Source organism: Roseibium sp. RP-7, assembly GCF_053005225.1.
Window position 1 is genome coordinate 3,034,662 of record NZ_JBRKQA010000001.1, and the last position, 57,013, is coordinate 3,091,674.

At 57.4% G+C, this 57,013-nt stretch carries 53 protein-coding genes (2 of these 53 only partly in view); 22 read left to right on the top strand and 31 right to left on the bottom strand.

The window, feature by feature from the left end; genetic code table 11:
* Positions 1-288, top strand: partial view of a hypothetical protein gene (locus ACVDG9_RS13620; RefSeq protein ID WP_139314078.1) — the 3' portion only. 198 nt of this gene lie to the left of the window's left edge; only the last 288 of its 486 coding nucleotides appear in the window; the start codon falls outside the window, past its left edge; the stop codon is at positions 286-288.
* Here ACVDG9_RS13620 and ACVDG9_RS13625 read toward each other — a convergent pair whose 3' ends face one another.
* The 3 genes from ACVDG9_RS13625 to ACVDG9_RS13635 are packed head-to-tail and all read right to left on the bottom strand — an operon-like array spanning position 289 to position 4,108.
* The gene (locus ACVDG9_RS13625; RefSeq protein ID WP_447238202.1) at positions 289-1,815 is read right to left on the bottom strand and encodes a gluzincin family metallopeptidase; all 1,527 of its coding nucleotides are present in this window, start codon (positions 1,813-1,815) and stop codon (positions 289-291) included.
* An 18-nt stretch (positions 1,816-1,833) separates the two neighbouring features.
* Positions 1,834-2,658, bottom strand: coding sequence for a DUF2182 domain-containing protein (locus ACVDG9_RS13630; RefSeq protein WP_447238203.1), 825 nt, complete (start codon positions 2,656-2,658; stop codon positions 1,834-1,836).
* A gap of 1 nt (position 2,659) precedes the next feature.
* Entirely contained in the window at positions 2,660-4,108 is a 1,449-nt protein-coding gene (locus ACVDG9_RS13635) for a tyrosinase family protein (RefSeq protein WP_447238204.1), read from the bottom strand.
* 774 nt (positions 4,109-4,882) lie between these two features.
* Here ACVDG9_RS13635 and ACVDG9_RS13640 point away from each other — a divergent pair.
* Genes ACVDG9_RS13640 through ACVDG9_RS13650 form a run of 3 tightly spaced genes read left to right on the top strand, consistent with a single transcriptional unit; the run spans position 4,883 to position 10,104 of the window.
* Positions 4,883-6,682: an adenylate/guanylate cyclase domain-containing protein gene (locus ACVDG9_RS13640; protein WP_447238205.1), complete on the top strand. Its 1,800-nt coding sequence runs from the start codon at positions 4,883-4,885 to the stop codon at positions 6,680-6,682.
* A 45-nt stretch (positions 6,683-6,727) separates the two neighbouring features.
* Complete coding sequence (locus tag ACVDG9_RS13645; RefSeq protein WP_447238206.1) at positions 6,728-8,017, top strand: phosphatase PAP2 family protein; 1,290 nt, start codon at positions 6,728-6,730, stop codon at positions 8,015-8,017.
* A 32-nt stretch (positions 8,018-8,049) separates the two neighbouring features.
* On the top strand, positions 8,050-10,104 hold the full coding sequence (locus ACVDG9_RS13650) for a S8/S53 family peptidase (RefSeq protein ID WP_447238207.1): 2,055 nt from the start codon (positions 8,050-8,052) through the stop codon (positions 10,102-10,104).
* Positions 10,105-10,146: 42 nt separating this feature from the next.
* On the opposite strand, the gene ACVDG9_RS13655 is transcribed toward ACVDG9_RS13650, so the two are convergent.
* Together ACVDG9_RS13655 and ACVDG9_RS13660 are read right to left on the bottom strand one after the other, a co-directional pair.
* Entirely contained in the window at positions 10,147-11,703 is a 1,557-nt protein-coding gene (locus ACVDG9_RS13655; protein WP_022998347.1) for a DHA2 family efflux MFS transporter permease subunit, read from the bottom strand.
* A 216-nt stretch (positions 11,704-11,919) separates the two neighbouring features.
* Complete coding sequence (locus tag ACVDG9_RS13660; protein WP_447238208.1) at positions 11,920-13,215, bottom strand: HlyD family secretion protein; 1,296 nt, start codon at positions 13,213-13,215, stop codon at positions 11,920-11,922.
* 441 nt (positions 13,216-13,656) lie between these two features.
* Between ACVDG9_RS13660 and ACVDG9_RS13665 the strand changes: the two genes are divergently transcribed.
* From ACVDG9_RS13665 to ACVDG9_RS13675, 3 genes are all read left to right on the top strand, one after another.
* Positions 13,657-14,304 carry a TetR/AcrR family transcriptional regulator gene (locus tag ACVDG9_RS13665; protein WP_055654581.1) on the top strand — a complete coding sequence of 216 codons (648 nt, stop codon included), beginning with the start codon at positions 13,657-13,659 and terminating at the stop codon, positions 14,302-14,304.
* A 125-nt stretch (positions 14,305-14,429) separates the two neighbouring features.
* The gene (locus ACVDG9_RS13670; protein ID WP_447238209.1) at positions 14,430-15,911 is read left to right on the top strand and encodes a protein adenylyltransferase SelO; all 1,482 of its coding nucleotides are present in this window, start codon (positions 14,430-14,432) and stop codon (positions 15,909-15,911) included.
* Between the two features lie 155 nt (positions 15,912-16,066).
* Positions 16,067-18,130: a M13 family metallopeptidase gene (locus ACVDG9_RS13675; RefSeq protein WP_447238210.1), complete on the top strand. Its 2,064-nt coding sequence runs from the start codon at positions 16,067-16,069 to the stop codon at positions 18,128-18,130.
* Positions 18,131-18,172: 42 nt separating this feature from the next.
* On the opposite strand, the gene ACVDG9_RS13680 is transcribed toward ACVDG9_RS13675, so the two are convergent.
* On the bottom strand, positions 18,173-18,760 hold the full coding sequence (locus ACVDG9_RS13680) for a TetR/AcrR family transcriptional regulator (RefSeq protein ID WP_022998342.1): 588 nt from the start codon (positions 18,758-18,760) through the stop codon (positions 18,173-18,175).
* A gap of 126 nt (positions 18,761-18,886) precedes the next feature.
* On the opposite strand from ACVDG9_RS13680, the gene ACVDG9_RS13685 reads away from it, so the two are divergent.
* From ACVDG9_RS13685 to ACVDG9_RS13705, 5 genes are all read left to right on the top strand, one after another.
* Positions 18,887-19,570, top strand: coding sequence for a PspA/IM30 family protein (locus ACVDG9_RS13685; RefSeq protein WP_447238211.1), 684 nt, complete (start codon positions 18,887-18,889; stop codon positions 19,568-19,570).
* 15 nt (positions 19,571-19,585) lie between these two features.
* Positions 19,586-19,867: a YiaA/YiaB family inner membrane protein gene (locus ACVDG9_RS13690; RefSeq protein WP_022998340.1), complete on the top strand. Its 282-nt coding sequence runs from the start codon at positions 19,586-19,588 to the stop codon at positions 19,865-19,867.
* Positions 19,868-19,969: 102 nt separating this feature from the next.
* On the top strand, positions 19,970-23,389 hold the full coding sequence (locus ACVDG9_RS13695; RefSeq protein WP_447238212.1) for an acyl-[ACP]--phospholipid O-acyltransferase: 3,420 nt from the start codon (positions 19,970-19,972) through the stop codon (positions 23,387-23,389).
* A 229-nt stretch (positions 23,390-23,618) separates the two neighbouring features.
* On the top strand, positions 23,619-24,680 hold the full coding sequence (locus tag ACVDG9_RS13700) for a hypothetical protein (RefSeq protein ID WP_447238213.1): 1,062 nt from the start codon (positions 23,619-23,621) through the stop codon (positions 24,678-24,680).
* A gap of 19 nt (positions 24,681-24,699) precedes the next feature.
* A complete protein-coding gene (locus ACVDG9_RS13705) occupies positions 24,700-25,455 on the top strand; it encodes a hypothetical protein (protein ID WP_022998337.1) in 756 nt (251 codons plus the stop codon).
* Between the two features lie 32 nt (positions 25,456-25,487).
* On the opposite strand, the gene ACVDG9_RS13710 is transcribed toward ACVDG9_RS13705, so the two are convergent.
* Positions 25,488-26,855 (bottom strand): pyridoxal phosphate-dependent decarboxylase family protein, encoded by a 1,368-nt coding sequence (locus ACVDG9_RS13710; protein ID WP_447238214.1) that lies wholly within the window; start codon positions 26,853-26,855, stop codon positions 25,488-25,490.
* 78 nt (positions 26,856-26,933) lie between these two features.
* On the opposite strand from ACVDG9_RS13710, the gene ACVDG9_RS13715 reads away from it, so the two are divergent.
* Positions 26,934-27,272, top strand: coding sequence for an ArsR/SmtB family transcription factor (locus ACVDG9_RS13715; RefSeq protein ID WP_022998335.1), 339 nt, complete (start codon positions 26,934-26,936; stop codon positions 27,270-27,272).
* Positions 27,273-27,474: 202 nt separating this feature from the next.
* Entirely contained in the window at positions 27,475-27,903 is a 429-nt protein-coding gene (locus ACVDG9_RS13720; RefSeq protein WP_022998334.1) for an HIT family protein, read from the top strand.
* Between the two features lie 87 nt (positions 27,904-27,990).
* Here the strand turns inward: ACVDG9_RS13720 and ACVDG9_RS13725 are convergent, their stop codons facing one another.
* The 8 genes from ACVDG9_RS13725 to ACVDG9_RS13760 form a co-directional block, all read right to left on the bottom strand.
* A complete protein-coding gene (locus ACVDG9_RS13725) occupies positions 27,991-29,604 on the bottom strand; it encodes an ABC transporter substrate-binding protein (protein WP_022998333.1) in 1,614 nt (537 codons plus the stop codon).
* A 237-nt stretch (positions 29,605-29,841) separates the two neighbouring features.
* Positions 29,842-30,492, bottom strand: coding sequence for a glutathione S-transferase family protein (locus tag ACVDG9_RS13730; RefSeq protein WP_062488615.1), 651 nt, complete (start codon positions 30,490-30,492; stop codon positions 29,842-29,844).
* Between the two features lie 85 nt (positions 30,493-30,577).
* Positions 30,578-30,952, bottom strand: a complete 375-nt coding sequence (locus ACVDG9_RS13735) for a branched-chain amino acid transport AzlD family protein (protein ID WP_447238215.1) — start codon at positions 30,950-30,952, stop codon at positions 30,578-30,580.
* Positions 30,952-31,713 (bottom strand): AzlC family ABC transporter permease, encoded by a 762-nt coding sequence (locus ACVDG9_RS13740; RefSeq protein WP_075282957.1) that lies wholly within the window; start codon positions 31,711-31,713, stop codon positions 30,952-30,954. Before ACVDG9_RS13740 ends, ACVDG9_RS13735 begins: the two co-directional genes overlap by 1 nt.
* Positions 31,714-31,843: 130 nt before the next feature.
* Complete coding sequence (locus tag ACVDG9_RS13745) at positions 31,844-32,548, bottom strand: SDR family oxidoreductase (RefSeq protein ID WP_075282995.1); 705 nt, start codon at positions 32,546-32,548, stop codon at positions 31,844-31,846.
* 244 nt (positions 32,549-32,792) lie between these two features.
* Positions 32,793-35,240, bottom strand: a complete 2,448-nt coding sequence (gene clpA, locus ACVDG9_RS13750) for an ATP-dependent Clp protease ATP-binding subunit ClpA (RefSeq protein ID WP_055654606.1) — start codon at positions 35,238-35,240, stop codon at positions 32,793-32,795.
* A 12-nt stretch (positions 35,241-35,252) separates the two neighbouring features.
* Entirely contained in the window at positions 35,253-35,585 is a 333-nt protein-coding gene (gene clpS / locus ACVDG9_RS13755; RefSeq protein ID WP_031268357.1) for an ATP-dependent Clp protease adapter ClpS, read from the bottom strand.
* Between the two features lie 398 nt (positions 35,586-35,983).
* The gene (locus tag ACVDG9_RS13760; protein ID WP_031268356.1) at positions 35,984-36,316 is read right to left on the bottom strand and encodes a phasin family protein; all 333 of its coding nucleotides are present in this window, start codon (positions 36,314-36,316) and stop codon (positions 35,984-35,986) included.
* A 607-nt stretch (positions 36,317-36,923) separates the two neighbouring features.
* On the opposite strand from ACVDG9_RS13760, the gene ACVDG9_RS13765 reads away from it, so the two are divergent.
* Positions 36,924-38,609: a serine hydrolase gene (locus ACVDG9_RS13765; protein WP_055654609.1), complete on the top strand. Its 1,686-nt coding sequence runs from the start codon at positions 36,924-36,926 to the stop codon at positions 38,607-38,609.
* A gap of 17 nt (positions 38,610-38,626) precedes the next feature.
* On the opposite strand, the gene ACVDG9_RS13770 is transcribed toward ACVDG9_RS13765, so the two are convergent.
* The 3 genes from ACVDG9_RS13770 to ACVDG9_RS13780 all read right to left on the bottom strand — a co-directional run bounded on the left by ACVDG9_RS13770 (position 38,627) and on the right by ACVDG9_RS13780 (position 40,916).
* Positions 38,627-39,334 (bottom strand): DnaJ domain-containing protein, encoded by a 708-nt coding sequence (locus ACVDG9_RS13770; protein ID WP_228867936.1) that lies wholly within the window; start codon positions 39,332-39,334, stop codon positions 38,627-38,629.
* Between the two features lie 147 nt (positions 39,335-39,481).
* Positions 39,482-40,186, bottom strand: a complete 705-nt coding sequence (locus ACVDG9_RS13775; protein ID WP_035909389.1) for a vWA domain-containing protein — start codon at positions 40,184-40,186, stop codon at positions 39,482-39,484.
* Positions 40,187-40,325: 139 nt separating this feature from the next.
* Complete coding sequence (locus ACVDG9_RS13780) at positions 40,326-40,916, bottom strand: DUF2306 domain-containing protein (RefSeq protein ID WP_447238216.1); 591 nt, start codon at positions 40,914-40,916, stop codon at positions 40,326-40,328.
* A 131-nt stretch (positions 40,917-41,047) separates the two neighbouring features.
* On the opposite strand from ACVDG9_RS13780, the gene ACVDG9_RS13785 reads away from it, so the two are divergent.
* Positions 41,048-41,650, top strand: coding sequence for a TetR/AcrR family transcriptional regulator (locus ACVDG9_RS13785; RefSeq protein WP_168692934.1), 603 nt, complete (start codon positions 41,048-41,050; stop codon positions 41,648-41,650).
* 10 nt (positions 41,651-41,660) lie between these two features.
* On the opposite strand, the gene ACVDG9_RS13790 is transcribed toward ACVDG9_RS13785, so the two are convergent.
* Complete coding sequence (locus ACVDG9_RS13790) at positions 41,661-42,095, bottom strand: DUF1489 family protein (protein WP_022998320.1); 435 nt, start codon at positions 42,093-42,095, stop codon at positions 41,661-41,663.
* A gap of 121 nt (positions 42,096-42,216) precedes the next feature.
* Here ACVDG9_RS13790 and ACVDG9_RS13795 point away from each other — a divergent pair, with 121 nt between their 5' ends.
* From ACVDG9_RS13795 to ACVDG9_RS13805, 3 genes are all read left to right on the top strand, one after another.
* Positions 42,217-43,101, top strand: a complete 885-nt coding sequence (locus ACVDG9_RS13795) for an SDR family oxidoreductase (protein ID WP_447238217.1) — start codon at positions 42,217-42,219, stop codon at positions 43,099-43,101.
* A 113-nt stretch (positions 43,102-43,214) separates the two neighbouring features.
* Positions 43,215-43,757, top strand: a complete 543-nt coding sequence (locus tag ACVDG9_RS13800) for a hypothetical protein (RefSeq protein WP_139314160.1) — start codon at positions 43,215-43,217, stop codon at positions 43,755-43,757.
* A gap of 519 nt (positions 43,758-44,276) precedes the next feature.
* Positions 44,277-45,032, top strand: a complete 756-nt coding sequence (locus ACVDG9_RS13805; RefSeq protein ID WP_075282964.1) for a DUF599 domain-containing protein — start codon at positions 44,277-44,279, stop codon at positions 45,030-45,032.
* On the opposite strand, the gene ACVDG9_RS13810 is transcribed toward ACVDG9_RS13805, so the two are convergent.
* Together ACVDG9_RS13810 and ACVDG9_RS13815 are read right to left on the bottom strand one after the other, a co-directional pair.
* A complete protein-coding gene (locus tag ACVDG9_RS13810; protein WP_062488605.1) occupies positions 44,918-46,165 on the bottom strand; it encodes an adenylate/guanylate cyclase domain-containing protein in 1,248 nt (415 codons plus the stop codon). The genes ACVDG9_RS13805 and ACVDG9_RS13810 overlap by 115 nt on opposite strands.
* Before the next feature lie 112 nt (positions 46,166-46,277).
* Entirely contained in the window at positions 46,278-47,075 is a 798-nt protein-coding gene (locus ACVDG9_RS13815; protein WP_022998314.1) for a YdcF family protein, read from the bottom strand.
* A 310-nt stretch (positions 47,076-47,385) separates the two neighbouring features.
* Between ACVDG9_RS13815 and ACVDG9_RS13820 the strand changes: the two genes are divergently transcribed.
* The 3 genes from ACVDG9_RS13820 to ACVDG9_RS13830 all read left to right on the top strand — a co-directional run bounded on the left by ACVDG9_RS13820 (position 47,386) and on the right by ACVDG9_RS13830 (position 49,699).
* On the top strand, positions 47,386-47,931 hold the full coding sequence (locus ACVDG9_RS13820; protein WP_447238218.1) for a methanogen output domain 1-containing protein: 546 nt from the start codon (positions 47,386-47,388) through the stop codon (positions 47,929-47,931).
* Between the two features lie 35 nt (positions 47,932-47,966).
* Positions 47,967-48,929, top strand: coding sequence for a GGDEF domain-containing protein (locus ACVDG9_RS13825; protein WP_447238313.1), 963 nt, complete (start codon positions 47,967-47,969; stop codon positions 48,927-48,929).
* Positions 48,930-49,294: 365 nt separating this feature from the next.
* Complete coding sequence (locus ACVDG9_RS13830; RefSeq protein ID WP_062491596.1) at positions 49,295-49,699, top strand: globin family protein; 405 nt, start codon at positions 49,295-49,297, stop codon at positions 49,697-49,699.
* A gap of 67 nt (positions 49,700-49,766) precedes the next feature.
* On the opposite strand, the gene ACVDG9_RS13835 is transcribed toward ACVDG9_RS13830, so the two are convergent.
* From ACVDG9_RS13835 to ACVDG9_RS13880, 10 genes are all read right to left on the bottom strand, one after another.
* Complete coding sequence (locus ACVDG9_RS13835) at positions 49,767-50,381, bottom strand: ATP-dependent Clp protease proteolytic subunit (RefSeq protein ID WP_022998310.1); 615 nt, start codon at positions 50,379-50,381, stop codon at positions 49,767-49,769.
* Between the two features lie 183 nt (positions 50,382-50,564).
* Positions 50,565-51,422 carry an adenylate/guanylate cyclase domain-containing protein gene (locus tag ACVDG9_RS13840; protein WP_447238219.1) on the bottom strand — a complete coding sequence of 286 codons (858 nt, stop codon included), beginning with the start codon at positions 51,420-51,422 and terminating at the stop codon, positions 50,565-50,567.
* A gap of 114 nt (positions 51,423-51,536) precedes the next feature.
* On the bottom strand, positions 51,537-51,941 hold the full coding sequence (locus ACVDG9_RS13845; protein ID WP_022998308.1) for an ACT domain-containing protein: 405 nt from the start codon (positions 51,939-51,941) through the stop codon (positions 51,537-51,539).
* 13 nt (positions 51,942-51,954) lie between these two features.
* Positions 51,955-52,545 carry a GNAT family N-acetyltransferase gene (locus ACVDG9_RS13850; protein ID WP_447238220.1) on the bottom strand — a complete coding sequence of 197 codons (591 nt, stop codon included), beginning with the start codon at positions 52,543-52,545 and terminating at the stop codon, positions 51,955-51,957.
* 172 nt (positions 52,546-52,717) lie between these two features.
* Positions 52,718-53,680: a VOC family protein gene (locus ACVDG9_RS13855; protein WP_447238221.1), complete on the bottom strand. Its 963-nt coding sequence runs from the start codon at positions 53,678-53,680 to the stop codon at positions 52,718-52,720.
* On the bottom strand, positions 53,677-54,312 hold the full coding sequence (locus ACVDG9_RS13860; RefSeq protein WP_447238222.1) for a TetR/AcrR family transcriptional regulator: 636 nt from the start codon (positions 54,310-54,312) through the stop codon (positions 53,677-53,679). The genes ACVDG9_RS13855 and ACVDG9_RS13860 overlap by 4 nt, the downstream gene beginning before the upstream one ends.
* A gap of 230 nt (positions 54,313-54,542) precedes the next feature.
* The gene (locus ACVDG9_RS13865; protein WP_447238223.1) at positions 54,543-55,232 is read right to left on the bottom strand and encodes an SDR family NAD(P)-dependent oxidoreductase; all 690 of its coding nucleotides are present in this window, start codon (positions 55,230-55,232) and stop codon (positions 54,543-54,545) included.
* Between the two features lie 70 nt (positions 55,233-55,302).
* Entirely contained in the window at positions 55,303-55,695 is a 393-nt protein-coding gene (locus ACVDG9_RS13870) for a cupin domain-containing protein (RefSeq protein ID WP_447238224.1), read from the bottom strand.
* Positions 55,696-55,716: 21 nt separating this feature from the next.
* The gene (locus ACVDG9_RS13875; protein WP_447238225.1) at positions 55,717-56,889 is read right to left on the bottom strand and encodes an isovaleryl-CoA dehydrogenase; all 1,173 of its coding nucleotides are present in this window, start codon (positions 56,887-56,889) and stop codon (positions 55,717-55,719) included.
* Between the two features lie 21 nt (positions 56,890-56,910).
* Positions 56,911-57,013, bottom strand: the end of a protein-coding gene (locus ACVDG9_RS13880) for a GNAT family N-acetyltransferase (RefSeq protein ID WP_075282972.1). 344 nt of this gene lie beyond the right edge of the window; 103 of the gene's 447 nt are visible here — the last part of the coding sequence; its start codon lies beyond the right edge, outside the window; its stop codon occupies positions 56,911-56,913.

Sequence of the window (57,013 nt, forward strand, 5' to 3'; positions counted from 1 at the left end):
CTCTCCGGCCTCTTCCTGAACCTTCCCACGTCATTTGTCATTGAACAGCCGGACAGCCCTCACCCTGTCGCATTCAAAGAGGTTGCTGAAGACACGATCCAGGAGGCAAAGGCCTACATTCAAAGTCTGCGGGCCAATGGCCAGCTTGAGATGGCACCAGGTGAGACAGGCCAAGCTGAAGCAGGAGAGCTTGAAGGCATGGCGTCGCCACTGCTCGGTCAACCGACGCACTATGTCGAAACTGATGAGACCGGCAGACGCATACTTCGGCGAAGGGGCTTCAACTGATCAAGTGCACAGGAAGGCTCTTGCCGTACCTGGAAGAGCGTGACACCGGCAATTGAAACGCTTTCGAAGCAATCGACGCTCCTCCCCCACGTTACTGACCACATGGCTCACCGCACCGATCGTATCGTCGCCCGCCTGGCTGTGGGCCTCTTCGGAAATCTGACCGGCGGCATGCAGGCTGAAGACAAAGCTTTGCGCCTCGACAGCGGATTGCCGAACTGTCTCCACCTCGCCCAGCAGGGCGGCATTCCCGTTTTGCTCACCGATGAGGACGTCTTCCTCAACGTAGCAATAGACGCCTTCCAGATCGCTGGCGACATCTGCGAGCGAGACTTTCTGGCGCCGCCGAACGGCTGCTACCGACTGGTCGCCAAGCTGAACCCGGCTGCCGTAGAACCGCTGATCCGTATCATCTCCGGTGACTTCCAGCAGGCTGCGGCGGGAGGCCTGTGTCAGCACATCACGAACGGAATGAACGGTTTCCGAAGGCGGCCGGCCAGCCAGAACCACGGTGGGGGATGTCAGTTGTTCGGCATTCAACAGCACATTATGGCTCTCGAACCCGTCCCGGATCGCCTGGGCATTGACCCCGGCATTGCGCATTCCGTCCGCAATCAGCATGGCGTTGCCGACAGCCTGGAAAAATCGAGGTTTAAGTGGCGCCGTACGCGCAGCAGCAACCAGCAACTCTCCCGCCGTCCTAGCCGCCGCCAGCAATCCTTTTTCGCTCTCCACACCGCGCGACTGATAGATGTTCGTCAGCGTGTCGTAAAAACAACCGCTGAAGATCATGCCCAGCGAATGTACTTCGTTGATCAGAACGCCCGGGCCACCTGACACCGGCAAGGAGGCCGGCATCACCCATTGATGTGTGTTGAGAGCGCGCCGAGGGACCGCCGCATTGTGATTTGCGTCGACCAGGACAGCAATACCGTGGGACAGATCCTCTGCAGTGGACTCTACAAAGTTCTTCTGTCTCAACAGACCTTGATCCACAAGCACCTTGCGGGTCGCCTCGTCCTGAAGCGCGACGAGAATTGCGATGCAGTCTCCGAAGGCTTCGTGAAAAGCACCCGGCTCCGCCTGAAAAGCACCCCAAAGATCCGGGCGAATTGCATCCAGAAAGGCATGACCCGCCTCGTGTGCGACAACATCCGTACTTGCCCCTGAGCGGTAACTGTCTCCCCCGGCAGCATCCACCTGAAAAAAGGAGAGCGAAAGCCTGTCGTAAAAAGCATTGAGCTGGGGCTGCCCCGGTGTCTTGTGTTTCAACCGCAAGGTTTTCCCGTTTTGCCACGTGGTCAGCGTGCTCCCGTCGATCAACTCCCAAAGGTCGATGACTCTGAGAGCGGCCTCGCGGCATTGCCAGAACAGAAAGCCGTCGCTGTCAGTTGGATATGTGTCTTCCGGGACGGAGCCCAGATAGACATACCGGGCCAGTTCATCTGGCCGCTCAGCATGCGCCTCGATGACGGCTGCAGGCGGGTGTCCGGCTCTCGGGTCGTTCGGAATGAAATTGATCGGCATGATTTCCTCCTCTGACCGTCAATGGCGTGTCCGGACAGGTTGGCTTGTTGCAGCAAGCGGCTTGGTGTGGCGCAGACTGTGCCCGTTTGGTCCGCGTCCTCCTGGCAGGAGCGAAACCCCCAGGACAGTTTCCAGTGCCGGAGGCAGGCGCCAGACTGGTGCGGCAGGCGGTGCAATCCGGTCGGCGAAAAGATAGAGACCTGTCAGCACCATCACGGCAATATGGCCGGTCTCCACCTGCAAAGGCACAAGCATCCAGGGCCAGCAAGCAAACACACAGGCCGCCCCGGTTCGAAGACCGAACCAGCAACCATCAGCCTGTGCCTCTTGTCCGAAAGCTGCAATCCGGCTGGTGCCGTGGCACCTGTTTCTGGCCCATTGGGCGAGCGGGGACATGCTCCAAACGACAGCGACACCGAACGCCAACGACAGGTCGATCCAGGCGCCGGCAAGCGCCAGGACAAACGCCAGTGGCACAAGCAACAGGCCCGACAAGATCCAGACGCAAAGATAACCGAGCAGAAATGAAATACTTGCAGCCACCTTTTGGGACGCATGCACCACTCGGCCGACATAAGACAGATTGGCAGCAACCAGCGGCGCCATCATGGCGACGACCATCAGGACCCAGTCCGCGGCTACCGCTTGCAAGATCTGCGAGAATTGAAGGTTCGGTGCGGGCAGGAAAACGGATTGCGCAACATTCAGGCGCCCGCAAAGAGCCGCGACGTTCGAAGCAGGTTGCGCGAAACCGAGCAGGAGGTAGCTGCCCGCGCTCAAGGCAATCAGCCAGGGCATTGCGCCCCGACTGGTCTGCACGGCAAAGGCTGCCAGCCGGGACATGTCATCTAACCCTGAGACGGTAGATGCTGATCCGGTCGACGGTAATTTCCGACGAGGCTCCCTCTGGCTGAACGAGGCTAATTTCAAGCTCCTGGATTGCAGCACCAGCACGCGCCTGCATGGCCGCAACCTTGTCGGTGATTTCCACGGTTGATGACAGGCCGTTGCCTGCGTGCGAACCGTCGGTTGAACTGGCCTTTCCAAGGCCGAAGAACACCAGAGTTTCGTTAATTTCCGCATCCGGTATGCCTGGCGCAACAACACGAACGGACAGAACACCGCTCGGAGAATTTCCCCGGACACCTTCAACGTTGAGATAAAGTCGCTCCGCTGCGGCCGGGGCTGCAGCAGCAAGGGCCGCAGTTGGCGCTGCTGACAGTTTCACGCGTGCCGTTACCGGACTTGCGGTAACCTGCAGCACCTCGTCGTTTGCCCCGACGAGTGTCGAAGTGCCCCGACCTGTCGGTGTGGTGGCCATTGCAATCCCCACGGTGGGCGTAATGCCCGTTCCATCGATCAGATTATCATAGACCGGCGCAAGAGCCGCGCCCGGAAGCGTGTCTTCCGGCGTGAAAATGGAAATATTTTGCTGTGCGTCCGGCATCGCAAACTGGCGCGGGAAGGGCCCGTTGAGCCAGGGCCGGCTGGTTTCCTGGGAGTTGCCTCCCCCGGTCATCCAGGCGGCCCACAAGCGGTCGATGTTGCAATGGTGAACCCAGAAGATCGGATCGAGACCGGCAAAATCCGGATCGTACATCCAACCGGTCGGACTGGGCGGTACGTTGCCGCCCACCATGACATGCACGAAATTGTGCGGGTCACTTTCGACCGCACCATAGGCATTGCCCTGCTGGTCGAAGCCGCTGATAGGACCGCCATATCCAAGCGTGCCGGGGATTGATGTATAAACGGTCTGCGTGGTTTGCGCGTTGAGCGAAATGTCGACATTGATCCAGGCCTGCGGACCAAGTTTCACAGCAGGGCCACGAAACGCGTTGGCCAACGGGTTCGGCGTGTTGTCACCCGGAATGGTGCTGTCCAGAAACTCCTGCGGATAGTCTCGAGACGCAGGATCAGACCCGTTGAGATAATTCCAGTAGGGCAATGCCCATGTAGTCGGACCGCCCTGGCTGACAATCCAGTCTGCCAGGATTGCCTCGAACGCATGCAGATAGCCCCTGTGCCAGGGCAGGAAAAACCAACCCGCATGCTGACACTGGTTGAACATCAATCGTTGCTCGTCGGCGTTTGGTGCCGGCGTGGTCGGTGAAATGATGTTCTGGTCAATCCAGCCCTGCGGATTGATGCCGTGGATCGCTGCCAGGTAGAGCCAGCTTGTCCGATCACGCAACTGGCGCGACCGCAGTTCACCAACGGCTCGCGCATACCAAAGCATCGTGTCGGACCATGGCCCGCCGAGCTTGGCAATGTCTTTTCTTATGCCTGCCATTATTTCCTCCCATTGAAAACTCGAGAGAACAGTCATCTGAATTTTGAAAAGCGAAAATTTACTTGTGGCGCTTGCAAATCAAAAGCGCATCAATCTGTTTTTCAAACAGGCAGCTACGTTAGCATGAAATAACGAAGATGTAACACCCCAGGTTGACGGAATGCGGTAGCAATACCATTACGTGCATTGAAAGTTGCAATATTCCAAGATCCCCTCTTCCCGGCGTTCGAAGACGAAATCACTTCGACTGGCAAGATAGCCTGCCCACGCGGATCAATGACCTCCGCCAGTACCGGCAGGTGCCGGTTTCGGCCACCCCACGAAAGAGAGCGCAGCGACAAAGGCAAGAACCAAGCCTGTCAGGATCAGGAAAACAGCCGAAAAGGACAGCCGGAAGGCTTCACGAGTGACTATTGCACCGAGAGCACATCGCCTCCCTATTTTCCGACGATCGCGTGCAAGTGAGCACCCAAAACAATCTAATTCAAATATTTAAGAAAAACTTCCCTAGCGTAATAAATGTATTGCTTTACAGACGACTAGATTGGAGGCAAGCTAGAAGCGACAAAAGGAAATATATTATCGAGCACGCAAGTGGACACAGAGCGCTTTCGCCTGTCCATGGCGCAGCTCGCGTTGAAAATGCGTGTGAAAATCTGTCTACGTGAAACAATCATTGTTAATTACCTCATTATTTCTACGAAAAAATTGGTGCCTAATATTTGATTTTAGACTGTTTTCAGGTGGAGCGATTTTGTCGCTACGAGGGAATTCATGCAGGCAGCCGCTGAATACCGAAAGCCCGTACGGCTATTCGAAAAATGGGAGAATCGGCAGAAAGTAATACTTTTTGCCGACGTAGTTGGATCTGCGCGGCTATTTACGACCGCCGACAATGCATCCATAGGAGCTTGGCTTTCCTTTGTCGCCTACCTGAAAGATGACCTTCTGCCGGAACACGATGGCAGGCTCGTGAAGTCATTGGGTGACGGCATTCTGGCTGAAATCGAGCACGCAACGAGTGCAGTCCGATTTGCAATGCGTCTCACCACGGAACTGGCAAAGATCAACGAGCAACTCCCTACCGTGAACCGGTTGCAGGTTCGCATCGGTATCGACACCGGTGACGTGCTCACCACCGGCGATGACGACATTTATGGCAGTCACGTCAACATTGCCGCCCGTCTCATGTCACTTGCCCGGCCCGGAGAGATTGTTGCCTCCGCCGAGGTCAGGGATGCCTTGGCAAGCGAACTCGACGCGGAATTCGAGGATCTTGGTGATTGCCACCTCAAGAATGTCGCGGAGACGGTGCGGGCCTTCAGGGTCCATCCCGTGGGAACCCACCCGAGCGTTTTTCCGTTACAGCAATTCGAAGACCTGTTCCCCACCGTCGCGGTTATTCCCTTCACGCCACGCAGCAGATCAAGAGACAATTACGTGCTCGGTGAAGTGCTCGCAGAGGAATTGATTGTCGCATTGTCCCGTTCCTCGGAACTCAATGTCATTTCCCGCCTGTCGACGACAGGTTTTCGCATGCGGAACATCTCCCTTGCCAAGATCTCGGAGACGCTTCAGGCGGATTTTGTCCTGTCGGGGACCTATAGCGGTGATGCGAACCACGTAATTCTGGACGCGGAACTCGCCGACGCAAAAACCGGTCGCGTGATCTGGTCGGATCGCCTGAGCGAGGAGGTTCCTACCCTCCTTAGCGATTCATCCGTCATGTATCAGTTCGCCAAGGACTGCCACGCGGCAATCTTCCGGAGCGAGGTGCAACAGGCACTGTCCTGCCCGATGCAGACACTCGATGCCTATTCGCTTCTCATGAGTGCTATCGGACTGATCTACAGGCTCTCGCGCCACCATTTCGAATACGCCGCCGAACTTCTTGACGAACTGATTCACCGTTCGTCGCGCCAACCCGCAATGGCCCTGGCATGGAAGGCAAAATGGCACGTTCTGGCGGTTCAACAGGGGTGGACGGATTCGCCCGAGCGCGAAAAATCCCGTGCCTTGAGCTGCACGCAAACCGCGCTCGACCACGACCCGACAAATGTCACGGCCCTTGTGTCCGAAGGATTTGCCCTCACCAATCTCGCGCACAAGCTCGAAGAAGCTGAACAGCGTTACAACATGGCCCTTGAGTACAATCCGAATTACGCCATGGGCCGCCTGCTGCGCGGCACTCTCTTCGCGTTCAAGGGAGCTGGCGAGGAGGCTGTCAAGGACACGGAACTGGCCCTCCGCCTGTCTCCCATCGATCCCTACAGGTACTTTTTCCTGTCGCTTGCGGCATCCGCCTGCGTTACGGCCGAAAAATATGACCGCGCTCTCGAGTTCGCCAACCAGTCGCTCCGCTCCAACCGCGCGCACACCTCGACGCTGCGTGCCAAGGCTGTCGCGGAAATGCGTCTTGGACACACCGAACTGGCAGCTCAGACCATCAGCGAATTGCGCGAGCGTCAGCCGGATCTGACCGTAAGCCGCTGGCTGAAGAATTCGCCAAGTGCGCAGTTTCAGGTTGGGAAGGACTTCGCCGAAACCCTAAGGCAAGCCGGACTGCCGCCCTGAGAATGGAGCGGAACCGGCCAATCAAAAAGGTAGGGAGAGTTAGTCATGACACCTAGGGAAACAGCATATCCGGCAGGCGGCTTCGGGGGCTTTGGAGGATTTGGGGGCTTCGGCGGCTTCGGGGGATTTGGCGGGTTCGGAGGGTTTGGGGGCTTCGGGGGATTTGGCGGTTTTGGCGGGTTCGGCGGCGCCCCTTCCTTCGATTCACCGCTGATCGTGAACGCGCTGATCACCAATCACGATGGCATTGCCGGAACCTGGCAGACTGTTACGGCGGCCATCCAGGAGAACTGCCCGGAATACGATGCTTTTCTAGGCCGCCTCTCTCCGGAAGTCCGGCAAAGCATTTACGCACTTGAACTGGCATCGAGGCTCGGCTTCACCTTCAAGTTTGAGGGAACGTGCTCCGGAACGGCTCAGGTATGGCACCTGAACGTGACCAGCAACCCTGACGGGACCGATACGCCACTCGCGGCTTATGCCATGCTCGCCAGGATGTCTCGCCCAACCATGGCGATCTTCAAGAAGCAGCTCGATCTTGTGGCAAATTATGCAGACCTGCGGCAGGATCGTGCGGCTGAAATTATCGCCCAACTCAGCACACCTGTTGAATTTCTGCGGTCAATCGCATTTATCGCGCCAGCTCGGACACCATATACGATCGAGCTTTTGGCAACCGCGCAGGGTCTCGCCAACCTGGTGGAGATGCGGATCAAGTATGCCCTGGCCTGCAAGCGTCCGATAGAATTCTCCCCGCAGATCCAGCCGATGATCCTGACGCCCACGCATGGCACCCTGCCGAGCGGTCATTCAACGGAAGCCTTCACGCTGGCCCGGGTTCTTTGGCTCCTCCTGAGGGATGCCGGTGTCGTGCCTTATGACGACACGATCTGGGGCAAGATGTTCATGCGTCAGGCCTCGCGCATTGCAGTAAACCGCACCGTCGCGGGTGTACATTTTCCGGTAGACAGCGAGGCCGGCGCAATTCTCGGACTTACGCTCGGCGCCTATTTCGCGGGTCGGTGCCAGGGTTCCAATGAAATCAAGGGATGGGCTTTCCACGGCGACCAGTATCCTGACAGCCGGGATTTCGACTGGACACAGCTCTATGATCCGGCAACCCACACGCAGAAGGATCCGGGAGCCTGGGCCGACGAAACCACAACGTCCCTCACCGGCACGACCATTCAATCCAGGCCGCTGGCCTGGCTGTGGAACCGCGCAAAGCAGGAATGGCTGGACCTGAGGGAACCCTGTGCCGGTGGCAGCAGCGGTGGCGGAACACTCGAGGATGGTGGTGATGGTGCCTCGCCTTTGGAAGACGACGGCTCGTGATCGCATAGCAAAGTCGAACCGGAGGTCAAGTCATGTCGGATACCAACGGAACCCTTGATGAATTTTCAATCGATCCGGTCACGAATTGGCGGCTGGCTGTTGCAGCAAAGTTCGGATCCGGAGAAGAAGACACTTGGTGGGACATCCTCGTCGAGCTCGATGACATCTCACTCGATGATCTGATCGCCAGGGCCAAGGATATCGGCGGTGGCAACGGGCTTGAGGACGCAGTCCTCATCCCGAATTTCTATACCGCGCAACAGCGCGCGGCCAAAGAAGCGATCCTGTATCCCTCACTCTACGCAAAAGACCTCTTCTTGCAGGAAGCGACGAGGAACGCGGGACAACTCGGCATAAAGCGCATCATCCTTGGGACTGTCGTTCCGGTTGGACAGCTCGACACGAGCGCGCAGATCATGCCCGGCAATCTGCCGGAAATATTTGTCGAGGATGGTTCCGTTGTTACCGCTGTCATCGACAACGGCATCGCGTTCGGCCATGAACTTTTCCGGAAAACCGACCCAAATGCGTCACGCGTTTCCTTTGCCTGGATCATGGACGCCAAACCGCGGACCGGCACCCTCGTCGTCCCGCAGGGGCACGCCCTTGCCAGGAGCGAAATCGACGGGTTGCTTGCCGCGAACACGGCCAGCGGGCTCCTCGATGAGAACCGCTTCTACAGTCAGTGCGGATTGATCGACTACAGTTGGCCCGGGCTCAAGCCGGCCGCCATGCGAGTGTCCCACGGCACCCATGTGATGGGACTTGCCGCCGGTTACCAACCCGGCACGAAGGACAACACGCGCCCCATCATCTGCGTGCAGCTGCCAACCGATCTCACCATGGATGTCAGCGGAGCGCAGATCCTGCCAGCTCTGGGACGCGCGATCGACTTCATCAAGATACACGCGGAACGCTACCGGCTCGAGACCGATCACGGCAAGCGGATCCCGCTGGTGGTCAATTTCAGTTTCGGGAATTTTGCAGGACCGCACGATGGTACCGGTCTGATCGAAGCGAAGATCGATCACGAGCTTCACTCGACCACCCAGCGTGAAATCCAGGTGGCTCTTCCTGCCGGGAACGGCAATCTGGCGCGCACCCACGCGGAGATTACCTTTACGGATGAGGATACGGGTAACGTCAGGCCCGCAAGCCTAGACTGGCGCATTCAACCTGACGACCGCAGCGCGAGCTACGTCGAAATCTGGATGCCGCCAAAGGAGAACCCCGACAACCTTGTGAGAGTACGCGTTACGCCTCCCGTGGGACCGAGGAGTACGCCGGTTTCAACAGTGCCTGGAGAGACTGCGATCCTCCATTCCGGAGACAATGTGGAATTCGGCCGGATCCTCTACACACCTCCCCACGCGCCAACCTGGCGCGGTTGCATTGTCGTCGGCGTTCATCCGACCTTTCATCACGACGTCACGGATGACTTGGCACCTTCCGGTGTCTGGAAAATCGAAATCGAGAATGTTGCCTTGACCGAAACCGACCGGGTACAGGTCTGGATCCGGCGCGACGAAACCTTGCCCGGGTTCCCGGCATTGGGACGTCAATCCTATTTCGACAATGACGACTATCAGCGTTTCGACAGCTTTGGGGCCCCCTTGCCGATCGATCCGCCCGGATCCGATTGCCTGGTCAAGCGCAGCGGCACCATAAGCGGCTTTGCCTGCGGCGAGTTTCCCGCCGTTCTTGCTGGATATGTCGAAACCCGCAACGATCTGGCCGGCTATTCTGCCGCCGGCCCGGTAACAACGGCATTCAATGCAACCGGTCCGACGAGAAACGGTCCGGATGCAGCCGCGGTCAGCGACGACACACCGGTCCTGCTAGGCATATTGAGCGCCGGATCACGCTGCGGATCGCTGGTGTCTCTCAATGGAACCAGTGTCGCGACACCTCAGGTTGCCCGATGGATGGCCGACAGGCTTGCACAAGGCCAAACCGCAACGAAGGGTGACGTGAGTGCACAGGCCGCATTTGACGATCATCCGCCACCGTCAAGACCGGCCAATACGCGAATTGGCGGCGGCCGAATGCAACGAAGAATTCGTTTCGGACCGGACAGAAAGGCCTGATCGACACGGCAGTGCTCGTCCGGATGATCCACTGACTTGAAATCAATGACCGCCACCACCGGCAGGTGCCGGTTTCGGTCGCTCCACGAAATAGAGCGCGGCGACAAGAGCGAGGAACAAGCCTGTCAGGATCAGGAAAATATCCGAGAAGGAAAGCAGGAACGCTTCGCGGGTGACGATGCCGGACAACGTCTTCAAAGCCGCTGTTTCCGCATTCTGACCCAGTTCCGAAAACGCATGTGTCATGTTGGTCAATGTCTCATTGACGACGGGACGCGACCAGTTGACCGTTTCGGAAATACGTTCGTAGTGGAAATCCTGACGATTGGTCAGCAGCGTGTTGATCACCGCAAGTCCGACAGCACCTCCCAGGTTCCGGGTCAGGTTGAACAGGCCAGATGCGTTCTTGATCATCTGCGGCGGCAACATACCAAGGGCGATATTGTTGATCGGTACCATGCACAGCATCAGCGAGCAGCCACGCAGGATCTGCGGCACCAGCAGCTCCCAGAAATCCCAGTCGTGCGTAATACCGGTCACCATGTAGGTGCCGATCGCAAAGCCGGAGAAACCGATTGCCATCATCACACGCGGATCGAGTACGGACATCAACCGCCCCGCAATCGGGGCTGTAAGGAACATGGCAAGACCGCTCACGAACATTGTCTCGCCAATCTGCAGCGAGGTGTAGTCGCGAACGCCGCTCAAATAGACCGGATAAAGATATGTCAGGCCGTAGAGCCCCACCCCCATGATGAAGCTGAAAAGACTGCCCATGGCGAAGTTCTTGTCGGCAAAGGCTCTCAGATCGACAATGGGTTCTCGCGCCGTGAACGCCCGCCAGAAGAAGATCGCAGCTCCCAGCACAGTGATTGCGGAAAAGAAAACGATCTCGCCGCTCTGGAACCAGTCTTCGCCCGAGCCTTCTTCAAGAACGAATTCCAGAGAACCGAGGAAGATGGCCATGGCCGCGAAGCCATACCAGTCAAAATGATCGAGCAGAGACAGATCCGGCTCGTCGAAATCGATCAGGGTAACAGCTGCAAGCGTAACGAAGATGCCCGGCACCACGTTGATCAGGAACAGCCAGTGCCAGGAGCCGAATTCGGTGAGATAACCGCCGAGCGTCGGACCGATGGTCGGTGCCAGCGTTGCGACAAGACCGATCACCGGTGAAATGACGTTGAATTTCTCACGCGGGAAAATCAGATAAGCCGTCGCGAAAACCGTCGGGATCATGCCGCCACCGAGAAACCCCTGCAAGGCACGGTAGACGATCATTTCCTCGATCGTGGAGGCAGTGGCGCACATCAGGCTCATCACCGTGAAACCGGCCGCTGACAGCGCGAACATCCAGCGCGTCGACAGCATGCGCGAGAGATATCCGGACAACGGGATCATGATGACTTCCGCTATCAGGTAACTTGTCTGCACCCAGGGTATGTCGTCTTGGGAGGCCCCAAGCCCGGCCTGGATTTCCGACAGGGACGCGGACACGATCTGGATATCCAGAATCGCCATGAACATGCCGAACACCATGCAGAGGAAGGTGAACAGCTTGCGTCCGTCGATGGATGCGCTTTGTGCCGTCTCGCTCATGTTACGTAGCCTTGAACCGGCGGTCATTCAGCCGAAAGGGACGGAATGGCCTGTTGCCGATCATTCGATACTGTTGGAACATCCGCGCAGGTCTTGCTGTCGGCGGTTTGCTCTTCAAAGAGGCGGCATCCGCAAGATGCGGATACCGGGCTTGTGCGGTTGGAGGCCGCGGGGAGGACTTGATTTGATACGGACCCTTTACCCGCACCTGAAGATCTAGTGGAGCGCCGACAGGGCGACGTTGTCTTTCTGACCACCTGTCCTGGTGTCGACTTCGACAACCACCGACATGCCAGCTCGCAGATGTCCGCTTGTTATTTCTTCTTCCGGAACCTTGATCTTCACCGGCACGCGCTGAACCACCTTGGTGAAGTTGCCTGTCGCATTTTCGGCCGGCAGAAGGCTGAAGACGGAACCGGTCGCAGGAGCAATGCTTTCCACGGTTCCCTTGATCGGCTGGTCCGGATAAGCGTCGACGGAAATTTCAACCTCTGCCCCGGGCTGAATTCCCTCGAGCTGAGTTTCCTTGAAATTCGCATCGATGTGAGTGTCGGCCAGCGGCACGATCGCGGCAATCCGGCTTCCCGGCTGCAGCAGGGAGCCGACCTGGGCTGCCCTGTTGCCGACGATGCCATCGACCGGTGCCCGAATGACGGTAAAGGCGAGGTCGCGCTCGGCTTTCTCGAGAGCTGTCTTGGCAGCAACCACTGCCTGTTCGGCTTCTTTCTTCTGGCCGTTGAGCACATCGATATTGGCTTTGGCCAGCGTCACCGCCGCCTGCGCATTCTCCAGATCCGCCTGCGCGCCTTTCAGTGAGGCATCGGCGGTATCAAGCGTTGCCTGGCTGGCAAACTTGTTGTCCGCCAGTCTTTTCTGACGATCGTAGTTCGCGGAAGCTTCGTCCTTCTGCGCCTTGGCGGAAGCAACAGACGCTTCAGCCTGCAGCACGGATGCCTTGGCCGCCGTAATCTGGGTCGCGATACGATCGACCGTTGCACGGGCACTGTCGATGGAATCCTTTGCGGACTGGACGGCAAGCTTGTAGTCGCCATCGTCGATCTTCAGCAGCACGTCACCGGCTTTCACGCGTTGATTGTCGCCGACAGCGACAGACGCAACATAACCGGACACCTTGGAAAGGATGACGGTGATATCCGCGGTCACATAGGCGTCGTCCGTGCTGGCAATGAATCTGCCCTCGGTCCACCAATGGTACGCCTCATATCCGCCAAAGCCGAGACCGGCGAGCAAAACCAGCGTGAAGACCCGCTTGGCCTTGCCTTTCTTTTTCGGAGGAGGCGCTTCTGCGGTGGTCGTTGCGGTTGTTACCTGTGCCTGAGACGAAACTGCCACCTGCCCGCCTTTGTCATCGCTTGTGTCTTTCGCGGAAGTTGGTGTTGCCTGTACGCTTTTCGAGGCTACTGAAGTCTCGTTGTCTTGATCCTGGCGGCTCGCAGCCTGCGGCCCACCACCGATCGCGCCGCTTTCGTTGCGGCCTTCTCTGAGTGCCACGATGGTATCCTTTGCCCAAAATTCTAGACCGCCCAGGCATTGACTGAACGGTTCGGTCAATGGCATTTATATGTTCATCTCCTTGGCGAACGCAAGGGTTTCGGAGAATTTTTTGCAACGCACAAGAGCCCCCTGTTCAACAACCTGGTTGGTCAAGACGGCAACAAGACACTTTGGGAGGGGGACGCGAGACGCATCACCTGTCCGGAAGTCGGATCCTGTCGAAGATATTTTTTAGGGGGCGTTTTGACTTGCAGACACAGCTGGTCTGACCAGGAAAGATTGAATGGTTCGTCCTGTTGGCCGATAGTGTTGAGATTGACCAACAACCTGCCGAACAGTTGACCTTTGCATTTATGGGAATGCTTTTTGAGAAAAACCGTGTGTTTGACAGAATACTAGCGGTAAACTACTGAAAGACGGCAGAAATTCGAGATTGCGATGACAACCGAAACACAGGAACTACCGGCGACAGCCGAAGATCCGGCTCAGAAGACCGACAACGCCAAGTGCAGGCAGATTCTTGCCGGAGCACGAAAAGTCTTCCGTGCTAAGGGATTCGATGGCGCCAGTATGGAGGTTATCGCCAAGGAAGCCGGCGTTTCCAAAGGCACGCTTTACGTCTACTTCAGCAGCAAGGAAGCGCTGTTCGAGGCGCTGATTCTGCAAGAACGTTTCAGCCAGGCGGAAATCCTGCGGGAAGCCCTCGTCAGCAGGGCTGACGTGAAAAGCGATCTGCACCGTATCGGCCGCAGTTATCTGCAGAAAATGGCGAACCCGGAAAAATTGTCGACCCTCCGCATGGTAGTCGGCGCTGCGGAAAAATTCCCTCAGTTCGGCGTTCTGCTCTACGAAGCCGGTCCATGCCAGGGCCGACGCGACCTTGGTGCCTTCATCCAGGAGCGGATCGACCGCGGCGAGTTGAAGGACTGCGATGTCGAACTGGCGGCAGGCCAGTTTTTCGACTTGTGTGTGGCGGGCGTTCTAAGGCGCATGCTGCTCAATGCCGGCCCAAAGCCGAGCGAAGAAGAAATCGAAACCAATGTTGCAGCAGCGGTGAAGGTGTTTCTGGCGGCCTACGCAGCGTGACAGGCCGCACTGCCTCCCCCTCAAAGTTCACATGAATTCGATTTCCGACCTGACCGGGGCGGACAGACGACCGTAACTTCCTATATTAAGCGGTAAAGCAATTGCCACCGTACACTGTAGGTTCCATGACCGCCCGACCGCCCATTTTCCAGTTCGACAATTCCTACGCACGGGACCTGCCCGGCTTTTATGTGGCCTGGGAAGGCGCGAAGGTGCCAACGCCGCAGCTTGTAGTGTTCAATCGTGAACTTGCAAAAGAACTCGGCCTTGATTCCAACCTTCTGGAAACATCCGAAGGCGCAGAGATCTTTGCCGGGGTCCGTCAGCCGGACGGCGCGTCCCCCCTTGCCCAGGTGTATGCCGGCCACCAGTTTGGCGGCTTCTCGCCACAGCTGGGAGATGGCCGCGCACTTCTTCTCGGAGAGATCATCGACAGCACCGGCAATCGGAAGGACATTCAGCTGAAAGGGTCGGGACCGACCCCCTTCTCCCGTGGTGGAGACGGCAAGGCTGTCGTGGGGCCGGTCTTGCGCGAATATATCCTCGGCGAAGCCATGCATGCACTCGGCATCCCGACGACAAGAGCACTGGCAGCCGTAACCACCGGAGAAACCATCTACCGGGATGGTCCGAAACCGGGCGCTGTGTTGACCCGTGTCGCCGCAAGCCATTTGCGGGTCGGTACCTTCCAGTATTTTGCGGCACGCGGTGAAACGGACAAAGTCCGCCAGCTCGCCGATTACGCCATTGACCGCCACGATCCGGATCTTGCCGGACAGCCGGACCGCTATATCCGGCTGTTCCGGGGGGTAGTCGAGCGCCAGGCAGCGCTGGTCGCCAATTGGGTGCTTGTCGGGTTCGTTCACGGTGTCATGAACACCGACAACACGACGATTTCCGGCGAAACAATCGACTATGGCCCCTGTGCCTTCATTGACGCCTATGATCCGGCAGCCGTGTTCAGCTCCATTGACCACGGTGGACGATACGCGTTTGGCCGCCAACCCGTCATCATGCAATGGAACCTTGCCCGGCTTGCCGAAACCCTTTTGCCCCTGATCCAGCCCGATGATCTGGACAAGGCAGTCGAACTGGCCAGCGCCGAACTCGGCCGCTTTCCTGATATCTACCGCGCAGCCTGGCTGAACGGGATGCGCGCAAAGCTGGGTCTAGTGGAAGAAACCGCGGAAGATCAGGACCTGTTCGAAACGATGCTTTCGGTCCTGCAGGAACAATCGGTCGACTACGCGCTCTTCTTCCGGCACCTGAGCGAGGCTGCTGTCGGCGAGCCGCAAAAGCTGCGCGAGCTTTTTGTCGATCCGACACAGATAGACGGCTGGCTGGAGCGCTGGCTGCAACGTCTCGAAAGTGAAGGCAGAGCGCCTGCAGATACCAGAACGGCGATGAACCTTGTCAATCCGCTCTACATTCCACGGAACCACAAGGTGGAAGAGGCACTCCAGAGCGCGGAAACTGGAGAGTATTTTTTGCTCAATGAGTTATTGGTTGTTCTAAAAGCTCCGTATGAAGAACGAACCAGCTTTGAGAGCTATGCCCTTCCTGCCCCGGAGGCGTTTGGTCCCTATCAAACCTTCTGCGGAACGTAAGACCAAACCGTGCGCCCGACACAGTCGGCCCGATTGCGCCAGGTGCCACTTCGCTCTCGAACGCCGTTGCCACAACCCTTGCATTAGTCGGATTGCCATCTGCAGCCAGAACTCTATTCTTACGCTGGGTAAAAAGCACTCCCGGGGGCACTGAAATGAAAATTATCCCACTTCTTCTGACGAGCACCTTGCTGCTTTCCGGATCTGCCTTCGCTGAGGAAAACAGCCTCCCCCCGCTGACCCCGGACGACCTTCAGTTCTCGCCCGAGAATATGGATACCTCTGTGGATCCGGCCGACGATTTTTATCGCTATGCCTCAGGCAAGTGGCTCGACCGGGTGAACCGGCCAGCGGACAAGGCGAGTTGGGATGTTTTTTCGATCATCGGCGAAAGACTGATCAAGCAGCTTGCGGCTGTTTCCGAAAAGGCAAGCGAGAACTCCGCGGAAGCGCCCAAGGGCAGCCCGACGCAGCTCGTTGGCGATTTCTACAAAGCCTATATGAATGTCGAGGCGATGGATGCTGCAGGCATCGAACCGATCCAAAGTGACCTGGACGCCATCGAAGCCCTGGAAACCCTGGATGACCTCACCCGGTTTGCGGCTGACCAGGCCGCAATGTCCGGACCGGCCCTGTTCGCGATTTTCGCTCCCAGTGCAGATCCAGCGGACAGCAAGCGCTATGCAATTTTTTCAGTAGGTCCCAGTTTCGGCGTTGAGGACCACCATCTCGAACTCTTGCGCAATAAGGAAGGCGATCCGCGCATTCCTGCCTACCGTGCCTATGTGGCGGAAATCATGAAGGTCGCCGGTTATCCGGAGGACGATGCTGCTCGCATCGCCGACATCACACTTCGAATAGAAACAGCGCTTTATGCCGGGATACTGACGCCCGAGGAAGGCAACGATCCACGCAACCGCTACAGCAAACTTGGTTATGAAGAGGTCCAGGCACAGGTGCCGGAATTCGACCTCGATCTCTATCTTGAAACAGTCGGCTTTGAGAAACCCGATGCAGTCTTCATGTTTGAACCAAGGGCTCTGCCAGAACTCTCAAAAGTGCTGAAGGAAACACCGCTTGAAGATTTGAAAGCCTATGCGGCTTATCGGGTTATTGAAAACTACAAGGAATTCCTGACATCAGCCTTCGAAGAACCCGCCAAGGAGTTCAACCTTGTCCTGACCGGTGCCCGAACGGACCGCCCTCGCCAGGAGCACATGTACGACCTGCTGAAAGAGAACCTCGGCCATCCTGCCAGCCAGCTCTTCGTGGAAACCTACTATTCCGACGAGACCAAGGCCGAAGTCATCAAGATGGTCGAGCGCATTCACGGGAAGTTTCGCGAGCGCGTCGAAACGCGGGATTGGTTGTCGGAAGATACTCGTGCCGAAGCCCTGAAGAAGGTCGACACCTTCTACTACAAAGTCGGCTATCCCGATGAATGGGTCGATTATTCCAAACTCGAGATCGGGGACGATCCCGTAGAAAACATGCGCAATCTTGGAGCCTTTTCCATGAACCGCATGCTGGAGAAAATCAAAAAACCCGTCGTGCACGAGGAATTCAACACGCAGACGACGCTGCCGATCGTCATCAATGCCGGCTACACGCCTTCCATCAACGGCTTCGAGGTCAATGCGGCCATCACCCAGCCGCCAGCCTATAGCCACGACATGGACGCTCCCTTGCGCTTCTGCCGGATCGGCGCGGTCATCGGCCACGAAATGACCCACGGTTTCGATAGTGGTGGCCGCCGATACGACGCGGAAGGCAACTTTCGTGACTGGTGGACGGAAGCAGATGCAAAGGCCTTCGACAGCGAGGCCCAGAAACTGATCGACCAGGCCAACGCGTTCGAAGTGCTGCCTGGCCTTAACGCCAACGGCCCGCTGAATGTCCGAGAGAACATGGCCGATGTCGGCGGCATCACGCTCGCCTATGAAAGCCTGATGGATCATCTGGCCGAGCACCCTGAGGAAAATGTAGAGATAGATGGCCTGTCACCGGCCAAGCGCTGTTTCATCGGCTGGGCACAGTTCTGGACGGCCAAGTCTTCCGACCCGTTCCTGCGCATGCTTGTCGCCGGTGACGGGCATCCTCCGAGCCCTTATCGAGCTTTTGCCGCCCTGCAGCATGTCGATGCGTTCTACGAGACTTTCGGCATCGAGGAGGGCGATCCGATGTGGCTGTCACCGGAGAAACGGGTGAGAGCCTGGTAAGCCTGATCAGGGTAATCTACGGCCCGGCAGCCAGGGACCTCCCTACCCGGCCAGGCGCTCGACCAGAAAGTTCATTTCCTGCTCCAGCTTTTCTCCGGACAGGCCGACGAACCGTGCCTCCAGGCTGATCGTGACGAGACCGTGTACTGCCGCAAAAGCGGTGCGGGTCCGGGCTGCGAGATCTTCTTCCATCATGCTTGGATCGAGTTCGCGCAACGGTGCTGCGATGAAACCGAGAAGCGCGATATTTTCCTGAATATGCCACTCAGGCACCGCCTTGCCTTCAGGCAAGTGATGGCTGAACAATGTCATCCAGAGGTTTCGATTGTCGCGCGCAAACGCCAGATAGGCGAGCGCCAGCACCTTGAGCCTTACCAAAGGCTCATCCACGGTTTCGACTTTCGATGCCATCAGATCCTTGATGCGGCCGAGCGTCACCGAGTTGACCGCAAGCAACAACGCATCCTGGTCCGCGAAATGCTTGTAGACCGACCCCACCGAGTAACCGGCATCAGCCGCGATCTTTCTGATGTTGACCGCTTCCATGCCCCCTGCTTCCACAGCGGCAATCGCCGCTTCCAGAACGCGACGATGGGTTTCTTCGCTTTTTGCTTTTTGAACTCCGGCCATTAACCGTATCGCACCTCAAAAGTGAACTTTGTTCATTTTTCTGCTTGACCTAATCAAAATCATGTGGCTTTGTCAAATAGTGAACAACGTTCACCTTTTGAGAGAGGCACGATGTTTGAGCCATTCATGAACCAACTGAAGGCGTTGTTTCTAACCAGCGCCGAGGAAAGCCGGGACAATCAGTCTCTTGCTCTCCTCTCCATCAACACGCGTACAGCCGCCGCTTCCGTCCGGGCTGCCCAGGTTGCCCTGGCCCGCGCCAAGGCAGAACAGCAGCAGGACCGCAAGCGGCTGTGGCAAATCAATGCATCCCTCGAAGATCTGGAGAACAGGGCTCGCAACGCCCTCCTCAAAGGTCTTGAACCCCTCGCGAGAGAGGCTGCGGAAGCTATCGCACTTCTGGAAGACGAAAAGTCGGCGCTCGAAGAGGCGATCCGATCGTTCGACGGCGATCTTTCAAGCCTCACGGAAACCTTGCACAGCGCCCAGAGCCGTCTGCGCGCCCTCAAGCGCGGTGAACGCACCGTTGAAGTTCGCGACCAGATCCAGAAAGCACAGTCCTTTGGCTCCAGTACCGGCCAGTCGGCACTCGCCCTTGCAGAAGGACAGCTGGAGGACATCCGCCGACGCCAGGAACGCGACCAATTGGCCGAACAGGAATTCAAGACGTTGTCGGCAGCGGATAGCCCAAGTGCGGTTATCGAGAAACTGGGCGATGCCGGCTGCGGCGCACCTGTAAAAACCCGAGCGGACGATGTGCTCGCCCGCTTGAAATCCGACATTCCCCTTCTTCTGGAAAAAAGCAGCTAACACGAGGACAAGACCATGCAGGAACCCACAGTCAAACATTCCAACAACTGGACCATTTTTACCGCCGGCAGTTTCGCAGTTGCCGCTATCATGATGGCCCTGGGCATCTGGAACCTTGAAGCAAGCTTCTCCGCGAAAGGCTTCTACGCAATGGCCGCAATCATGCTGGTCCATACAGCGGTCACCCTGACCAAGACCATGCGTGATCGCGAAGAAGCCAACAAGTTCCATAACCGCCTGGAAGACGCAAAGACGGAAAAACTGCTGATGGACATCAGCAAGCCGGAACAAGTCTGATCCAGAAATAAAACCGGGCGGAGTTTCTAACTCTCCGTCCGGGTTTCAAAGATTGAAGGTTATGAAGCAGATTGACAGACAGCTGCTTCGAAGGAGGACCTCATGAGCGCGTCACTGATGACATCCAGACGTTTCGCACCGCTCTTCTGGACGCAGTTTTTCTCTGCATTCAACGACAATTTCCTGAAAAACGCCCTGGTATTCCTGGTGTTGTTCCAGGTTGGTGGACACGGCGCAGACGGTGGCAACACCGGTGTTCTGATAACGTTGGCCGGGGCTGTCTTCATCGCGCCCTTCCTGTTTCTGTCCGCACTCGGGGGCGAACTCGCAGACAAATTCGACAAGGCACGGATTGCCCGGGCAACCAAGCTCGCAGAAATTGCAGGCGCAGGCCTGGCCGTGACAGGCATGGCCTTGTCCTCCCTCCCCATCCTCTTTGCCGCGCTATTCGTGTTTGGTGCCATGTCCGCCTTGTTCAGCCCGGTCAAATACGGGCTGCTCCCGGATCATCTGCCGGCTTCAAACCTGCCGCGCGCCAATGCCTGGATAGAAGCGGGAACTTTTCTGGCAATCCTGGGCGGCACGATTTCCGCCGGCCTTTTGTTCAGCACCGGCGCTCCCACCCTGATCTTTGCCCCAGTGATGATAGCCCTGGCTCTCGCATGTTACGGGCTGAGCCGGCAAATTCCCTCCGCACCGGCAGCAGCCCCTCATCTGACGATTGACTGGAACCTTGCGACATCCACATGGTGCGTGGTGAGAGATCTGGCTGCCGATCGTCGTCTCTTCCTGGTAGCCATGATGAATGCCTGGTTCTGGCTCATCGGTGCCATGGTGCTCGCTGTTCTGCCACTGATGGTCAAGACGTTCCTGGGCGGTGAAGAAATTGCCGTCACCTATTTCCTGACCGTCTTCGCCGTTTCGATTGGCATCGGGTCGGCAATTGCCGCCTGGCTTCTGGCTGGCCGTGTCGTCCTTTTGCCGGCTCCTGTCGGAACGCTTCTGCTGGCGCTCTTCTGCCTGGATGCGGCATTGACCCTGGCAGGCCTGCCGGCAACCGCAACAGCATCTGGCTTGCGCGAGTTCCTCACCCATGAGGGCGTAATCCGCCTCAGTGTCGATATGGCCGGCCTTGCCATTTCCGGTGCGTTGCTGGTTGTTCCCACCTTCACGGCACTCCAGACCTGGGCGAAACCGCAGGTACGTGCCCGCCGGATAGCAGCGTCCAACGCCCTTGGCGCTGCCCTGATGACGGTTGGTGGACTGTTGCTGGCAGGAGCCCAGAAACTTGGATTTTCCGTTCCAGCGATTTTTCTTGCGCTGGCCGGGCTGAACCTTGTCGCAGCTATCGTGATGCTCAAGATCCTGCCGACCAACCCGATGCGCGATGCAATCTCGATCCTCTATCGCGCCATCTTCCGGATGGAAGTCAAAGGCCTGGAAAATCTGGAAAAAGCCGGCGAAGCCCCGATCCTGGCGCTGAACCACGTTAGTTTGCTGGACGCTGGCCTGGCTCTGACCCTGACCGACAAGAAGCCGTCCTTCGCCATCGACTATGACATTGCCCGGCGCTGGTGGGTCAAACCCTTCCTGCACCTTGCTAATGCCTTGCCGATCAACCCGTCAAAACCCATGGCCACTCGCGCACTGATCAAGGTGGTGAACTCCGGCGAACCTATGGTGATCTTCCCGGAAGGCCGGCTGACTGTCACCGGCAGCCTGATGAAGGTCTACGACGGTGCAGCCATGGTGGCCGACAAGACCGGGGCCATGATCGTCCCGATCCGCATCGACGGCCTTGAAAAAACGCCGTTCTCCTACCTGAACCCAAGCCAGATCCGCAAGCGTCTGTTCCCCAAAGTGAAGGTGACAATCATGGAACCTACCCGCCTGGACCTCGACGACGAACTGAGGGGACGTCAGCGGCGCGCTGCAGCCGGCGCCAAGCTGTACAGCGTCATGTCCGAACTGATGTTTGAAACCAGCCTGACGGAAGACGTGACGATCCTGGAGAAGGTAATCGCCACGGCAGAAGAATACGGCTACGGCAAGCTGGCGGTTGAGGATCCGGTGTCCGGAAAGCTGAATGCAGGCAAACTGCTGACAGGCGTCTCAGTGCTGGGCCGCAAACTGTTGCGGCACACCGGCGGAGAAGACACCCTCGGCATCATGCTGCCGAATGCCAATGGCGCTGCCGTTACCGTTCTGGCGACCATGTCTGCCGGCAAGGTGCCCGCCATGATCAATTTCACCGCCGGTCAGGAAAACATTCTCGCGGCCTGCCGTGCTGCGGATGTTCGTACGCTGTTGTCTTCCCGCGCCTTCGTCAAGCAGGCCCGTCTGGAGCAACTGGCTTCAAACCTGGAAGACCACGTTCGCATCATCTGGCTGGAAGATCTGCGCTCTGAAATCGGCTTCATGGACAAGATCCGCGGCCTTCTGACCAAAAGCCGCCCCCTGGTACGCAGGCAGGCGGACGACACGGCAGTGATCCTGTTCACCTCCGGATCGGAGGGAACACCGAAAGGCGTTGTGCTGACACACAGGAACATCCTGTCCAATGCCACGCAGGCAGCCGCCAGGATCGATTTCACCCCGAACGACAAGGTGTTCAACGTCTTGCCGATGTTCCATTCCTTCGGCCTGACCGCGGGCACCATCCTGCCGCTGATATCCGGTGTCCCGGTCTATCTCTATCCCTCGCCCCTGCATTACCGGATCGTTCCGGAGCTGATCTACACCTCCAATGCAACGATTCTGTTCGGTACGGATACCTTCCTCAATGGGTATGCCCGCGTTGCCCATGCCTACGACTTCCGCTCCCTGCGCTACTGTTTTGCAGGCGCGGAGCCGGTGAAACCGTCAACCAGGCAGATCTATCAGGAACGCTTCGGTCTACGTGTTCTGGAAGGATACGGCGTGACCGAGACCGCACCGGTCATCGCGCTCAACACACCGATGTACAACCGTCCGGGCACGGTCGGCAAACTGATGCCCGGCATGAAGGCACGCCTTGAGCCCGTACCTGGTGTGGAAACCGGCGGCAGACTGCATGTGTCGGGACCGAACGTGATGGTCGGTTATCTGAAGGCCGAAAATCCCGGCGTCGTCGAACCACTTGTCGACGGCTGGCACGATACCGGCGACATTGTCGAGATCGACGACGACGGCTACATCATCATCAAGGGCCGCGCCAAGCGCTTCGCCAAGATTGCAGGCGAGATGGTGTCTCTGTCCGCCGTGGAAGCCCTGGCGGGCCAGATCTGGCCGCAGCACCTGTCCGCAGTTGCCGCCATCAAGGATGCCCGCAAGGGCGAGAAGCTGGTGCTTGTGACGGAAAACCCGGATGCGGACCGCGCAGCCTTCGTTGAAGGCGCCAAAGCCCGAGGCGCACAGGACCTCATGATACCGGCAGAAGTCCGTGTGGTATCCAAGGTTCCTGTCCTGGGTTCCGGAAAGCTGGACTTCGCAGCGGTTGCAAAACTGGTCAAAGACGGATCTGAACTGGGCGAAGCCGCCTGACATTACGCCCCGACCTGACGCAAGCCGGGTCGGGGTGAATACTGATCACCACACCTCTTTATCTTATCTAGAGAGATTTTTCAGCATCACCAACAAGACATCAGAAGAACATTTCCCGATTTAAACCGCCAGTAACGCAAGAATTGCCCTCCCGGCGAAACTAAACCTTAAGACGAATGATACAACCTGTGAACGCATACCCAACGCCAGACATTTCCGGAGCTTACGGATGCGTTTTAAAAAAGGATTTGCCGTAGCCTTATGCTTTGGCTTGCTCGCCTGCTCGGATAACGTTCCATCCGGAGACCCGCAGTCCGGTCTGAAGCGCGACATGCGCGGCTACAAGGCATCACCCGGCGTCCTGGTCGCAGAAGACGGGACACCTCATTGGATCCAGTCCGCGGTGACCGGGTACAAGGAAACGACCTTGGACACCGACCTTCCCGCGAAGGTGGTCATGCAGCAGCCCACTGCGTTTTGCCGCTTCCGCAAACCCAACCTCGGAGAATATATCGGCAATGTGCATGTCGGCACTGGCAACATGCATGCGCCGATCTATACCTGGTCGAAAACGAAAATTCGGGAACGGGCACAAAAGCTGGCTGAAAATGCCCAAAAACCAGCCGACGACCCCAGAAAGATTCGTGTCGACACGATGGTACTCAGTGCAAAGGACGACAGTTTTCCTGTTGTCGATGTCGTCGTTACGGAAACCGAAAAGCCGGTCTACCTGATCCTGCAAAACGAATTCGGCAAGATCCTATGGAACATACATCTGGCACCTGGCGCCCGCATCTCGCATGTGGTGGCACTCGGTGTCGGCGATATCGCTTTCGCCAATCTTGATCCTGACGTGCCTGTTGAAATGGCCGGTGCAAGAACCCTTCGTTCCTGCGGTGTTCAGCCCTGGCGAAAGATGCAAGATCACTGGCTTTTCGCAAGAAACGCCAAGGAAAATCCGAGTCTTCATGAAGAGCCAGTTGCCAAGAACAAGGCGGCTTATCGCAAGTATGACAGCTGGTTCAAGAGCGCCTTCGGCATAAGAAGCGAGCAAAATCTCGCGGGCGTGGAACGGTCAACTCACGTGCTCGTTGGGCCACTCCCGGAAAATCTTGATGACCGGATTCCCTTCCATCCACTGGGGGGATCACTCGTCATCATGACTCCGGTCGAGAACATCGCAGTAGCTGGCAAGTCCGGCTACGAGGACAAGGCGATGGCGCAGATCAGGCCGCTGGTCGACAAGGCTCTCGGACGTGACAGCACCGCCAATTCCAATTCCGGTTCATAAGCAACAGGGAACAGTCTTGATGCGTATCCTTCAAATCGCCTGCGGAGTGATCTTTTTCGCAGTGACGCTCTACTACGGCTACATCATGTTCAGTGTTGCCAACGTCGCGAACACTGTCTTCGGCTTCAAGAACGATCCGCTAAAAGGACAGGCGACAGTCCACAACGCCAGGCATGGCTCAGGCGGTTCCCTGAAAGACGGCTACGTCGCCCTCACGGACTTCAAGAACCTCGATGCCGGACGGGTGGTCAATATCGTCATGCCCGTATCGGTGAAAGAGCTCTTGAAGGAAACTGGGGCTCCTGCCGACATGGACATGATCGAGGTCTTCATCTCCGGTCAGGCCCCCAGAATCGCGGAAGCCGAATGCAAGCTCCTAGTGAAGACAATTGCATCGAATTGCCGGGTAAAGCTGACAAAAGCCAAGCAATTCAAGGATGATCCGAAATTTGCCGAGATCAGGATGCAGCTTGAGTTCGTAGAGAAGCAAGTCCCCGGTGCATTCGAGACAGAGAAGCCTCTCAACTACCAGGAAGTGGACGCCGATCTGGTGGACAGTGCCGGAATCTATGCCGAAGCCTGGCTGAACGAATTCAAGAACCGACGGGCGAAACTCTATACCACTGCAGCCCGCGCCTGCGATCCCTTGCGGCGTCAGCACGGCAATTGTTCGGTGACTGAAATCAACGTTTTGGGACGATGGGAAAAACGCGAGGAATTCGTGGTCATACGCTCGAACGCAACCCTGTCATATCTGTGGCCCGAAAGGACCTGACCAGGGGCGCGTCTTCTGCAATGTGAGCTGCATCAGGCCGGGGCCATCACCTCGGTCTTTGCCTTTGCAACAGCAGCTATCAGCCGGTCCACATCTTCCGTCCGGGTTGACCAGTTCGAGACACTGATGCGAAACCCCTGTCGCCCTTTCCAGGAGGCCTGACCGAACCAGGCTTCACCGGAAGCCTGAACATGGCCAGCGATGCGGGCACAGGCGTCTTCCGCCCCCGGCAGCGTCGCAAACACCTGGTTGAAATGCACCTCATGCGGCACTTCGAACCCGAGTGCTGTCAGATCCCCTGAAATGCGCCTTGCATGACCGTGAAAACGGCTCAGCATGTCCTCAAGACCTTGCCGGCCGAGGGAAAGCAGCGCAGCCCAGGTCTCGGCTCCGCGCGCAGACCGGCTGAATTCAGGAGCGCGGTTGGCGGGGTTGGATACGGTCGCCGGCAGATAGGTGGCCCCGATTGCCATCGACGCCTGCATTTCCTGCGGATGGCGGCACAACGCCAAGCCTGAATCATATGGTGTGTTGAGTGTCTTGTGGCTGTCGACCACCCAGCTGTCTGCCTTCTCAAGTCCCTTGAGAGCCGTTGCCGTATCGCTGCAGGCCCTTGCCCACAACCCGAAAGCGCCATCAACATGAAGCCAGGCACCAGCGGCATTGCACCTGTCACCGAGTTCGTCAAATGGATCGAAGGCTCCGCTGCAAACGTTTCCTGCCTGGCACAAAACGAGCGTGCGATCATCCAGTTCGGGTAGCTTGTTGATCCGCATCCGCCCCTGATCGTCCACCTCCACCCACTCGATCGATTTCGTGGCCAGGCCTGCCATTCGAAGGGATTTCAGCACGGTTGCATGAATTTCGGCGCTGGCGACGATCCGCAAGCCGGGAGCGCCAATCAGGCCCTCTCCTCTTTCGTGGCCAAGGCGCGACAACAGCGTGTCGCGCGCGGTGACCAGTAGCGCCATGTTCGACATGGTCGCACCGGTGGTGAAAGCGCCATCGGTACCTTCAGGCAGCCCCAGAAGCCTAACGATCCAGGACACCGCCGTTTCTTCCATCTTGATCACGGAAGGTCCCGTCAAACCGTCTGCAACCTGATCCCACGCGGAGAGCAAGGCCCGGGCCGCGGAGGCTGCAGGCAATGCGCCCCCTATGACATAACCGAAGTACCGACCTGCCGCCGTCGCAACAGTGCCCTCACCGCCCACGGTCTCGAGCAGATCAAGAATATCGTCAACGTCGGCGCCCTGCTCCGGCAAACCCGGATCGAGCTCGGCAAGACGAGACAAATTCGGCCCGACGCGCCGATCCGGCAATTGTTTCAGATAACGCACGCCGCGCGCCGCGCCGTTCGAAAAGGCTTCCGCTTGAAGGCCGAGAAGGCTATTTTCCATGTTCGAACCACCAATCTATATCGAAGAGTATCTATATAGATGAATATCAATATAGATGTAGAGTCAAGTTCATTGGCAATGGCAGCACTGGCGAGCCCTGTGCGGCTGCAGATCCTTTTGTGGCTGCTCGACCCACGAGCCCACTTTCCCCGCCAGCGGGACGGAGATCTCGTAGATGACGGCGTGTGTGTGGGTTTCATCACCGACAAGGTGGGCCTCAGCCAACCGACGGTAAGCTCGCACATGAAAAAGATGTCGGAAGCAGGCCTGGTAACGGGAAAGCGGATCGGCAACTGGATGTTCTACAAACCCGACAGGACAAGACTTGAGGACCTGGGGTTGAAGCTCACATGCGCATCGCAAACGGATCCTGAAGCATCAAATGCCGGTCAACTGGCCACCGAAACCGTTTCCTGAACAACCGCGGCTTGAGCAAACTCATCCGGGCGGTTCTGCCGCATGTCGCGGCTTGCAGCTGCAAGAAAACTCGGACTAGATCAGGAGTAACTCTTGATCGGAATCGATTGATAGTCCTTTGATCAACCCTGAAGTGTCGGGGTGGCTCGTTTCTGAACACCGCTTCGCGAAATTCTTTTGCCTATCAGACAGGAATGCAAACATGTCCACGCCCGCTTATGACGACCAGAATGTCTTTGCCAAAATCCTGCGCGGCGAACTGCCGAGCCACAAGGTTTACGAGGACGACAAAACACTGGTGATCATGGACATCATGCCCCGCGGCGATGGTCATGTTCTGGTGATCCCGAAAGCCCCTTCCCGCAACATTCTGGACATCGCGCCGGAAGATCTCAACGCGGTCATGGCAACGACGCAGACCATGGCCAGGGTGGTGATCAAGGCCTTTGATGCCGACGGCACGACCGTCCAGCAATTCTCAGAACCTGCCGGTGGCCAGGTGGTGTTCCACACCCATGTCCATGTCATTCCACGTTTCGAGGGCGTGTCGCTGAAACCGCACACCGGTGCGATGGCAGACAATGACGTCCTGGCAGCCCAAGCAGAAAAGATACGAGCCGCACTGGCCTGAGCCAGGCGAGCATCTTCAGCCATTCAGCAAACAACAGACAACGCCCGCCCGGCTTCAAACCGGGCGGGCGTTTTTCTCGATGCTCAATCAGCTATCGAACCACCAGCGGCTGCAGGCACGGGCACCGTCGAGCTCCCAGCTCGATGCCAGTTGCTCACCATGCTGAACATTGCTGCGGCGGGCATAAACGAAGTTGCGGAAGAACGGGATGATCGTGCCGCCGTCGTCATGCGCAAGCAGCGCCATTTCCCGGTACATCTCCGCCCGCCTGGTGTCGTCCAATTCGGCTTTCGCCATCAACAGCAGCTCGTTGAAACGTTCGTTCTGCCAATGACTCTCGTTCCAGGCGGCATCGGACTTGTAGGCCAGAGAATACATCACGTCCGGTGTCGGACGCGCCCCCCAGGCCACCACACAGAACGGTTTCTTCAGCCAGACATCCGAGTAATAGCCGTCGTTCGGTTCACGCACGACCTTGATGTCGATGCCTGCCGCCTTGGCATGTTCGGCATAAAGCACGCAAAGATCGACCGCACCGGAGTAGATGGATTCAGCAGAGGAGATGCTGATGGACAGTCCCTCGGCACCGGCCTTTTTCAGCAGCGATTTCGCCTGGTCCGGATCGTAGTCGTGTTGGGGAATGTCATCCGGCCAATAGGGCATGGCTGGCGAATGGTGGAAATCGTTTGCCTTTGTCGCTGCACCAAAGGCGATCTTCTCGATGATCTCGTCGCGGTTCATCGCGAGCTTGAGTGCGTTGCGAACATCCTTGTTGTCAAACGGAGGCGTGTCGCAGAACATCGGCATCGTGAGCGTCGAGGCAGACGGCACATTGTCGATCTCCAGGTTTGGATTGCGCGCAAGCAGACCCATCGTCTTCAGATCGATGAGCGAAACGGCATCCACGTCGCCAGTAACCAGAGCCGTCTGACGGGCGTTCGGATCGGTCAGGATGATCAGTTCCACGCCGTCGAAATGTGCACCGTCCAGATGCCAGCCGTCGTGGCGCGTCAGAGAGAACCTGACACCGAAGTCACCGGTTTCGATCTTGTAGGGACCGGTACCGTCGCCCGAAGCCCAATCGATCGAGCCATCGTCGTTCGCCGGACAAATGGCCAGATGGTAATCGGTCATGAGCCACGGCAGATCCGCATTGCCCGAAGACAGTTTGAAAACGATCGTGTTGTCGCCGTCCTTGACGATATCAGCGACGTCGGTCAGCAGAGCCTTGGCCGCGGAGGTCGTGCTGTCGCCGCGGTGGTGGTTCATCGATGCAATGACGTCGTCGGCTGTCATCTTGCGACCAGAGTGGAAGGTGACGTTTTCGTTGAGCTTGAAAGTCCACTCCGTTGCGTCCGCATTCGCCGTCCATTCGGTGGCGATATCCGGCCCAAGAGACCCGTCTGGTTCGATCAGGGTAAGGTAACTGCGGTGAGTATGCGCCAGCACGATCATGGCGATGGTGAGATAGGTGCCCGGATCGTGGGTGTCTGATGTGTTGCCGTCATGAATGCCGACCTTGAAGGTTCCGCCCTGCTTTGGTTGCGCCTTGGCTTTCGTGGTCCAGAGCCCTGTTGCGGCGGAAGCTGCAACACCGGCAGCCATGGAATAGTTCAGGAAATCACGGCGGGAAATGCGGCCAGATCTTGCGGCCTCGCCCAGCTTTTCCAGCATTTCCGTATCTTTGTACTTGTCCTTCATCGTCAGATTACCTCCAAGTTTACAGTCACCATCTGGCTTGCGCCCGGTTTCAATCGTTAACTCTAGGTCGGCTGCGTTTTATCCGATCATCCCCCATTCGAAGTTTAGTGCCGCAAAAACGACGTTTCGTTAGATAGTGCGCGGCAAAAGATTGTCCTGTCAGGATTGCGGATAGAAGAGAGGGTAAACGCAGACGGTGCTGCGCATCGTTGAGAAGACGCCGCTTGTGACAAGATTTTACGCGACGCCCGCCTGAACAGCAGCGTCTTCCTGCTCCCTGGCCATGTTCTGGTCTTCCTGCAGCACCTTGACCACCGACGGCCTTTCGGCGAACCGCTCGATATAGGCGGTGAATTCTTCGAATTCCGGTACGATGCCGAACATCGTTCCCCACCGCAGCCCCATGCCCCACAGAACGTCGACAGCCGTCATCCGTTCTCCAAGAACGAAAGGTCCCTTTGCCAGCTGGGCACGCATGCTTTCCATGACGGTGTCAAAAGAACCATAGGCGGACATGGAATGCGGTGGTTCTTCACGCTTGAGTGCGCGGTCGATCAGTGCCGGCTCAAAACAGGATGCCATATGCACGAACCAGCGCAGGTACGGTCCACGCAGTGGATCATCCAGCGAGGGTGTCAGTCCTTTTTCGGGAAACAGATCGGCCAGATAGATATAGATCGCGACCTGTTCGGTAATGACTGCCTCGCCAACGCGCAATGCCGGAACTTTTCCAGCCGGGTTGACGGCAAGATATCGGGGTGTCCGGTTTTCACCCAGCTTCAGATTGAGCACATTCAGTTTGTAAGGTGCGCCCAGCTCCTCCAGGAGAACACGTACGCCGGTGGCGCGTGTCTGAGGTGCATAAAAGAGTTCGACCTGATCCGCCATGTTCCTCTCCTTGACCGGGTGCAATCGCCGTACTCTTCAACCTAGCCTATCTGCCGGGCAAGTGAACATGGGAAATCGCTTGGTGTCAGGAAGCCATCGTGTCGAGGATCAGCCAACCGGAAACGAGAAAGACTTCTGCGGCAAGTACGCCAACAAACACACGTTGCCGGGCTGCAAAAAACGACGCGAAGCCGAAACCGGCAGCAGCCAGACGCAGCCAGAGCGGTGTTTCTGCCAGCACACCTTGCGGGAACAGGATCAGCTTGGAAATCACTCCGGCCACCAGCGCGGTTGCAACACAGCGCACCCAGATCAGCAGTTCGCCGTCTTCACGCAGCCGGCCACCGGCAAAGACACCCAGCCACCGCCAGACGTCAGTTGCAAACCAGCCGGCGATGATGATCATCACCAGTGGCCACCAGGTTTCGGATATCAATCCACCTGCTGTTGATCCCTCCATCACGACAGCCCCCTGCGCATGATCCTGGTTCCGAGGTAGGCAATCGTACCACCCACAAGGCCGGTCCAAAGCAGATCCAGTCCGGGCAGATAGGTGAAGAAGACCGGTCCGAGCAGCAGTCCTGCGACCATGGCCGCCCGGTCGGCATTGAGCCTTGCAGCCCCCCAGAGCGAGCACAGGAAATAGACAGGCGTCAGCAGGAACAAGGCACCCGCCACCATGCCCGGCATGCTTTCAACCAACAGGTAGGAGACACCGGTCATGCAGAAAACGAAGCTGGTCACCGCCGCGCCAAAACCAATGAAGAACGGTAGACGCCCTTCCCTCGGCATGTCCGGCAGGTGCTTCATCGCGAATACCCAGGCAGTCACCGCAACAAAATGAGACGCGATCAACAATTGCCAGGTCTTTGTCTTGCCCGGCACCTTGACCAGCGGCATCAAGGCCATGGTCATCGGCATCAGGCGGACTGACGCAAGAGCGACGGCAATTCCGGCAGGAAGGATACCCATTCCGGAAGAAATCGCGCCGGTCAGAACCACGATGGAAGGCAGCGCCCAGACGAAACCGGTCATTGCCAGCGTCTCAAAGAGCGTCAGCCCTGTTTCACGGGCAAGCCCCGCATATCCGACAAACGCGGCAGTCAGAATAAACGCTGGAATAGACACCGCCGCCCGCGCTCCACGCGCCATCCAGACCCGGGCATGTTCCGGCGGGTTCTGGGATTCCTGGTCGATATCTGGCTGATCAGGAGCCGTCATCAAGCTGACTCATCTCTGGGCAGTTAGTAAGGTAGCCTTACCTTTTTGGAGATTTTCTGTCCAGAGTGCCAATTGGCGAAAGAGTTCGGCACGCGAATTGCCGAACTCCCTTTGTTGTCGTCAAAACAGCTCACACCGACCGCGTCAGCCCACCATCAATACGTATGTTCTGACCTGTGATATAGGCCGCCTCGTCGCTGGCCAGATAGGCGATCAGGCTTGAGATTTCGTCCGAGCGGCCGTAGCGGCCCATGGGGATCCGCGCCAGGCGATCTTCCTTCTCCGGCAGGCTGTCTATGAAACCGGGCAGGATATTGTTCATGCGCACGTTCTCGGCAGCGAACTTGTCGGCAAACAGCTTGGTGAAGCTGGCCAGCCCTGCCCGAAACACACCGGAAGTCGGAAACATCGGATCCGGCTCGAAGGTGGCGAATGTGGAGATATTGATCACCGTTCCACCACCTTGAGCAGCCATGATCGGAGCGACAAGGCGTGCCGGCCGAACGACATTCATCAGGTAGTAGTCCATGCCGAGATGCCAGTCCTCGTCGGAGATTTCCAGAATATCGCCTTTCGGGCCATGTCCGGACGAATTGACGAGAACATCGATCCGGCCAAGAGCGTCCACCGTCTTGCTGACAAAGGAGGTCAGGTCGTCCGCAACAAGATTGGATCCGGTGAACCCGACCCCGCCCAATTCCTCCGCGAGCGCTTCCCCCTTGCCGGAGGACGACAGAATTGCGACCCGGAACCCATCTGCAGCCAACCGTCTTGCTGCATCGGCTCCCATGCCGGAGCCGCCAGCGGTGATCATCGCAACCTTGTTATCGCTCATGTCCGTTCTCCCGAAAGTGTCTGCTTCATAGCTAGGCAAGCAGCCGGGCGGCGGCAAATGATTTTCCTGAATGGTTTCAATTCCAAACATGAATGAGAACAAGTCCAGTACGCCTGTTGGAGAACAAGCCCGGGGCGTGTACCAACCCGGCCCGCTTCGCGCATTGCGCGTCGTCTGTGCAGGCGAAAAACAAAAAAAGGCCCCGAATCTCTTCGGGGCCTTTCCGATCTGATTGTGCAGGGCCTCAGTCGGCCAGCGGCACCTTGGGCACAAGGCTTTTCTTGGCCGGACCGCTCTTGCCTGCAGGCGGCTTCGTATCCTTGGCAGCCGCTGCCTTGGCAGCAGGCTTGCGCCGGCGCTTGGGCTTTGCCTTGGTTTCGGTCTTGGCCTTGGCTTTGGGCGGTGTCGCACGCTCCTCGATGCTTTCCAGAAGCAGACCCTTGCCGTCCTCGGACACGGTGACCTTGACCATTCCGCCTTTCTTCAATTTGCCGAACAGCACCTCGTCCGCCAGAGGCCGTTTGATGTGCTCCTGGATGATCCGCCCAAGCGGGCGAGCCCCCATCTGGCTGTCATAGCCCTTGTCGGCAAGCCACTTGACGGCATCTTCCGTCAGCTCGAAGGTCACGCCGCGGTCAGCCAGCTGGACTTCCAGCTGCATGACGAACTTCTCGACCACCTTGTAGACGACTTCCATCGGCAGATTACCGAACGGAATGATCGCATCGAGACGGTTGCGGAACTCCGGCGTGAACAGCTTGTTGATCGCTTCCGCGTCGTCGCCTTCCCGCTTCATGCGGTTGAAGCCAACCGGCATCTTGGCCATGTCCGCGGCACCGGCGTTGGTGGTCATGATCAGGATGACATTGCGGAAATCGACCTGCTTGCCGTTATGGTCGGTCAGCTTGCCATGGTCCATCACCTGCAACAGGATATTGAACAGGTCCGGATGGGCCTTTTCGATCTCGTCCAGCAGCAGCACGCAGTGCGGATGCTGGTCGACACCGTCGGTCAAGAGGCCACCCTGGTCGAAGCCGACATATCCCGGAGGTGCACCGATCAGGCGCGACACGGTGTGCCGCTCCATGTATTCGGACATGTCGAACCGGATCAGTTCAACACCCAGTGAAGATGCCAGCTGCCGAGCGACTTCCGTCTTGCCGACCCCTGTCGGGCCGGAGAACAGATAGCTGCCGATCGGCTTGTCAGGCTCACGCAGACCGGCACGCGCCAGCTTGATGGCAGACGCCAACGTCCCGATAGCTTCATCCTGTCCGTAGACAACCCGCTTCAGATCCTTGCCGAGGTTCTCCAGAATCTCCGCATCATCCTTGGAAACGGACTTCGGCGGGATCCTGGCCATGGTGGCAATCGTGTTCTCGATTTCCTTCACGCCAATGGTCTTGCGGCGGCGGGCTTCGGGAACAAGCATCTGCGAGGCACCGGTTTCATCCAGCACGTCGATCGCCTTGTCCGGCAGCTTGCGGTCGGAAATATATTTCGCCGACAGCTCCACAGCCACCTTGATGGCATCATTGGTGTAACGAACCTTGTGGAAGTCCTCGAAGTAAGGCTTCAGGCCCTTCAGGATATCGATCGCGTCCGGGATCGACGGCTCGTTGACGTCGATCTTCTGGAAACGGCGGACCAACGCCCGGTCCTTCTCGAAGAACTGGCGGTATTCCTTGTAGGTGGTCGAACCAATGCAGCGGATCGCTCCGGAAGCAAGCGCAGGTTTCAGGAGGTTGGACGCATCCATCGCCCCACCAGAGGTTGCGCCGGCGCCGATCACAGTATGGATCTCGTCGATGAACATCACCGCACCCGGGTAGTCCTCGATCTCCTTGACCACCTGCTTCAGCCGCTCCTCGAAATCGCCGCGATAGCGGGTACCCGCCAGCAGCGAGCCCATATCGAGCGAGAAGATGGTGGCATCCTTCAGGACATCCGGCACATCGCCATTGACGATGCGATGCGCCAGACCTTCCGCAATGGCGGTCTTGCCGACACCCGGGTCGCCGACGAAGAGCGGATTGTTCTTCGACCTGCGGCACAGGATCTGGATCGTGCGCGAAATTTCGCTGTCGCGCCCGATCAGCGGATCAATCTTGCCGTTGGTGGCCTTGGTGTTGAGATTGACACAGTAAGCTTCAAGAGCGTCCGTCTTCTGACTGGACTTCTTCTCGGTTTCAGCTCCGGGCATCACATCTTCTTCATCCGCCCCTTCGACTGGACGGGCCTCGGACATGCCGGGACGCTTGGCAATGCCGTGCGAGATATAATTGACCGCGTCGTAACGGGTCATGTCCTGATCCTGCAGGAAGTAGGCCGCATGGCTTTCGCGCTCGGCAAAGATCGCAACAAGCACGTTGGCGCCGGTTACCTCTTCCCGGCCGGACGACTGGACGTGGATAACCGCCCGCTGAATCACGCGCTGGAAGCCCGCGGTAGGCTTGGAGTCCTCGTCACTGTCCGTGACAAGGTTGTCCAGCTCGGTTTCGATATATTCAACCAGATTGCGGCGGATCGTTTCCAGATCCACGTTGCAAGCCCGCATAACCGCAGCCGCGTCCTGGTCGTCCAGCAACGCCAGCAGAAGATGCTCCAGCGTTGCATACTCCTGCTGTCGCTCGTTGGCGAAGGCCAGAGCCTGGTGAAGTGCTTTTTCAAGACTGCGTGAGAAGGAAGGCACGTGCGTTTGTCCTCACTTTTTTTCCATGACGCATTGCAACGGATGCTGATGCTTGCGCGCGAAATCCATCACCTGGGTGACTTTCGTCTCCGCGACCTCGTAGGAATAAATCCCGCATTCCCCGACGCCGTGATGGTGAACATGCAGCATAATGCGGGTCGCCTCTTCGCGGTTTTTTTGGAAGAAGTTCTCCACAACGTGAATGACGAACTCCATCGGAGTGTAGTCATCGTTCAACAGCAGCACTCGATAGAGATTTGGCCGCTTGGTTACTGTTTTGGTACGGGTGACTGTAACCGTTCCGGCGTCGCCACCGTCATTGTCATAATCAGAGCCCGCCGACATTGCCGTTTCTTTTGCCTCTATCACTCCGGCCATCACCAAATTTCGAATCCTGAACACACTGCCCTGCGCAGCTGGTCCAGAGCTTTCCGCAGCACGGACTGCGCCGCGAATACGCATTCTCAGTGGTAATCCTGCCGCGCAAGCCGCGCTCGCGCAATGGTCGATTTCATCAACATAAAGGTCAACAGCGCATTTGTAGTCCCTGCGCTGCCGGTCAAGAGGAATGTAGGTTGCCCGTTAATGATTAAAAGGTGGCAAGAGAACGCATTTCGAAATCCGGCTGCAAATGGCAGGATGAACCGCGGCAAGCCTGTAAATCTGTGCATATACGAAAAAACCCGGCTCGTCGGAGCCGGGTTTGAAACTTCAAGCCGTCCTGCGACGGCTAAAAGGAAAACTTATTTCGCAAGCTTGCCCATCACACCTTCGTAAGGCTTGTAGGCGTCCTTGGACATGTCGGTGACCATTTCACCGATCTTTGTCATCTCGCCAACAAAACCTTCATAAGCGGTTTTGACGTAGTCGGCCTGCGCTTCAAATGCCTTGTCGAGGGACTTGGAGGAAACGAGCTTCTCAACAGCTGCGGATCCTTCCTCGAAGGACTTTTTCTGGTAGTCGGCCATTTCAGCGGCGATGGCCTGGAAACCCTTGCTGACGGAGCCGAAAGACGCCATGGCCATATCCATGTTGTCTTTGCTCATCTTCTGCATTTCATCAAAGTTGTTCATCATTTTTCTGCCCTTTTCCGGCGAACCGGTTTCCAATCCCAAGCATCGGCCTTATGGGGCGGCCCGGCGCGCGTATCGCGTTACCTAACGAGACTTTGTCGTAATGCACTGCACAATAAGTGTCAAGGCGATTTTGCATTGCAAAAACAACCATTACGCGAAATTGACAATCCTTCCACGGCGTAAGCTGTCAGACTTCCCTCTGAAAACAGATACCCCTGATCGAGACCGGCACCAGCAACCGGAAGCAGAAAACAACAGAGCCTCAGCAAGATTTCAGTCAGATTCTTGAATTTGACCAAATTCGGAACAACAGACACCGAAAATAAACGAACTCTTAACCAATAAAACAAATGGAAATAAGAATTAGATCTAGAAAATTCTTATCGAGTACGCAAAACACAACCTTAACCAACAATTAACTCTAACAAAAAACTATTTTTTTAAGTGCTTTTTCGATCATTCATTTACTCATTCGTAACCGTGATTCCATCAAATGACATGGAGAACGACGGGGCCGCGGCTTTGAATCGCAGGGGGTTAAGATCCGAACCGTGCCGCTCCAGATACGAACCACGTGACCCAGAATGGGATAGTAATTGTGTTTGGGATGCGTATTTTTCGCAAAGGACGGGCTCTCGCCCGCACCGCTAAGATCTTGACCCTCGGCCTGGTGCTCCTGGGGGTCCCGGCAACGGCGATGGCCAACCCGAAATATGCGGGGATCGTCGTTGATGCAAAAACCGGCAAGACACTTTACTCCTCTTCGGCTGACGCCTACCGGTACCCGGCATCGCTCACCAAGATCATGACGCTTTATCTTGTGTTCGAGGAACTGGAAGCCGGGCGACTGTCGCTGGACTCCAACCTGAGCGTTTCCAGCTACGCTTCCGCACGTCCGCCCTCCAAGCTGGGCCTCAAGCCCGGCGGCACGATCAAGGTCAAGGACGCCATCCTCGCACTTGTTACCAAGTCCGCGAACGACGTCGCATCCGTGATCGCTGAAAACCTGGGTGGCTCTGAAAAGAAATTCGCCGAGCGCATGACCCGTACGGCGCGCCAAATCGGCATGTCGAAAACTACATTCCGCAACCCGCACGGCCTGCCCGACAGCGGGCAGCGTACGACGGCCCGCGACATGGCGACGCTTGGCCGCGCGATTCAGGAACGGTTCCCGCAGTACTACGGCTACTTCAAAACCCGTGCCTACAAGTACAACGGACGCACCTATGGCAACCACAACAAGCTGCTGGGCCGCGTAAAGGGCGTAGACGGCATCAAGACCGGTTACATCCGGGCATCCGGCTTCAACCTGGTGACATCTGTAAACCGGGACGGACGGCAGATTGTGGCCGTCGTGATGGGTGGCAAGACCGGCGCGTCACGCAACGCGCAGATGACAAAGCTCATCAACTCCTATCTGCCCAAGGCAAGCCGCGGCCCGAAAACGGCCCCGCTGATCGTTCAGAACACGTCTGAACCGACTTTCGTGGCAATTGCGCTGAAGAATCCGCCTCTTCCGAACAGCAAGCCGGGAAGCGAACCTGTGCCAGCAACGGGTGAGCCGATGGTGCTGGCATTCACCGCACCGTCCAACCCTGGCGCCATTCCGACACCGGCTCCGGCCCCCCTTCCCGTAACTGCGTCCAATGCGCCAGTCATGGCTTCGGCCCAGGCCCCTGCTCCGGTTCCAGGCTTTGGCAACGACGTTCCGCTGCCGCCGAAACTGGTCAAGCAACGCTTTGACAGCACGTTTGCAGTCGCAACAGCTTTGCCGCCGATCCCGCCTTCAAGCCCGGATGAGCCGCTGAACACCAATTCGATTTCCCGGACTGCCCTGATCGAAGCTGCAAGAGCAGAGGTTGTGAAATCGGACAACAGCCAGCGCGCTGTCGGCTCCGCGCAGTCGGTCAAGACCGTCTCCGTTCAGACGATCGCGGTCAACACGACGCCGGTTGAAACAGTTGCAGCGCCTGAAACCGCAGCTGCCGACAACAGCAGCGACGACGACAGCGTTACGGTTGCAACCAGCGACACCCGCGATGTCGAGCCGGGCTGGCAGGTCCAGATCGCCGCAACAGAATCCGAAGGCCAGGCCATCACGATGTTGAAGAACGCCAAGGCCAAGACCGGATCCGCCCTTCGTGGCCGGGTCCCTTACACCGAACCCGTCGACACCAACGGACAGACCCTCTACCGGGCCCGCTTCGTCGGCTTCGACACCAAAACAGCTGCGTGGAATGCCTGCAAAAGCTTGAAAAAGGCAAAATACGCTTGCTTCGCCATCTACCAGTAACCGCGTAACGGATGCCGTCAATGTCTTCTGAGAAGCGTGTCTTTAGCCTCGTTGATTTTCGCCGCGAGGAAACCGGAGCCTCCCTGGTCGGGATGGACCCGCATCATAAGCCTGCGGTGCGCGGCTCTAATTTCCGCGTCCCCGGCATCGGGCGTAAGCCCCAGGATCTGGTAGGCCTCCTCATCTGTCATGGGGCCAGAGCTCGCCGCGCTTCCCTGCCGCTCTGCTCCATCCGCCTGGAAGTGTTCACGCCAACCGGCAAGCCTGCGGTCGAGATAAGCTTCGACTAGCTTCTGGCTCTGACCGTCCTGGGCCGTTTCCTGCCAAAAGGCTTCCAGGTCCGTTTCGGTCAACTGATCCAGCTCGCGCCCCTGATAGGTGCCTGCCAGCACGGTCCCGGTCATGTGACCGGTATCGTGATCGAGTTCCATCTCCACCATAGCGGTCCGCACGCGGGAACGTTGTCCGGAGGTTTTCTGAGGTTTGTAGCCTGACGAGAGCCAGTTCAGCCCGGACATCCCCAGCACCGACAAGCCAAGCCCAAACAACGGGATGGCAAACACGAACCGGCCCGTCAGCGCGAAGACCAGCGCCAACACCATCAGAAACGCTCCTCCGAAGAGGCGCAGTCCTCTGGCCAGATTTGCGGGATTGGCGTTCACGAACTTGTTGCCGAGCGTCAACAGGGCGGTCAGCAGTATCAAGCCGATAATCAAATAAATCATGTGGCGGTTGGTTCCCCGTTCGCCGGCCCGGGACCATCACATTGGGATGCTCCGGCCCTACTCCAGTCACGTGTCGAAAGTTGCCAAGTATGTAAACCTCCGGCACCGGCTACAGCAAGGAAGTGCAAGCCCGGTGCTTTCCGGGCTCTAGCGGGCCGATGGTAGCTGCTGCAGCAGAAGCGTTGCGCCCTTGCCGCCTTGCTTTTCCAGCTGCTGAAGTGCCGTCCGGCCTCCGCTGGCGAAAACGGCAACCGCTTTCAAAAGATCGGCCAGTTGCTGGGCAGACCCGGAATCAAACCGGCAAAAGGCGCCGTTGGTCAGTCTGGCCATCTCGCGAAACGCGCGCTCAGCGACGCCGTCACGCCCCTCCTGAAACAGGAACATCGGCACACCAAGCATGCCCAGCTGACCTGCCTTGTCACACAGGGCATCCACGTCCTCCTCCATGCAATCGCCGACATAAACCAGCGCCGCGATTTTCTCGGTATCGGCAGCGGACAAGGCAGCCGAGAGCACCTTTCGGATCTGGGTACGCCCACCCTGACAGGAAATCCGGCTCATGGCCTGGGCAAGCTCAGTGCCGCTGGAAAACCAGCGGGACGCCCGGCATTCACCGAAACCGCGAAAATAGACAAGCTTGATGCTGAGGCCTGAAATCTTGCCGGCTTCCTGAAACATCTCCGCCTGGATCTGACAGGCCTGGTCCCAGGTCGGTTGACGGCTCATGGTAGCGTCCAGGGCAAACACCAACCGCCCGCCGCTGCCCGGTTGCGGCGCAATTTCCTTGGCCTTCTGAAGAAAGGCAGCGACATCGGATTCGGCTGAAGGCACGCGGGCGTCCTGCTTGACCATAGGGTCTACCGTGCCTTTGCCGGTCTTGACGTTCACGGCCGCCTCCTTCTGCCAGTTGGTGACACTCAACTTGGGTCGGGGCAGCCGTTTTGGCAAGTCTCAAGCCGTCGGATGCGACATGGCGCAGCCGATCATCTTCTCATGCTGCCGCTGAAATCAGGCGTGTCTTTCCGGGCCGAGCCATCCGCAGGTATGCCTCCATGACGAAGACGTTAGGCACCCAGCACAGCCAGGCGATAAGTGGATAGGCGACTTCAAAATCGACCCCTGCCGCCATACTGCTCCCCAGATAGACCCGCAATGTTACGGCAGCAAATGTAAGAGCTGCCGAACGCAGCATCCAGGCTCGGTGACGCGGGAATTGCCGCCTCAAGGCAAAGGCGAACGCGATGCCGGTCGTCGCCAGCCACAAGACTGCGAGAATCGCAAAGCCTGTTGCAGCGAAGGAGCCTGCAGTCGTGTGAAAGGCAAGCTGAAGTCCCGCAATCCCCGAGATCAGGATCGACACGACATACCCTCGCCCCAGCCAGCGATGCAGTTTCGGCCTGCTGGCTCGCAGCCTTGTCATGAATTGAAACGGCATCAACGCGAGTGCGATCGGTGCAACACCGATATGGGCGTAAAGCATCAGCGCATTTCCGTCGAGGTTATGCGCCACGAATTCCATTGAAGCGTATACCCCCAGCGCCAAAAACCTCAATGAGGCCACGGCGACCAGAGCGGCGCTCACGGCTGCCGTCCAAAAAGCGACGTTTGCTGCAAACCTAGAAACCATCGACATACCGATCCTCCAACTTAACTTGACAGTGTCAAGATAGAGCGAAACTTGACACTGTCAAGCGAATGGCCGATGAAGACCACATGACAGTTACTCCTCCTCGTCGCAAAAGAGACGGCAGTCTTCGAAAAGCCCTCGTTGATGCAGGTGTGGCGCTTTTGCGAGAACGTGGTCCGGACAAGCTCTCGTTGCGTGAATGCGCTGCCAAGGCGGGTGTGTCACACGCTGCGCCCGGTTATCACTTCAAGAACATCACAGGTTTGTCGACGGCGATTGCAGGGCGCGGCTTCGCTCTATTCTGCCAGGCGATGGAACAACGCCTCGATGCGTCTCCTCCTGCGGCAACAGAAAGACTGAGCGCGATCTGTCAGGGGTACCTGGATTTCGCCACCGGCCACCCGGAGCTGTTCCTGTTCATTTTTTCGGGACAGAAGTTCAACGAGGATGACGAGGAATTCGCGGTGCACGCCTCAAGGGCCTACGCCATCCTGCGCGAAACATGCGCACCGCTGATCCCTGAAGGGACCGATCCGGAAGAAATCGAGATACTCGTGTGGTCGCTGGTGCATGGCTATGCCCATCTTGCCATGACACGAAAGAAGGAGAACCCGGGCCTCGGGCGCGGCTGGCCGGAACTCGGCACACTGGTCACGCATCTTCAGAAGGCCCTGCCGGATCCAGGCTGATATCAGCGGATCAAAGCAGGCAGAGTTCCGTAAGATCCCGCCGCATGTCCTCCGGCATGGCGTGTGCCGCGCCACCAGCCTTCAGATCCGCCGGCGCGTCCTGCACCTTCAGATATCGCCAGCCCTGAAACGGCCGCTTGGGCTGGTACTGCGTCAGGATCAGTCTCGGCTCCATCACCAGGTCGCAGCGTTTGACGCCCGCCTGATCCGTAAACGGCCTGATGTCGATCAGGTGCTGACGCACCTGGATCTTGCCCTTGATCACCCAATAGAGAGACCCACCGTCCAGAAGCTCGTCCTTGCGGGTTGGCACCATGCGCGTCGTATGGATCGTTTCCGCCGGAAGTCCCGATTTGCGGGCGTTCTCCATACGAAAATCGATCCAGGCCTGAAGAGACTCGACGCTGTCCGCGCCGACGCACAGTTTTACCAGATGCAAGGTCATGCTTCTGACGTATCAGGCTTCCCGCCAAGGTCAAGATTGTGGCGAGAAACGGCGGTGGATTGTCCACCATCACCGGCAGCTTCAGCTTGCGCCGATGGCAAGAACGGGGTTCTCTTTGCCCATGGAAGTATTTGTAACGGGTGGAACCGGCGAGATCGGTTCTGCCGTGGTAAAGCGGCTGGTTCAGGATGGTGCCAGGGTAATCGGTCTGGCCCGCTCTGACGCGTCCTCGGCAAAGCTGCGTGCGTTCGGTGCAAGCGCCTACCCGGGCGACTTGCGAGCACCGGAAAGCTGGGTATCACGGGCGGCCTCATGCGATGCCGTCATCCATCTTGGTGCAACTTTTTCCGAAGACATGGGCCGTGTTGACCGCCAGAGCATGCTTGCGTTGAAGCAGGCATCAAGGCACCGCAAGCAGCCGCTCAAGATTGTTTACACCGGAGGCATCTGGCTCTTTCCCGCAACGACAGGCGACAGCCTGTTGACCGAGAAAACCCAGTTCGCGCCCCTACCCGCGTTTCGCTTCATGACCGAGACGATCAGGACCCTGTCACACGGAACGGATCTCAATCTGACGGTCATTCATCCGGCCCTCGCCTGCGGCCAGACGACCGGGCCGATTGCCGAGATGACGGCCGCGCTGAAGGAAGGCAGGCCGTTTGAAACCCGCGCGACGTCGCAAACCAAATGGGCGCTTGTTGAAATCAACGACCTTGCCGCGCTTTATGCTCTTGCCCTCAAGAACGCACGGTTCCGGATGTCCCTGATCGCGAGCTGCATTCCCGGCATCTCGGTCGGTCATCTGGCATCTCACATTTCAGCCCGCCACGGACTGCCGCTGGAAATCGTGACAGTTCCGGCCCCTGAGGCAACCGAACCGCTTACCGACTGGGCCGCCGGTTTTGCCTTGTCGCAGTCCGTCGACGTCAGCCATGCCCAAAGGGCAACTGGCTGGCAACCGGAACATTCGACAATAGAGGACCTCGTGGTATCCCTGTCAAAATAGACGATAACCTTGAGTTTTGAGCAGCTTAGCGCCCCGAGTCCGGTATTGGACAAAGACTTTCTAAAGTTTTGAAGGTGTATGATCCGGACAAAAGCTCAATACAGGGTCCGGGCGTGTTACGTACACTCACATCGTTGCTGGTCTTTCTCGTTTCCGTTTTGCCACTTCAGGCGGAAAGCATCCCCGTTGGCATATTCAAGGTGGTAAACACAGAAGGGTTCGTTCAAAGCAACGGGGAGCGCATCGCGCTGGCAACCGACATGAACGAAGGCACGGCCCTGATCGAAAGGGATGCCACCAACCGTCTTGATGTCGAGATCAACGGCGCCAAACTGAGCCTGTTTCCGCTGGAACAAGGCCTGGCCGCGCTGACGTGGGACGCCAACGGAACGTCCCTGCTTCATGACATCGACATTCAGGCATTGTTCGGGAAAGACAAACCGGAAGATGTTCCGGCCTGGGGCGCGGAACTGGACTGGCCAGGATCCGGCACCGTTCAACTTGTACTGCTGCCTCTGGGTGAAAGAGCCTATACCGCATTCCTCATCAGCCATCCCGGCAACAGGACAGTGGTGCGGCAAATGGAATTCAGGCAGTCCTACGGGCCATCGGACAGACCCGAGATTTCGTTCTCAACCAGTTCTGCCGGAAACTGACACGCCCGAAACTCGAGCGACGCCTTCTCAGCTCGGAGAATACCGAGCTCGCATAAAATGTCCGCTAAAACGACAAAAGGCGCAGCCTCACGCTGCGCCTTTGTTTTCCTTGCGTCCCGCTGGCTTATTTGGCGGCGGCGACGGCTTGTTGTGCACTTTCAACATCGTTGAACAGAAGTACCATCGTCAATGCGAGGCCCACTGCAGCGACAGTCCAGAGAGTGACGCTCCAACAAGATTTCTGCACGTTTTCGTCCATAAAAACCCTACATATTGTTGTGCGGCGCCGGGTCCCACCGACCTCAAATATGGCGCCATTGAGGCGAGGAGGTAAACGATCCATTACCATTTCGCAAGCGCAAAAAAAGAGCAGCTGATCCCGCATTTTTGCATTCCTCGTTTCGCATCAGGAAATTCAGCCACTTAGTCCTCTCGGTGCTGCCTGTTAGGGACCAGGAAAAAGTCTGGTAAGACAGACCATGGCCGGATTCGGCCACCGGAGAATCAAAAGGGATCAGGATGCACGCGCTCTCGAATATGGACCTGGCAGCAGCAGCGTGGTTTCTGTTTGCCTGGCTCGGTTTCAATTTGCTGATCGATGTCAGTCCGCTGCGTAAAAAGACATTGTCCAGCGCCATGGAAACCTACAGACGCGGCTGGATGCGTGCCATGAGCCTGCGAGAAGTCCGCATCATGGACACGTCTATCATGTCCGGTCTGCAACAAGGCACTGCGTTCTTCGCGTCAACGTCCCTACTGGCGATCGGCGGCGGCTTTGCGCTGCTGGATGCAACGGAACGCATCGTTCAGGTCGCTGGTGACCTGTCCATTCCGGTGGCCGACAGCCGCGCGCTCTGGGAAATCAAGGTGCTCGCCCTGATGCTGATCTTTGCCTATGGATTTTTCAAATTCGGCTGGGCGTACCGGCTCTTCAATTATGCCAGCATCGTCATGGGCGCAGTCCCGCAACAAGGTCAGGCACCTGACGAAGTGATCGCGAAAATGGCTGCGCAGGCGGGAGAGCTGGGCGTTCTCGCCGGCCGCCATTTCAATCGCGGCCAGCGAGCGCTGTTCTTTTCGATCGGCTTCCTTGGGTGGTTCGCCGGGCCTTATGTATTTGCCGCAACCACCCTCGCCGTTCTCCTGGTCCTGCTGCGTCGTCAGTTCGTTTCCAAGGCCAGAGCCGCCGTGCTCTTGGGGCAATATCCGAACTTGGGATCCGCGGACAAATCCGGCGAATACACCGATACGGGTTCATCAAACCCCTTCACCTGATAGCGGCCAAAAAGGCCCGACCGGCACCCCATGATATCGGCCAGGGCATCCGAGACCAGAAGCTGGCGCTGCAGATCCTTTGCAAGCTCCGCAATACGGGCCGCAAGATTGACCACTGGGCCGACGACCGTGAAGTCCAGCCGCGTTTCACTGCCGACATTGCCGTAGAAGACATCGCCCGCGTGAAGGGCAATTCCAACGCTCAGGTCAGGTGTGACCGAACAGGTTCGGGCCGTGTTGATTGCCTCGATCCGCGTCAGCGTTTCACGTGCTGCCATCAGCGCACGCACCGAGGCGTCCCTGGCTTCCTCTTCGGTTTCATACGGAAAGATCGCCATCACTTCATCGCCAATGAACTTCAGCACCTCGCCACCGTGGGCTTCGACAGCTGCTGTCATCGCTCCGAAATACTTGTTCAGAAACAATACGATCTTGTCCGCCGGAAGTGTGTTGGAAAGACGCGTGAACCCACGGATGTCGGCGAAGCTGACAACCGCCTTGATCCACTCGCCTTCTCCACGCCGCGTCGTGCCGTCCAGGACCTTCGAACCCGCCCGCGGGCCGACATAGGTGTCCAGGACGGTTTCTGCGGTGCGGCGCAGTGTTTTTAATTCACACACGAGGGCAAGCGGCTGGATCAGCGATTCAAAAACGCCGATATGCGACCCTGAAAACCCGCCAGGTGTCTTGGTGGCGAAACTCGCAACCTTCACCGAGCCGTCGGAGAAACGCATGGGCAGAGCGATATAGTCGGTATAGCCTTCCTGGCGCAGCTCTGCGGTAATCGGAAATTCGTCGGCGACAGCCGGCTTCTTGCCGATTTCCACTCGAACGGCCTTCTGCGTTTCATGCACGCGCTTGATCGGGCTTTTCTGGTACTCGTCCTGCGATTTGTTCTCCGCAGTGTGAAGACGCAATTCCGGTGCCTGGCCGTTGACCCAGATCGAGCTTTCCGCGCGCACGTTCGGATGCACCACCCAGATCCCTGTGGTGACACGATCGACCGGAACTTTTCCGGCGCGCAGACGTTTCGCCATCTCAGTGACGATTTCCAGCGTCCCCTTCAATTGGGGCGCATCGCTGTAGAGCCATTGTACGACGTCTGCCGCAACGATCGGCGCTTCGAGGACCATCAGCCCACGTCCTTTCAAATCCCTGATTGAGCCCAGTATATGGGAACACGCTCCGCACAGTAAAAGAGGTTCGATTTCAAAAGTCGCTGACTGTCGAAAGGGTTTTGCAAATTCATGGACCAGGGAAGAATTCCGTGCTCCTGCCAAGCATCCAGTAGACAGCCAGACCAACCCATTCCCGGTAGGCGATATCAAAGCGCCGCAGGCCTTTTGAAGCACCGTCGAAGCCGAGCGACTTGTCCTGCGGTCCACGCGTGCGATAGTCGACCGGATATGCCGTCACCCCGGTCCAACCGGCCTTTTCGAACACTCCCATGGCGCGCGGCATGTGATAGGCCGAAGTGACAAGAAGCCACTGCTGTCCGGGCTGTGGTTGCACAATATCCTTTGCGTAGACTGCGTTTTGCCAGGTGTTCTGGGACTTGTCTTCCAGAATGACGCGATCGGAAGAGATGCCGAAGTCTCGAAACAGTCGCGCAGCCCCTTCGGCTTCTGTTGCCTGGTCCGACACGATCATGCCCTGCCCACCGGTGTGGATGATCTTCGCCTCCGGCAGCGCTTTGGCCAGCCGCGCAGTGATGGTGATGCGCTCGGCGGACATTGTCAGGGCCGTGTCGCCCCGCACGCCGGTCACCACCGTGTCCACGGCACCGCCCAGAACGATGATCCCGTCATAATTCTCCAAAGTGCCGGGACGCTGAAAACGGTCCTCAAGGGGCACAATCAACCAGTTGGCTGCAGGTGAGAAAGCGCAAACCACCAAACCAAGAAAACCGGCAAAAGTCAGAAACCGTCCACTGCGCCGCCACTTTGACGTAAGGCTGAGCACCAATCCCAAAGCCATCAGAACAACGAGAAAATTGGATGGCAGGATCAGAAATCCGCCGATCTTGGATAGGTAAACATACATCTGAAAAATCCGAATCGTTGCGGGCCCGATGCGTGACAAAGATACGGTGAAACCGACAATATTGAGACTTGAAGCTGAAGTGAGCACACATCCTGACAGCTTTGAGCCAAAATGGTTTTCACGGTCTTGGTTCGGATTTTCCAGTCGTTCTCCCGATCGACAATTTCGACAATATTCGAGTAATAGACGTCCGCCCACGCATTGTCACAAATCTCCAGGTTGCATCATTATTGTCTCTTTATTTCAACGATTTAATTGATTCGAAAGAAAATTGACCCAACGTTAGATTGCAACCCTAGGAGGATCGATCATGAGCCTGCCGATTGAAGTGGACCAGCAGCAGCCGGAAATCACCAAGGCTCAGATCCCTCTGGAGACAACCGACTTCTTCAATCAGATCATTCGAGAGCTCAGCGGAGCACTGCAGGAAATTGTCGGAGTGAACGAGGCGGAGGGGTTCATCGCACTGGTAGCCAACCGCATCGGTGAAAAGATCAATTCCGATTACAAGTCTGCCCTGCATCTTGAACAGATCCCAAGGCCTTTGCTCGCAGACGTCCTGGCTGACCTGAAACGACGGATCGGCGGCCAGTTCAGTGTCGAATATGAAGACGACAAGGTCTTGATCCTCAAGAACGCCCGCTGCCCGTTCGGAGATCGCGTCAAGGACCGCCCGTCCCTCTGCATGATGACGACAAACGTCTTCGGAAGAATTGCTGCAGATTGCCATGGCTATGCCAGGGTCCAGATCGACAGGTCAATTGCCCGCGGTGATACTGACTGTCGTGTTGTTGTCCATCTGGCTCCGAGTGTAGAGAACGACGTCAACGGCAAAGAATTCTACAGGGTTCGATAGCCGTGCCCAGGTCCACTGCCATCATATCGGCCCTTGTGCAGACCATGCCCCAGCCTATTCTGCTGCTGGACGATTATGGCCGTGTGGTTCTCGCAAATAAGGCAGCCAAATCTCTTGCCGGAATTGGCGTAGGTGAACAACTTTCGGACAAAGTCAGTGATACAGCGCAGGTGGATGACTACCTGTCGATGTGCAGGTCTTCAACCACTCCCGTTCCGGTGCGCCTGAAACTTCTGTCCGGATATGAAAGCGTTGCCTTTGGCCACAGATTGTCTGTGCCGGGCACCGGAATTGATGGCGCCGTTCTTGTCCGCTTCGACGAGAACATGAACCTTTCCAGCAAGTTTGCCGCGCTCAATGCCGATATTTCGTCGCTCAACAACAAGATCCTGCATTTCGGTCAGGAGCGGACCGAACTTGAAAACCTGGCACTCACGGATCCGCTTACCGGCATCTCCAACCGCCGCGGGTTCGACCAGGAACTGGACAAGGAATACAATCGATCTGCTCGCTATGGCCACGACTTCTGCATCTCCCTGATCGACCTGGACCATTTCAAGTCGATCAACGATGCCCATGGCCATCAGCTTGGAGATGAAATCCTCGTTCATTTTGCGCAAAGGTGTCTGGAACATCTTCGCCAGACGGATGTCGTTTGCCGTGTGGGTGGTGAAGAATTCGCGCTGATCCTGCCCGAAACAAATTTGGAGCAAGCAACGATAGTCGTCAGTCGCATGCTTGATCTGTTGAATGCGACACCTATGTTCGCGCGCGGCAAGAGATACGCCTATACCGCAAGTGCGGGCCTAGCGGAAAAAAGGCCTGAAGACACCCCTGCCTCGCTTTTTGAACGGGCTGACAGAAATCTCTATTTGGCAAAGGAAACTGGCAGAGCCCGCCTCATCGCCGGGGAGGCCGTCCCCACGGCAGCGGCCATCGAGACCGGAAAGTCCGGGGAATGCCGGAAGTCAGGGCGCATCGATTCGCAGCATTTCTGAAATTGGTCCGAACTTTGGCTATTGCTGACAGGCTTCGATTTGGTCAGGCTTTTCGCCGATCCGACCACCGCGCGCATTCCTTAGTTGCCTCACTATTTTTAACAATGTGGACGCCGATGCCTCCGCGGGGCCTAACCGACCGCTGATTACGGGTCCTGTAACGCGCCTGTCACATTTTACCGACATCTTCCTGCTCAAACCGTTGAAAACGGCCGCTTTGGGGCTGTTTTCACCGCACCAATTCGCCATTAGCGGGCACTGGTGATTTTGACAAAGGGTTTATCCGTGATCGGAGTCACAGGGCTGGCACGCTTTCTGAGTCATCTTGGCGACATCGTAATGAAGGATCAATGAGGGTTAGCCAGATGACACTCTATATGAAACTAGGCGGTCGCACGGCGATCATGCGGGCAATGCCTCGCCTCAAAGCGAGACTGGAACAGGACCCGTGTTTCGACGTGACCAGCTTTCTGCCGGAATTCGAACACTCGGACGATCTGACCGAGTTCCTGATCTTCCTTGCCGGTGGAGCGCCATTTTACGACGGCAAGCCCGTCTGTGAACTGCTGGCGCCGATCTGCACCTGCAACAACATCTACGAACGCTTCGTGGATCACCTTGTCGCAGTCATCTTCGACGGCGCCCCTGCCCCCGGAGACGAAGAGCACCTGCGTGAGCTCATGTCCCGACTTCGGCCGCATGTGCTCAACCCCAAGCCGGTTGCACCGGTAATGGTCTATTCCGTCGAACCCGAACCGATCTGCCTCTGATCGGTTCGGATAGAAAAAACGCCGGCATTTGCCGGCGTTTCTACGTTTGCAGTCAGGTCAGTCGGGATCAACCCAGTTCGTCCACACTCGTGACGATCTTGCCGACCAGACCGTAGTCGATACCCTCTTCCGGGCTCATCCAGTAGTCGCGATCGGTGTCTTTTTCGATCCGTTCGATCGGCTGGCCTGTCGCCGCCGCGAAGATCTTGTTCAGTCGATCGCGCATCTTGATGATTTCCTTGGCCTGGATCTCGATATCCGTAGCCATGCCGCCGGCACCACCGGACGGTTGATGAAGCAGGAAGCGAGTGTTCGGCGTACAGAAACGCTTGTCCTTGGGAACCGACACGTAGATCAGAGCACCGGCGCTGGCCACCCAGCCCATGCCGAGGATACGGACCTCGGGTGCGATGAACTTGATGGTGTCGTGAATCATGTCACCGGATTCGACATGACCGCCCGGAGACGAAACAATGACCGTGATCGGGTCGTTGGAAACCTGCGCCAGCGCCAGAAGCCGGGCGCACACGTCGCGGGCCATGTCCTGTGTCACCGGACCGGTGATCAGAACTGTGCGCGCTTCGAACAGATGCTTGTCGACCTGGATCGACGGCTGGCTCTTGGGCTTATCCTCGTCTTCATCGTCGAGGCGTGCAGGCACCGTGGTCGAATAGTTTTTCATGCGCAGGATTAAGCTCCCTTTGCTGTTGGGCCGGCCTGGCCGGCATTTTCGATGGGCTGACGGAATGTTTCGCCGCCCCGCGTTGGTCCATGTGTAAGCGAAGTCAGTTGCACTCGCAAATCATCAGACCCTGATTAGCGTGAAAAGAGTTATCAGATCGGCAACACGTGACATTGCCCTCTCTCAATCACCCGGTCCCGTCGTCTCGCCGAAGCGCTTTTCCTGTCGCCCGACAAGCAGATACCAAACCAGCATTGCTGCGAAAGGCAGGGACGGCCAGACGAACCACAATGTGGACAAGCCAGATGTCAGCAGGTTGATCACGAAAAACAGGCCGATCATGAAAACGCAGCTTCGCACCCGCTTTGGCTGAGCCCTCAACCAACGGCGCGCCTGTTCAAACCCGGAGGCAACCGCCTGGGTGTCTCGTTCCCATTCCGGTCTTGGAATTTCGGTCTGGCGTCGCTCCGCAGTTCCGTTCGTCTCGTGCCCGGACCGTTTTTCCTCCGGCGCATTGCGACCGCCAATACGCACGCAATAGGTTTCAACGGGATCGGTAACGTTCTTGACATGTTGAGGGCCAAGCGGCTCAAAGCCCAGCGCCATCTTGGTCTTGACCTGGTCATAGACCGATTGGGAGAGCATGATTCCACCCCTCGGCGCGATTTCCTGCAAACGGGCAGCAACATTCACACCGTCGCCGTAGATATCCTCGCCCTCGACCATGATGTCGCCGAGATTGATACCGATGCGAAACTCCATCCTGTTCAGGTCCGGCAAGTCCGCATTGCGAACGGAAAGCTCGTTCTGAATGTCGACGGCGCATTGAACAGCCTCCATCACCGAGGCGAACTCGATGATGACAGCATCACCCCATGTGTTGACGATACGTCCATTGTGACGCTCGGTCAGCGCAGACATCACCAACCGATAGGCCTTGAGCCGGTCCAGCGTTCCGTCTTCATCCCGCTCCATGAGCTTGGAATATTGCGCAACGTCTGCGCACATAACTGCCGCCAGACGCCGCTTGACCCGTTGCATGCTCTTACCCCGCTTGCTCCCGCTTAGGAATGGGAAGGCAAACCGGAAATTGCAAGGGAAAATCCACCGAATTCGCCACCCAGCCCGAAGTTCGGCCAACTAAGAAAAGCAATGTCAGATGTCTCCGGCGAGTTTGCGCAGCGCTGCCAGGGCATCATCGGCGCGCTCTTCGGGCACAAAAACATGATCGTGAAAATAGGCTGCGACCACATTTGCCGAAATACCCTCAGCGGCCAATGCAGCCGAGATCGACGCCGTCAGACCCACGGCTTCAAGTGAGGAATGCACCGTCAGGGTTATCCGGCGAAACCATTCGGCCTCGGCCAAACCCAGTTCGCGCGCACGCTCCACCGGCAGGATGGCTGTCAGGCCCTCCGTTTCCGCAAAAAGCCCGATCGGGTCGTATTCCGCCAGGTCCGTCATGGATTTCGAAGCGAAGGTGCAGAACACATAAGGCTCCGGATCCAGCATCGGACGCATCTGGGAGATGAGGGTGGCAAGGTCGGTTTCACCGGTCATTCGGATAATCCATTCAAAGAAGTTTGCGCATCAGCGGCCGCCGCGGGCTTCTGCGTGCGATTTCGACAAAACCAGCTCTACGGAAGACGTCTGCCATACCAACGAAGCCTTCTCCCCATTGAAGGGGCTTTTCCGTTTCCATTGGACAAGCATCCAGTTGATGCGCTCCTTGCGCTTTGGCATGGTCGATGCCTGCATCGAGCAACACGGACATCAACCCGGTTTTGCGATGTCCGTTTCTGATAAAGAAACAGGTGACGGCATATGTCGCCGCCAGCGCTTGTTCACTGTCATCGGGCAGCGGCTGGGAGGTTTTTCCAAGCTGAAAACGCAGATACTGCATACGTGGACCGAGTGCGATCCAGCCCACGGCCAGATTGCCGCGATAGGCCAGAAGCCCTGGCGCCGGACCAGTGTCCACTTTCTGCTGGAATGCATCGCGCCGTTCATCACGGGTCATCGCTTTCCAGTCCCTTCCCCGCAAGAACGGCCACATGCACCAGCAACCGCCAGACGCCCCCCGCTCCGGTCCGAACAAATCCACCAGATCCGCCCAGCGCTCCGGGGTTGCAAGCTGAATATGGACGGGATCGTTATGTGTCATATCCACTCCTCCGGATAGCAAAGTTGCACGGAAAGAATGGGGACGGCAATCCCGGTGAAAGTGTCTGTTCCACAAAAGCAAAACGCCGCTCAACAGGCGGCGTTTCGAATTCTCATTCTTCGCTCAAGCCTTGTTGGGCAATCAAGACAACGAGCTGCGTGAATGCTCCAATTCAGGCAGCGGCTTCCAACCCGGCAATGTCGATCTTTCTCATCTTCATCAGGGCAGCACTGACACGGCCGGCCCGCTCCGGATTGCCTGCATGCATCAGCCGAGGCAACGCCTTCGGTACGATCTGCCAGTGAACACCGTAGCGGTCTTTCAACCAGCCGCACTGCCCTTCTTCCCCCCCATCGGCAAGAAGTGCCTGCCAAAGCCGGTCCGTTTCTGCCTGATCTTCCGTCAGTATGGAAATCGAGGTCAGATAACTTGGCTGCATATCAGGGTTGCCGTTCAGTACCATGAAAGGTGAGCCCGCCAGGGTGAACTCGGCAACAAGCACAGGTCCATTCGGATCCGGCCTGAAGACCGAACCCATCACACTATCCGGCAATAGGGACGTATAGTATTTGGCGGCTTCTTCGCCCTTCTCACTGAAGAACAGGCAAGTGCGCACCTTGGCGGAAAACGCAGGAGTTGTTTGCAAGCCCTCAATGGCAATCGACCTAGCAAGCTCATCAAGCTGGGAGGAAGCGGCCTTCCAGCCTTCCTCAAAACCCATTTCCAGGTGCTTGTTCCTGTCTGCTTCCGAAGTGTGGCGAGCCCCCCATGTGAAGCGCGTACCAACACCGGGAACATCTGCCAGTTCCACATACCCGGTCATGAACGCGTTTTCTCGCGGCACATATCCTTCCGAATAGGCATCCGTGAACGTTAGCTTCTCACCGTCGACAACTTCCAGAAACATTCCGACGTTCTCGAACAGCTCCCCTTCCGGACCGGCCATCACTGTGTTGAAACGCCCTCCCGGACGGACGTCCATGTCGGCCTTCGGTACGAACCAGGGTTTCGGGCAAAACCACTGCTTCAATAATTCGGGATTGGTCCAGCATTGCCAGACCGCCTCGCGCGGCGCGGCTATGACGCGGCTGAGTTCCAGTGTCAGACCTTCCTTGCGAATTTCGACTTCACTCATTGCGCTCTCCCGTTTCTAGACCGGCCGAACAACAGTTCGACGTAGCGTTTCAGATGATCGATGCTGTCAGTTGCTTTCGACGGCGCATTGCCGGCCTTTGCCAGCACGAATGCCCCCTGGATCACGACCTGTGTGTGAAGCGCCAGGCTTTCCGCACCACCTGGAACTTCAACGCCCCGGGTTTCAGCTGCTTCTGCGATGTCGGAAACCAGCGTTGCGGCGTGCCCTGTTATGCTGCGGTTGCAGGCATCGCGGATGGAGGGGTTCGTGTCATAGACTTCCTGGACCATGGTCCCGACCAGACAAGTGAACTCCGGCACATCGCCCTGCACCAGTGCCTTGCGGAAATCGAGATAGCCGAGCACCCGGTCCAATGGATCTTCGGGATCGTGATACGTCGCCTTCTCGAACAGAGCCCCGGTCGTTTCAGACCAATAGTCAGCAGCGGCCACTGCCAGATCGTCCTTCGAACGAAAGTGGTGGAAGAAGGCCCCCTTGGTCACGCCCGCCTCCCGGCACAGATCATCGACGGTGGTGGCCGTGTAGCCCTTCATGCGGATCACACGCAGTGCCGAATCCAGCAGCTTGATCCGCGCATCCGGCCGTTTGGTCTTTTGAGGTTTCTCTGCCATACACCACTCATACCGACCAGTTGGTATGCTGTCAATCAACTTGCTTGACGACCGTGCAGCGCCTTCCTGTCACCGGCTAGCAAGGATGCGCCAAACGCGTTTGAGCGAGCGAGCGGGGTTTCTGAAATTGAGGCATTGAAAAACGAAAGAGTTCCCCTCCAAAACCTGAATTGAGCGGACGAAGAACGCTTGGTGATCGCAACATGCCGGGATTTAAGCCCACGCCAAGCCTACCAGGGGATCGGCCTGCCGGTTTGATCGAAAAATCCACCGGTGTCTGCAGGCGTAAGACTGGTCAGCACATCGACAAGACGCTCTGCTGCAACAGCCGGTTCCTGAACATCGAGCCCGGTTTTCGCAAAGTTCTCGGTCAAGGGTGTTTTCACCGTGCCGGGATGAAGCGCAACACAGATAGCAGAGGGATTTTTGCGTGCCAGCTCGATAGACGCCGTACGGACCAGTTGATTGAGCCCAGCCTTGGCGGCCCGGTAAGCAAACCATCCGCCAAGACCGTTGTCGCCGATCGAACCGACCCGGGCCGAAAGCGTCGCAAAGACGCTTCTTCCCTCTTTCGGGAGGAGTGGCAAAAAGTGTTTCATCAGCAGTGCCGGTCCAATGGCGTTGATCGCATATGAACGGGCAAGGACTTCAGGATCGAGTTCGCGCAGGCTCTTTTCCGGACGGGCACTGCCCAAGGTGAGAGCTCCGGTGGCATCGAACAGCAATCGAACATCCCCCTCTTTCTCCCTTATCCAGTCGGCACAGGCCTGGATCATGCGTTCGTCGAGCAGGTCCAGAGGTGGTGACGACGTACGCTGAAGGGCGATAACCTTGTCGTAGTCGCTGCCCGCTTCAAGGTGGTCTCTCATGGCTGAGCCAATTCCGCCGCTGGCCCCAAAGATTACCGCAATTGACGTCATTCACTGCCTCACTTTCGTCGTGACAGCGATACGCAGAAAAAGCCGGATCGGTTCGCCAGTAGAATTGGTCTCAGGTGCTGCCGACCGTCGCTTCCCAGGGCCCATCAACAAATTCGGCTTCGTCATCCCCTGGCCAGGGAGGCATAGAGATACAGATGAACTGTAGAACGCTTTCACCGGTGTTGCGGTACTGGAAAGCTGTTCCAGCCGGGATATCGATGGAGACGCCGGCTTCCAGGTCGACAACGCCCTGGCTGGCATCGTTGGACCTCCAGATCTGTCCATGGCCGGAAAGCACATGCCAGAACTCATGCACGGTCCTGTGCCGTGTTGCGCGGTTGGTCTGGCCGACAGGAACAGTCGAATGGATCATGTTTCCTGTCGGCCCATCCATGATGAAACGGATATCGGCCCCCGCCGGAGATTTCGCGTCGGGCTTTTCGGGAAGCCGGGTCTGTTTCATGCCATTCTCCGACTTCGGTGATCAGGCCGTCTTGTTAAAGATCTCACGACCGATCAGCATTCGCCGAATTTCGGAAGTTCCCGCACCAATCTCGTACAGCTTGGCGTCACGCAGCAAACGCCCGGTCGGATATTCGTTGATGTAGCCATTGCCACCAAGCAACTGGATTGCGTCAAGTGCCAGTTTGGTTGCGTTTTCGGCAGCGTAGAGGATTGCACCAGCGGCGTCTTCGCGCGTGGTCTCGCCCCGGTCGCACGCCTTGGCAACCGCATAGACATAGGACTTGGTGGCGTTCATGGTCACATACATGTCCGCGACCTTGCCCTGAACAAGCTGGAACGTGCCGATCGGTTGGCCGAACTGCTCGCGCTCATGGACATAGGGAATGACCACGTCCATGGCTGCCTGCATGATGCCGACGGCCCCTGCAGCCAGAACGGCGCGCTCGTAGTCCAGACCCGACATCAGCACGTTGACGCCCTTGCCAATCTGGCCGAGAACGTTTTCTTCCGGCACTTCGCAATCCTGGAATACCAGTTCACCGGTTTCGGACCCGCGCATGCCGAGCTTGTCGAGTTTCTGCGCGACGGAAAAACCTGGGAAGCTCTTCTCGACCAGAAATGCGGTAATGCCCTTCGGCCCGGCTTCCGGATCGGTCTTGGCATAGATGATCATCGTATCGGCGGACGGACCGTTGGTGATCCACATCTTTGATCCATTGAGGACGTACCGATCGCCCTTCTTTTCCGCCTTCAGTTTCATGGAAACGACGTCTGAGCCAGCGCCCGGCTCCGACATGGCCAGCGCACCCAGATGTTCACCGGTCACGAGCTTGTTCAGATAGCGCTTCTTCTGGTCGTCACTTCCCCAGCGGCGAAGCTGGTTGACACACAGGTTTGAATGAGCGCCATAGCTGAGGCCGATGGAGGCGGACGCCCGGCTGACCTCTTCCATGGCAATGCAGTGCTCCAGGTAGCCCAGACCCGAACCGCCCCATTCTTCCTCCACTGTGATCCCGTGAAGGCCAAGGTCTCCCATTTCCGGCCAGAGCTCCCGCGGGAACCAGTCCTCGCGGTCGATCTTTTCTGCCAGTGGCGCAATCCGGTCCTGACTGTAGGACCGAACGGTGTCGCGCAGCATGTCGGCGGTTTCGCCGAGATCGAAATTGAAACCCGGAAAATCGTTACGGATCATCTTGATTACCTCCCAGAGTTCTTAAGGCCTGTCGTATCGGACAAAATCGCTCAAAACGCCGATCCGGTCGTAAAGCTGCCGGGCGCGTGTATTGTGATCATGTGTGTGCCAGTAGACTTTGCCG

Excerpts from the sequence above, each read along its gene's own strand:
- ACVDG9_RS13625 (WP_447238202.1), bottom strand. The coding sequence starts at position 1,815 with ATGCCGATCAATTTCATTCCGAACGACCCGAGAGCCGGACACCCGCCT.
- ACVDG9_RS13630 (WP_447238203.1), bottom strand. The coding sequence starts at position 2,658 with ATGTCCCGGCTGGCAGCCTTTGCCGTGCAGACCAGTCGGGGCGCAATG.
- ACVDG9_RS13635 (WP_447238204.1), bottom strand. The coding sequence starts at position 4,108 with ATGGCAGGCATAAGAAAAGACATTGCCAAGCTCGGCGGGCCATGGTCC.
- ACVDG9_RS13640 (WP_447238205.1), top strand. The coding sequence starts at position 4,883 with ATGCAGGCAGCCGCTGAATACCGAAAGCCCGTACGGCTATTCGAAAAA.
- ACVDG9_RS13645 (WP_447238206.1), top strand. The coding sequence starts at position 6,728 with ATGACACCTAGGGAAACAGCATATCCGGCAGGCGGCTTCGGGGGCTTT.
- ACVDG9_RS13650 (WP_447238207.1), top strand. The coding sequence starts at position 8,050 with ATGTCGGATACCAACGGAACCCTTGATGAATTTTCAATCGATCCGGTC.
- ACVDG9_RS13655 (WP_022998347.1), bottom strand. The coding sequence starts at position 11,703 with ATGAGCGAGACGGCACAAAGCGCATCCATCGACGGACGCAAGCTGTTC.
- ACVDG9_RS13665 (WP_055654581.1), top strand. The coding sequence starts at position 13,657 with ATGACAACCGAAACACAGGAACTACCGGCGACAGCCGAAGATCCGGCT.
- ACVDG9_RS13670 (WP_447238209.1), top strand. The coding sequence starts at position 14,430 with ATGACCGCCCGACCGCCCATTTTCCAGTTCGACAATTCCTACGCACGG.
- ACVDG9_RS13675 (WP_447238210.1), top strand. The coding sequence starts at position 16,067 with ATGAAAATTATCCCACTTCTTCTGACGAGCACCTTGCTGCTTTCCGGA.
- ACVDG9_RS13680 (WP_022998342.1), bottom strand. The coding sequence starts at position 18,760 with ATGGCCGGAGTTCAAAAAGCAAAAAGCGAAGAAACCCATCGTCGCGTT.
- ACVDG9_RS13685 (WP_447238211.1), top strand. The coding sequence starts at position 18,887 with ATGAACCAACTGAAGGCGTTGTTTCTAACCAGCGCCGAGGAAAGCCGG.
- ACVDG9_RS13690 (WP_022998340.1), top strand. The coding sequence starts at position 19,586 with ATGCAGGAACCCACAGTCAAACATTCCAACAACTGGACCATTTTTACC.
- ACVDG9_RS13695 (WP_447238212.1), top strand. The coding sequence starts at position 19,970 with ATGAGCGCGTCACTGATGACATCCAGACGTTTCGCACCGCTCTTCTGG.
- ACVDG9_RS13700 (WP_447238213.1), top strand. The coding sequence starts at position 23,619 with ATGCGTTTTAAAAAAGGATTTGCCGTAGCCTTATGCTTTGGCTTGCTC.
- ACVDG9_RS13705 (WP_022998337.1), top strand. The coding sequence starts at position 24,700 with ATGCGTATCCTTCAAATCGCCTGCGGAGTGATCTTTTTCGCAGTGACG.
- ACVDG9_RS13710 (WP_447238214.1), bottom strand. The coding sequence starts at position 26,855 with ATGGAAAATAGCCTTCTCGGCCTTCAAGCGGAAGCCTTTTCGAACGGC.
- ACVDG9_RS13715 (WP_022998335.1), top strand. The coding sequence starts at position 26,934 with ATGGCAGCACTGGCGAGCCCTGTGCGGCTGCAGATCCTTTTGTGGCTG.
- ACVDG9_RS13720 (WP_022998334.1), top strand. The coding sequence starts at position 27,475 with ATGTCCACGCCCGCTTATGACGACCAGAATGTCTTTGCCAAAATCCTG.
- ACVDG9_RS13725 (WP_022998333.1), bottom strand. The coding sequence starts at position 29,604 with ATGAAGGACAAGTACAAAGATACGGAAATGCTGGAAAAGCTGGGCGAG.
- ACVDG9_RS13730 (WP_062488615.1), bottom strand. The coding sequence starts at position 30,492 with ATGGCGGATCAGGTCGAACTCTTTTATGCACCTCAGACACGCGCCACC.
- ACVDG9_RS13735 (WP_447238215.1), bottom strand. The coding sequence starts at position 30,952 with ATGGAGGGATCAACAGCAGGTGGATTGATATCCGAAACCTGGTGGCCA.
- ACVDG9_RS13740 (WP_075282957.1), bottom strand. The coding sequence starts at position 31,713 with ATGACGGCTCCTGATCAGCCAGATATCGACCAGGAATCCCAGAACCCG.
- ACVDG9_RS13745 (WP_075282995.1), bottom strand. The coding sequence starts at position 32,548 with ATGAGCGATAACAAGGTTGCGATGATCACCGCTGGCGGCTCCGGCATG.
- clpS (WP_031268357.1), bottom strand. The coding sequence starts at position 35,585 with ATGTCGGCGGGCTCTGATTATGACAATGACGGTGGCGACGCCGGAACG.
- ACVDG9_RS13760 (WP_031268356.1), bottom strand. The coding sequence starts at position 36,316 with ATGATGAACAACTTTGATGAAATGCAGAAGATGAGCAAAGACAACATG.
- ACVDG9_RS13765 (WP_055654609.1), top strand. The coding sequence starts at position 36,924 with ATGCGTATTTTTCGCAAAGGACGGGCTCTCGCCCGCACCGCTAAGATC.
- ACVDG9_RS13770 (WP_228867936.1), bottom strand. The coding sequence starts at position 39,334 with ATGATTTATTTGATTATCGGCTTGATACTGCTGACCGCCCTGTTGACG.
- ACVDG9_RS13775 (WP_035909389.1), bottom strand. The coding sequence starts at position 40,186 with ATGGTCAAGCAGGACGCCCGCGTGCCTTCAGCCGAATCCGATGTCGCT.
- ACVDG9_RS13785 (WP_168692934.1), top strand. The coding sequence starts at position 41,048 with ATGACAGTTACTCCTCCTCGTCGCAAAAGAGACGGCAGTCTTCGAAAA.
- ACVDG9_RS13790 (WP_022998320.1), bottom strand. The coding sequence starts at position 42,095 with ATGACCTTGCATCTGGTAAAACTGTGCGTCGGCGCGGACAGCGTCGAG.
- ACVDG9_RS13795 (WP_447238217.1), top strand. The coding sequence starts at position 42,217 with ATGGAAGTATTTGTAACGGGTGGAACCGGCGAGATCGGTTCTGCCGTG.
- ACVDG9_RS13805 (WP_075282964.1), top strand. The coding sequence starts at position 44,277 with ATGCACGCGCTCTCGAATATGGACCTGGCAGCAGCAGCGTGGTTTCTG.
- ACVDG9_RS13810 (WP_062488605.1), bottom strand. The coding sequence starts at position 46,165 with ATGGTCCTCGAAGCGCCGATCGTTGCGGCAGACGTCGTACAATGGCTC.
- ACVDG9_RS13815 (WP_022998314.1), bottom strand. The coding sequence starts at position 47,075 with ATGTATGTTTACCTATCCAAGATCGGCGGATTTCTGATCCTGCCATCC.
- ACVDG9_RS13820 (WP_447238218.1), top strand. The coding sequence starts at position 47,386 with ATGAGCCTGCCGATTGAAGTGGACCAGCAGCAGCCGGAAATCACCAAG.
- ACVDG9_RS13830 (WP_062491596.1), top strand. The coding sequence starts at position 49,295 with ATGACACTCTATATGAAACTAGGCGGTCGCACGGCGATCATGCGGGCA.
- ACVDG9_RS13835 (WP_022998310.1), bottom strand. The coding sequence starts at position 50,381 with ATGAAAAACTATTCGACCACGGTGCCTGCACGCCTCGACGATGAAGAC.
- ACVDG9_RS13840 (WP_447238219.1), bottom strand. The coding sequence starts at position 51,422 with ATGCAACGGGTCAAGCGGCGTCTGGCGGCAGTTATGTGCGCAGACGTT.
- ACVDG9_RS13845 (WP_022998308.1), bottom strand. The coding sequence starts at position 51,941 with ATGACCGGTGAAACCGACCTTGCCACCCTCATCTCCCAGATGCGTCCG.
- ACVDG9_RS13850 (WP_447238220.1), bottom strand. The coding sequence starts at position 52,545 with ATGACACATAACGATCCCGTCCATATTCAGCTTGCAACCCCGGAGCGC.
- ACVDG9_RS13855 (WP_447238221.1), bottom strand. The coding sequence starts at position 53,680 with ATGAGTGAAGTCGAAATTCGCAAGGAAGGTCTGACACTGGAACTCAGC.
- ACVDG9_RS13860 (WP_447238222.1), bottom strand. The coding sequence starts at position 54,312 with ATGGCAGAGAAACCTCAAAAGACCAAACGGCCGGATGCGCGGATCAAG.
- ACVDG9_RS13865 (WP_447238223.1), bottom strand. The coding sequence starts at position 55,232 with ATGACGTCAATTGCGGTAATCTTTGGGGCCAGCGGCGGAATTGGCTCA.
- ACVDG9_RS13870 (WP_447238224.1), bottom strand. The coding sequence starts at position 55,695 with ATGAAACAGACCCGGCTTCCCGAAAAGCCCGACGCGAAATCTCCGGCG.
- ACVDG9_RS13875 (WP_447238225.1), bottom strand. The coding sequence starts at position 56,889 with ATGATCCGTAACGATTTTCCGGGTTTCAATTTCGATCTCGGCGAAACC.